Origin of the sequence: Bifidobacterium sp. MSK.17.10, from assembly GCF_019129655.1 — a bacterium.
GTDB lineage: Bacteria > Actinomycetota > Actinomycetes > Actinomycetales > Bifidobacteriaceae > Bifidobacterium > Bifidobacterium adolescentis.
Genome location: NZ_JAHOJD010000007.1, coordinates 1 through 57,671, shown reverse-complemented (window position 1 = coordinate 57,671; position 57,671 = coordinate 1). Strand labels below are relative to the sequence as shown.

36 protein-coding genes (1 of these 36 running past the window's edge) are annotated in these 57,671 nt (G+C 58.0%); 8 read left to right on the top strand and 28 right to left on the bottom strand.

Annotated elements, in window-relative coordinates:
- The 5 genes from KSX58_RS07650 to KSX58_RS07630 all read right to left on the bottom strand — a co-directional run.
- Nucleotides 1-484 carry the start of a sugar ABC transporter permease gene (locus KSX58_RS07650; RefSeq protein ID WP_038444910.1) on the bottom strand. The gene continues 488 nt to the left of window position 1, outside the view, so the window shows 484 of its 972 coding nt (coding positions 1-484); the start codon lies at nucleotides 482-484; the stop codon falls past the left edge of the window.
- A 106-nt stretch (nucleotides 485-590) separates the two neighbouring features.
- The gene (locus KSX58_RS07645; RefSeq protein ID WP_011743647.1) at nucleotides 591-2,198 is read right to left on the bottom strand and encodes an extracellular solute-binding protein; all 1,608 of its coding nucleotides are present in this window, start codon (nucleotides 2,196-2,198) and stop codon (nucleotides 591-593) included.
- 606 nt (nucleotides 2,199-2,804) lie between these two features.
- Nucleotides 2,805-4,055, bottom strand: coding sequence for a galactokinase (galK, locus tag KSX58_RS07640; protein WP_085393430.1), 1,251 nt, complete (start codon nucleotides 4,053-4,055; stop codon nucleotides 2,805-2,807).
- A gap of 31 nt (nucleotides 4,056-4,086) precedes the next feature.
- On the bottom strand, nucleotides 4,087-5,337 hold the full coding sequence (gene galT, locus KSX58_RS07635; RefSeq protein WP_039775644.1) for a galactose-1-phosphate uridylyltransferase: 1,251 nt from the start codon (nucleotides 5,335-5,337) through the stop codon (nucleotides 4,087-4,089).
- A 4-nt stretch (nucleotides 5,338-5,341) separates the two neighbouring features.
- Nucleotides 5,342-6,145 (bottom strand): DeoR/GlpR family DNA-binding transcription regulator, encoded by an 804-nt coding sequence (locus KSX58_RS07630; protein WP_003806741.1) that lies wholly within the window; start codon nucleotides 6,143-6,145, stop codon nucleotides 5,342-5,344.
- A 202-nt stretch (nucleotides 6,146-6,347) separates the two neighbouring features.
- Between KSX58_RS07630 and KSX58_RS07625 the strand changes: the two genes are divergently transcribed.
- On the top strand, nucleotides 6,348-7,496 hold the full coding sequence (locus KSX58_RS07625) for a quinone-dependent dihydroorotate dehydrogenase (RefSeq protein WP_003806744.1): 1,149 nt from the start codon (nucleotides 6,348-6,350) through the stop codon (nucleotides 7,494-7,496).
- Nucleotides 7,497-7,748: 252 nt separating this feature from the next.
- On the opposite strand, the gene KSX58_RS07620 is transcribed toward KSX58_RS07625, so the two are convergent.
- The 15 genes from KSX58_RS07620 to KSX58_RS07550 form a co-directional block, all read right to left on the bottom strand.
- Nucleotides 7,749-8,870, bottom strand: coding sequence for an NADH:flavin oxidoreductase/NADH oxidase (locus KSX58_RS07620; RefSeq protein ID WP_011743652.1), 1,122 nt, complete (start codon nucleotides 8,868-8,870; stop codon nucleotides 7,749-7,751).
- Nucleotides 8,871-9,095: 225 nt separating this feature from the next.
- On the bottom strand, nucleotides 9,096-11,408 hold the full coding sequence (locus KSX58_RS07615) for a transglycosylase domain-containing protein (protein ID WP_042990410.1): 2,313 nt from the start codon (nucleotides 11,406-11,408) through the stop codon (nucleotides 9,096-9,098).
- Between the two features lie 124 nt (nucleotides 11,409-11,532).
- Nucleotides 11,533-12,273: a Crp/Fnr family transcriptional regulator gene (locus tag KSX58_RS07610; RefSeq protein ID WP_046999675.1), complete on the bottom strand. Its 741-nt coding sequence runs from the start codon at nucleotides 12,271-12,273 to the stop codon at nucleotides 11,533-11,535.
- Between the two features lie 91 nt (nucleotides 12,274-12,364).
- On the bottom strand, nucleotides 12,365-13,687 hold the full coding sequence (locus KSX58_RS07605) for a lipoate--protein ligase family protein (protein WP_117643053.1): 1,323 nt from the start codon (nucleotides 13,685-13,687) through the stop codon (nucleotides 12,365-12,367).
- Complete coding sequence (locus tag KSX58_RS07600; protein ID WP_038444896.1) at nucleotides 13,687-14,574, bottom strand: TM2 domain-containing protein; 888 nt, start codon at nucleotides 14,572-14,574, stop codon at nucleotides 13,687-13,689. The genes KSX58_RS07605 and KSX58_RS07600 overlap by 1 nt, the downstream gene beginning before the upstream one ends.
- Before the next feature lie 207 nt (nucleotides 14,575-14,781).
- A complete protein-coding gene (locus KSX58_RS07595) occupies nucleotides 14,782-15,822 on the bottom strand; it encodes a 3-isopropylmalate dehydrogenase (RefSeq protein WP_055680655.1) in 1,041 nt (346 codons plus the stop codon).
- A 212-nt stretch (nucleotides 15,823-16,034) separates the two neighbouring features.
- Nucleotides 16,035-20,447, bottom strand: coding sequence for an InlB B-repeat-containing protein (locus tag KSX58_RS07590; protein WP_217736147.1), 4,413 nt, complete (start codon nucleotides 20,445-20,447; stop codon nucleotides 16,035-16,037).
- Nucleotides 20,444-27,277 carry a Cna B-type domain-containing protein gene (locus tag KSX58_RS07585; protein WP_217736148.1) on the bottom strand — a complete coding sequence of 2,278 codons (6,834 nt, stop codon included), beginning with the start codon at nucleotides 27,275-27,277 and terminating at the stop codon, nucleotides 20,444-20,446. Before KSX58_RS07585 ends, KSX58_RS07590 begins: the two co-directional genes overlap by 4 nt.
- Nucleotides 27,278-27,640: 363 nt before the next feature.
- Nucleotides 27,641-30,091 (bottom strand): S9 family peptidase, encoded by a 2,451-nt coding sequence (locus KSX58_RS07580; RefSeq protein ID WP_217736153.1) that lies wholly within the window; start codon nucleotides 30,089-30,091, stop codon nucleotides 27,641-27,643.
- 148 nt (nucleotides 30,092-30,239) lie between these two features.
- The gene (locus KSX58_RS07575) at nucleotides 30,240-31,451 is read right to left on the bottom strand and encodes an App1 family protein (RefSeq protein WP_217752061.1); all 1,212 of its coding nucleotides are present in this window, start codon (nucleotides 31,449-31,451) and stop codon (nucleotides 30,240-30,242) included.
- Between the two features lie 273 nt (nucleotides 31,452-31,724).
- Nucleotides 31,725-32,129 carry a glycine cleavage system protein GcvH gene (gcvH, locus tag KSX58_RS07570; RefSeq protein ID WP_033500058.1) on the bottom strand — a complete coding sequence of 135 codons (405 nt, stop codon included), beginning with the start codon at nucleotides 32,127-32,129 and terminating at the stop codon, nucleotides 31,725-31,727.
- A 55-nt stretch (nucleotides 32,130-32,184) separates the two neighbouring features.
- A complete protein-coding gene (locus tag KSX58_RS07565) occupies nucleotides 32,185-34,017 on the bottom strand; it encodes a L,D-transpeptidase (RefSeq protein WP_237976474.1) in 1,833 nt (610 codons plus the stop codon).
- A 149-nt stretch (nucleotides 34,018-34,166) separates the two neighbouring features.
- Entirely contained in the window at nucleotides 34,167-35,264 is a 1,098-nt protein-coding gene (gene nudC / locus KSX58_RS07560) for an NAD(+) diphosphatase (protein ID WP_011743826.1), read from the bottom strand.
- A gap of 147 nt (nucleotides 35,265-35,411) precedes the next feature.
- Complete coding sequence (locus tag KSX58_RS07555) at nucleotides 35,412-36,272, bottom strand: alpha/beta fold hydrolase (protein ID WP_085393435.1); 861 nt, start codon at nucleotides 36,270-36,272, stop codon at nucleotides 35,412-35,414.
- Between the two features lie 72 nt (nucleotides 36,273-36,344).
- Nucleotides 36,345-36,965 (bottom strand): DUF4916 domain-containing protein, encoded by a 621-nt coding sequence (locus tag KSX58_RS07550; RefSeq protein ID WP_085393436.1) that lies wholly within the window; start codon nucleotides 36,963-36,965, stop codon nucleotides 36,345-36,347.
- A gap of 197 nt (nucleotides 36,966-37,162) precedes the next feature.
- Here KSX58_RS07550 and trxA point away from each other — a divergent pair, with 197 nt between their 5' ends.
- Together trxA and KSX58_RS07540 are read left to right on the top strand one after the other, a co-directional pair.
- Nucleotides 37,163-37,567: a thioredoxin gene (gene trxA / locus KSX58_RS07545; protein ID WP_003806768.1), complete on the top strand. Its 405-nt coding sequence runs from the start codon at nucleotides 37,163-37,165 to the stop codon at nucleotides 37,565-37,567.
- A 158-nt stretch (nucleotides 37,568-37,725) separates the two neighbouring features.
- On the top strand, nucleotides 37,726-38,721 hold the full coding sequence (locus tag KSX58_RS07540; RefSeq protein WP_034984031.1) for a G5 domain-containing protein: 996 nt from the start codon (nucleotides 37,726-37,728) through the stop codon (nucleotides 38,719-38,721).
- 478 nt (nucleotides 38,722-39,199) lie between these two features.
- Here KSX58_RS07540 and KSX58_RS07535 read toward each other — a convergent pair whose 3' ends face one another.
- The 5 genes from KSX58_RS07535 to KSX58_RS07515 form a co-directional block, all read right to left on the bottom strand.
- Entirely contained in the window at nucleotides 39,200-39,688 is a 489-nt protein-coding gene (locus KSX58_RS07535) for a hypothetical protein (RefSeq protein ID WP_038444888.1), read from the bottom strand.
- A gap of 234 nt (nucleotides 39,689-39,922) precedes the next feature.
- Entirely contained in the window at nucleotides 39,923-41,662 is a 1,740-nt protein-coding gene (locus tag KSX58_RS07530) for a DUF4012 domain-containing protein (RefSeq protein ID WP_254882450.1), read from the bottom strand.
- A 199-nt stretch (nucleotides 41,663-41,861) separates the two neighbouring features.
- The gene (locus tag KSX58_RS07525; protein ID WP_081337173.1) at nucleotides 41,862-43,526 is read right to left on the bottom strand and encodes a sugar transferase; all 1,665 of its coding nucleotides are present in this window, start codon (nucleotides 43,524-43,526) and stop codon (nucleotides 41,862-41,864) included.
- A 118-nt stretch (nucleotides 43,527-43,644) separates the two neighbouring features.
- The gene (locus KSX58_RS07520; protein WP_052946239.1) at nucleotides 43,645-45,132 is read right to left on the bottom strand and encodes a hypothetical protein; all 1,488 of its coding nucleotides are present in this window, start codon (nucleotides 45,130-45,132) and stop codon (nucleotides 43,645-43,647) included.
- A gap of 30 nt (nucleotides 45,133-45,162) precedes the next feature.
- Nucleotides 45,163-46,572, bottom strand: coding sequence for a polysaccharide biosynthesis tyrosine autokinase (locus tag KSX58_RS07515; protein ID WP_179140437.1), 1,410 nt, complete (start codon nucleotides 46,570-46,572; stop codon nucleotides 45,163-45,165).
- Between the two features lie 433 nt (nucleotides 46,573-47,005).
- Between KSX58_RS07515 and KSX58_RS10635 the strand changes: the two genes are divergently transcribed.
- The 4 genes from KSX58_RS10635 (at nucleotide 47,006) to KSX58_RS07495 (ending at nucleotide 50,413) form a co-directional block, all read left to right on the top strand.
- Nucleotides 47,006-47,293, top strand: coding sequence for a GIY-YIG nuclease family protein (locus KSX58_RS10635; protein ID WP_179140436.1), 288 nt, complete (start codon nucleotides 47,006-47,008; stop codon nucleotides 47,291-47,293).
- A gap of 207 nt (nucleotides 47,294-47,500) precedes the next feature.
- A complete protein-coding gene (locus KSX58_RS07505) occupies nucleotides 47,501-48,736 on the top strand; it encodes an ATP/GTP-binding protein (protein ID WP_229029445.1) in 1,236 nt (411 codons plus the stop codon).
- A gap of 80 nt (nucleotides 48,737-48,816) precedes the next feature.
- Nucleotides 48,817-49,386, top strand: coding sequence for an RloB family protein (locus KSX58_RS07500; protein ID WP_237976502.1), 570 nt, complete (start codon nucleotides 48,817-48,819; stop codon nucleotides 49,384-49,386).
- Between the two features lie 10 nt (nucleotides 49,387-49,396).
- Nucleotides 49,397-50,413, top strand: a complete 1,017-nt coding sequence (locus tag KSX58_RS07495) for a hypothetical protein (RefSeq protein WP_143238918.1) — start codon at nucleotides 49,397-49,399, stop codon at nucleotides 50,411-50,413.
- Nucleotides 50,414-50,456: 43 nt separating this feature from the next.
- Here the strand turns inward: KSX58_RS07495 and rfbA are convergent, their stop codons facing one another.
- The 3 genes from rfbA to rfbB all read right to left on the bottom strand — a co-directional run bounded on the left by rfbA (nucleotide 50,457) and on the right by rfbB (nucleotide 54,034).
- Entirely contained in the window at nucleotides 50,457-51,362 is a 906-nt protein-coding gene (gene rfbA, locus KSX58_RS07490; RefSeq protein WP_118235123.1) for a glucose-1-phosphate thymidylyltransferase RfbA, read from the bottom strand.
- A 75-nt stretch (nucleotides 51,363-51,437) separates the two neighbouring features.
- A complete protein-coding gene (locus KSX58_RS07485) occupies nucleotides 51,438-52,880 on the bottom strand; it encodes a sugar nucleotide-binding protein (RefSeq protein ID WP_151263698.1) in 1,443 nt (480 codons plus the stop codon).
- A 131-nt stretch (nucleotides 52,881-53,011) separates the two neighbouring features.
- A complete protein-coding gene (gene rfbB, locus KSX58_RS07480) occupies nucleotides 53,012-54,034 on the bottom strand; it encodes a dTDP-glucose 4,6-dehydratase (protein WP_217736257.1) in 1,023 nt (340 codons plus the stop codon).
- Between the two features lie 434 nt (nucleotides 54,035-54,468).
- Here rfbB and KSX58_RS07475 point away from each other — a divergent pair.
- Nucleotides 54,469-57,671: starch-binding protein (locus KSX58_RS07475; RefSeq protein WP_217752059.1), on the top strand; the 3,203-nt coding region annotated here is incomplete at its 3' end.

Sequence of the window (57,671 nt, the reverse complement as noted above, 5' to 3'; positions counted from 1 at the left end):
GGGACAGGAAGATGTTGAGCATCGAGACGATGACCACCACGGAGATGAAGTGGGGCATGTAGGTGACGGTCTGTACGAAGCCCTTGATTTTCTTGGAGCCGATCTGGTTGATCAGCAGGGCCAGGATGATTGGGAAGATGAAGCCCATGACCAGCGTCCACAGGGAGATGCGGACGGTGTTGGTCATGATCTCGCCGAAGAGCGGGTTATGGAAGAACTCGTTGAAATATTTGAATCCTACGAACTTGCCGCCGGTCAGACCCTTGGTCGGGTCGAATTCACGGAAGGCAAGCTGGATGCCCCACATCGGCACGTAGGCGAACAGGCCGACGAAGAACAGGGCGGGAGCGGTGAGGATCCACAGCTGCCAGTAGCGGCGGAAGTGGTCGGCGATGCGATCGAGCAGACCTGGTTTCTTGCGGTCGGGAGCCGCTTCCATCGCCACGGTCCGTGCAGCAACGCCTTGCGATGTTTGTGCACTCATGTTGGTCTCCAATTTAGGATGATTGCTAGGGAACAAAAATGCGGGGTCCGGCGGCAGTCACGGGAGAGAAACGAACCCGTGCGATGGACCCCGCGGTATTACTTGGCTACTTGGTGTACTTGTCGTACCACTTCTGCCAAATCTTGATGTTGGCGTCGAGGCCGAGGGTCGGTTCGGACACCTTCTTCACGTAGGCATCCCATTCCTTGTCGATGCCGCCCTTCTGGACCCACTTCGCGATCTGGTTGTTCGCGTAGTTGGAGATGGCGGTGTTGTTGTTTTGCAGGGTGTTGGAGTCCTCGGTATTCGGGCGCACGTAAATCGGTACGACATCCTTGACGCCGTCGACGCGGTTGCGCGCCTCACGAATGGCCAAATCGGACGCAGTGACCTGGTCGGCGTTGGTGTCGTTGACCATCTTCACGTCGTCGCGAATCCAGCCACCGAAGCGGTCCTGCAGGGCGACGGCGCGGGTATCAGGATATTCGGCGTAGGCTTTAGCCTTGTCGATGGTGTACTGGTGGTCGCCGTCATCGGAGACGATATCCGGAATAGAGCCGAAGAATCCAGCCACGGAAAGCTTCTCGCCGTACATGGCGTCGATCACCTTGTAGATGGCGTCCTGGTTGGCTGCGTTCGGGTTGACGGTCAGGCCGGAACCGGAGTAGGCCCAGCGGCAGGCGTCCTGGGAATAATCCCACTTGACCTGGGAGTCGGGCGTGGAGGCGTCTTTCTTCAGCGGCGGCAGGGTGACGTACTGGTCGCCAAGCGCGTTGCCGTATTCGGAGTAGTTGGACCAACCGAAGGAGACGCCGGTCAGCGCGGTCTTGCCGTCACTGACGGTCTGCGAAGTGTATTGCGAGGCGTCGCGGGTGAGCACATCCTTCGGGATAAGGCCCTTGGCCATGAGTCCGTGCAGGTAGGAGACGACGTCCTTGAGCGCGTCGGAGGTGTAATAGCTCTTAACCTTGCCGTTGTCCACATAATAGCCCTGTTCGGAAGCGCCGCCGCCCATGAAGGAGGTGACCACGCCTTCGGAGTTCATCAGCGCCAGAGGGCTCCACAGGCCGAAGCCGAGGCTGCGGATATTCATCGGCACCTCATCGGCCTTGCCGTTGCCGTTCGGATCCTGGGTCTTGAATGCATCGAGCACGTTCTCGAGCTCGTCCCAAGTGGTCGGCATCTGGAGTCCCAGCTTGTCCAGCCAGGTCTTGTTGATAAACATGTGAGTGCCGGAAACCTCGTAACCCTTGCCGCGGTCGGAGGGCAGCATGGCGATCTTGGTGCCATCGGTAACGTACTTCGCAGCGCCCGGCTGGGCCTTGAGGAACTTCTTGACGTTCGGCATCTTATCCAGATGCGGCTTGAGATCCTCGAAGTAGGTGCTGTACTTGGCCGCATCCACCATGCTGAACAAGCTCAAGCCAATGTCCGGGAATTCACCGGCGGCCATCTTGGCGCTCTTCTGCTGACCCCAAGCGTTGTCGGCGACTTCCTGCCACTTGATGGTGCAGTCGCAGGCGGCTTCCAGATCCTTGGTGTACTGGGTGTCCTGCATCGGATGGTCGGTCACGTTGCGACGAACCAGAATATTGACGATTGGCTTGCCGTTCTCGTCTGTGGTGGCCTGCTTGTTGCCGCAGGCGGCAAACGTCGTGACCATAGTCGCGACTGCAGCTATTGATGCCAACAGGCGAACACTTCTTCGTGCCATGATTAGGCTCCTTCTTCCTTGATGTTTCCTCCTCGTACCGATGTAAGACGCACCGGTACGACCTCATCAGCCGCTTGCTTTGCGGTGATTAACACTATAAATCGTTAATCGTTTAATGTCAAACGTTAATCGTTTATCTCAATAGTTAGCGCTCTCATCAACCAGTCCCCCCAGCGTCGCAAACGTAAACTTCGGCTCCATACTGCCGTTCTTGCAGAACACCGGAATCACCCACATCGCGACACGCCGTTAATCGTATAACGTATCGTTTTTCATCAAATACACGTACAACCCGTCCGTTGTACACACAAAAGCGTAGCCGAACAGGACGGCCACCAAGTCGACACGTCGCTACTTACGAAAGATGCTCCCCTCCTTCAGGAAGAAGGAGGAGAGCACGAATGCGAGCATAGACAGCACCAAGCCAAACACGTAGCCGCACCGGGAGCCGGGATGAAGCATTCGGCATCGTACCTGCTGGTCATCGCCGTGGGATACGCTGTGCGCCATCTGGTCCACAAGTAAATCGTGCAAAAAACGCGCGTTGGTGCACGTCCTTTTTCATGGGCGTGCGCCAACGCGCGTTTTTTGCATCGGCTTCTGCGATCAAGCCTCGCGGCTCGCGGAAGCCGCAGCGAACGCCGGCAAGGCGCGAGGCGCGTTGAAGCCTTCCTTTTCGAAGCGGTCAGCAATCTTCTGTGCGATCTCGTGGCCCTGGCCCTTGTCCACCAGCGCGATGATGGAGCCGCCGAAGCCGCCGCCGGTCATACGCGCGCCGTACGCGCCGTTGACACGAGCCACATCCACGGCAATGTCCAACTCGGGCACAGTCACTTCATAATCCGCTGCGAGCGAATCATGAGACGCGTTGAACAGTCGGCCTGCCTCGTCGATCTTGCCGTTGGCGAAGGCACGCACGAAGGAATTGACACGGGCGATTTCGGTGATGACGTGGCGCACACGCTTCTTCATCGTGTCGTCTTCCAGCTTGTCGAGCGTTTCCTTGAGCGCCTGGAACGGATCGTCGGACTTGGCGATGCTGTCGGCGACCACACGCAGGTTGGCCACGCCGAGGATTTCGGCGGCCTTCTCGCAAGTGGCACGACGCTGGGCATACTGGCCGTCGTTGAGCTGATGCGGAGCCTGAGTGTCAAGCACCAGCAGTTCCAGACCGTACTTGTCGAGATCGAATTCCTGCTGGGAGACGTTCTCCAGCGGGCTCAGCTCTGGACGGCAGTCAAGACGCAACGCATGGCCGAAAGTGCAACGCATAGATGCGTTCTGGTCGAGGCCACCGGTGGACGCGCCCGCCATGTCGTTTTCCGACTTGATGGCGGCGTTGATCAGCGTCACACGACCGGCATCGGATGCGCCATAACCCAAACCGTACACGTCGTCCAGCGCCAAGGCGGTGGAGCAGGTCATGGCTGCGGAGGAGCTCAGACCGGAACCGAGCGGCACGCAGGAGGAGAATGCCGCGTCGAAGCCCTGCACCGCATCGAAGCCGGCTTCGCGCAAAGCCCAGGCCACGCCCACCGGGTAGGCGGCCCAGCCTTCCACACCACCGGCCTGCAGACCATCGAGGTCGGCTTCGGTAACGTTTCCGGAATCAACGTCGGAAACCACGTGCACCTTGGTGTCTTCACGCGGCTTGAGCGCGATGAACGTGCGGTGCGGCAGTGCGATCGGCAGGCACAGGCCCGCGTTGTAGTCGGTGTGTTCGCCAATCAGGTTCACACGGCCCGGTGCGGCCCATACGCCAGCCGGTTCCTCACCGTAGGTGGCGCGGAACAGGTCGGTCGCGTTCTTCACACCCTCGTCATGCGAGAGCGGCTCAATGAATTCAACAGCAGTCATTGGTGTTTTGTCCTTTGGGTTTTATCGGCTTTCAGCCTTCGATATCGATTGGTCCGAGCTCGTGGAAGCGCTTGGCGATGAGTTCCGGCGTGGTGTCGGACACCCATGCGGCCATGCCTGATTCGGAGCCGGCCAGATACTTGATTTTGTTGGCGGCGCGGCGGAACGAGAAGAACTGCAGGTTGAGGCGGTAGTTCTCGCGGCGCTTGTCGTGGATCGGGGCCTGATGCCAGGCAGCGATGTACGGCAGGTCCATGCCCTTGCCATCGCCCTTGTCGAAGAACGCGTTGCCGCGCTTGAGCAGTGTGGAGTACATGACGGCCAGATCCCAGCGTTCCTGGTCGTTGAGCTCGTCGAGGGTGAGCACGTCGCGCACCGGGGCCACATGAACCTCGAGCGGCCAGCGTGCCGCGGCCGGCACATAGGCGACCCAGCTGTGGTTGCGCATAACGATGCGCTCCCCGGCCTCGATTTCGGCGTTCATGAGATCCTTGAGCAGGTTGCCGCCGGTCTTCTCATGGTAGGCTTCGGTCTGCTTGAGTTCGGCTTCCATCTTCGGTGCGATGAACGGATAGCAGTAGACCTGGCCGTGCGGGTGCGCCAGGGAGACGCCGATTTCCTGGCCGTGGTTCTCGAACGGGAAGATCTGCTCGATACCCTCCATCTTGGAGATTTCGGCGGTACGGAACGCCCATGCTTCCACGACGGTGCGCAGGCGGGAGACCGGCAGGTCCGCCGGCAGGCCGTCTTCATCCGGGTCGAAGCAGATCACTTCGCAGCGGCCTGCAGCGAGCTTCTTCTCCCACAGCGGGTTACCGTTGACGTATTCCACGGCTTCGGAACGGCCCGGCACGCGAACCATCGACGGGAAGCGGTTTTCGAACACGACCACGTTGTAGTCGGTGTCCGGCACTTCGCCGTCCTGGTACGGATCGCCCGGCTTGCGCGCGGCCAGCGGATTGCCTTTGGCCGTCGCGCCCGGACCGGCGGTGATCGGACGGTTCATACGTGCGGTCGCCATCGGAATCCAATCGCCGGTCAGCGGGTCGCGGCGCATTTCTGGAGCCGCGTACGGCACTTCCTCGCCCGCGGCGTTGAGCTGGTTGGAGAAACGGTACGGAAGTTGGCGCGGATCCTTCAGTTCGCGAGTCTTGACGCCGGAGACGTATTCCGGATCGTCGTCAAGATAGAAGAAATCACGTCCGTCCGCGAGCGTGGTCGGCGTGATACGGATATGCTCCTTCGCATATTCTCCCGGAGTGTAGTTGACGAAATCACCCATGTGATTATTCACCTTCCTGAACCGGCTCGGCCTGGCGTGCCAGAACGAGCTCTTTGACCAAATCCCTTGTTTTCGACACCGAATCGGGGTCCAATCCGTCATCGGTGATGACCGTATCCACCTGGTCAAAACGTGCGAACAGCGACAGTGACGTGCAGCTCCACTTGGTGTGGTCGGTCAAAATTATCGTGCGATCGGCAATGTCCATCATCGCCATATCGGTTGCGGCTTCCAGCGAGTTCGGCATGAGGAAACCGCGCGGAATGGACACGGAATGCGTGCCCAGAAATACGGTGTTGACGCGCAGCGAGGCGACCACTTTGTCTGCGATCGGCCCGACGAGCGAGTTGGAGCGCGTGGTGACGCCGCCGGTGACGATGACTTCCACGTCTTTCGATTCAAGCGCCTGCACCAGCTCCGCCACCGGAATGGAGTTGGTAAGAATGGTGATGCCCGACGATTGCTGCGATTCGAGCAGATGTTGCGCGAACACGTACGCCGTGGTGCCGCCGCCGATGGCGATCACGTCTCCGGGGGCCACGTATTTGACGGCTTCCTGTGCGATGGCGTCCTTCAGACCGATGTCCATCTGCGACTTTACGGAAAACAGCGGTTCGCTCAGCAGCGTGCTGGTGCTGACGGCGCCGCCGTGCACGCGCTTCAGCAGACCCTTGTCCGCCAGATCGGCGATGTCACGGCGGATGGTCATCGCGGAGACGCCCAATTCCTTGGACAGCGCAGTGATGCGCACCGCACCACGGGTACGCAGACGGCTCAAAATCAAATGCTGGCGTTGCGACGAAATCATATGAACATTATCGCACATGTTCACTCAAAAATACAACTGAGTTGAGCGTTTCGCGCGTGTTTCGCTCAAAGCCGCACCACAATCGACTCAAATTCAGCCTAAAACGAACAAAAACGAACGTCCTATATGCCACACCGACACACACCGGCTTTTGCCCAAAATGCCATGCGAAACCAATGAAAACGTGCGAGAATAAGGAACTATGACATACGTTTCCGAAAACTTTTGGCACGACGCAGTGAACAAAGCCACCACCGACCTTTTCACGTTCGGCTACAAGCACATCATCAAACCGCATTTCATCTTCAACCAGACGCCCGACGTGGCCCACAGCCAGATGATCGATTTCTGCAAGGTCACCCGCAATATTCCACCGCTGATGTGGCTATGCCGCGAAATGCTCGACTACACCGACCCGATACTGGAAACCAACGTGATGGGCGTCGACTTCGCCAATCCGTTCGGCCTGTCCGCCGGCCTCGACAAGGATTGCGAGATGCCGGTGCTGCTCGACAACGTCGGCTTCGGTTTCGAAACGGTCGGCTCCACCACGTCGCGCCCCTGCCCCGGCAACCCGCGCCCATGGTTCCACCGCCTGCCTGAATACGATTCGATGATGGTGCACGTGGGCCTTGCCAACGAGGGTTCCGCGGTGGTGATTCCGCGCGCCGAGAACGCATGGACGAAGGCGAAGAGCATGCAGGTGTCGGTTTCGATCGCCCGCACGAACGACAGCAAGACCGGCGATCTGGACGAAGGCATCGAGGATTACTGCATTTCGATGCGCCGCGCGGCCGGACGCACCGCCATGGTCGAAGTGAACATCTCCTGCCCGAACACCATGGCCGGCGAACCGTTCAACCAAAGCCCGGAAGCGCTCGACAAGCTGTTCACCGAACTGGACAAAATCGACCGTCCGCAGCCGACGCTCGTCAAAATGCCGCTCAATAAGACGTGGCCGGAATTCAAGGATCTGCTGGACGTGCTCGCCGAGCACAACGTGCAGGGACTGTCGATCGCCAATCTGCAGAAGGACCGCACCGGCATGTCCATTCCGCGCGATTGGGAGGGCGGACTGTCCGGCTCGCCGTGCTACGCGACCAGCAACGAACGCATCAAGCAGGTCTACCGCGAGTATGGGGACCGGTTCGCAATCGCCGGCATCGGTGGCGTCTTCACCCCGCAGCAGGCGTATGAGAAGATTCGTTGCGGTTCGTCGCTGGTGATGTTCATCAGCGCGCTCATGTACCGTGGTCCGCAGCAGATCACCGTGTTGAAGCGTGGACTGGCCGAACTGCTCAGGCGCGACGGGTTCGAACATGTCAGCGAGGCGGTCGGCATCGACGCGTGAAACTTTTTTAATTGCGATTTAAGTTGCAATTTAAAAAGCGATTTTTCGACAATATAAAGGCGATTAATAAGTAAAAAACAGAGGCGCGTCTCCGTGGGAGGGCGGGCGTCCTGTTCACGACACACTCAAGGCCGTTCGGCCAGGCTTACGGTCGTGAACAGGACGCCCGCCCTCCCACTCGTTTTTTTGTTATGTTGCGTTGGGGTGTTATCCACTTTTCGCAATAAGAAAAAAGGAGGAGGGGAAGGAGGGTCAGCGGAAGGCGCCGCGGAGGTATGGCGGCTGGTAGGGGGCTTCCTCGACCGGCACGTCCAGTTTGTGGGCGGCACGGAGCGGCCAATACGGGTCGCGCAGGGCGGCGCGGCCGATTTCCACGGCGTCGGCGGCGCCCGACTTCAGAATCTTCTTCGCCTGCTTCGGCTTGGTGATGAGCCCGACTGCGGTGGTGGGAATGCCCGCGCGACTGCGCACCTGTTCGGCGAACGGCACTTGGTAGTCGGGCTTCACCGGAATGGTCACGTCGGGAATCAATCCGCCTGTGGACACGTCAATCAGGTCCACGCCGTGGGCCTTCAGAATCTTAGCCAGTTCGACGGTCTGGTCAAGGTCCCAACCGCCTGCGGCCCAGTCGGTGGCGGAGACGCGCACCAGCACCGGCATGGTGTCGGGCACGACGGAACGAATCGCATCCACGACTTCGACCAGCATGCGGACGCGATTGTCGAACGATCCACCGTACTCGTCGTCACGCTCGTTGATGAGCGGGTCGAGGAACTGCGACAGCAAGTAGCCGTGCGCGGCATGGACTTCCACCGCGTCGAAGCCGATGTTCATGGCACGCCAGGCGGCGTCGCGGAACTGGTCCACGATGGTGTGGATCTCATCGACGCTCAGCGCGCGCGGACGAGCCAGGGAACCGTATGCGTTGGCGCTTGGGCAAACCGTCCGCCATCCGCCTTGCTCTTCCGGCACGCTCTGTCCATCGAAACCGATCGCGTGGCAGCCGGTGGAACCCTTGCGTCCGGCGTGGTTGAGCTGCACCGCCATCGTGGCACCCGCAGCCTTCGCGTCGGCCACGATCCAACGCCATGCGTCCATCTGTCCGTCATCCCACAATCCCAGATCGCACGGCGAAATGCGGCCTTCCGGCGCGACGGCGGTCGCTTCCATGATGATCATGCCGAAGCCGCCCATCGCACGCGAAACGTAATGCTGGTAGTGGAATGGCGTGGGCTTGCCGTCCTGCGCCAATGCGGAATACGTGTCCATTGGCGGCAGCCAGATGCGGTTGCGCACGGTGACGCCACGCAACGTCATCGGATCGAACGGTTTGACCGTCTTGTTCTGCTTGCCGTTCTTCTTGTCTTCGCTCATTGTCATCTCTCTTATGAATCGTTGGTATCGCCTGAATCGTCGATATCCGCACCGCGTTCCCACGCGACGGGCATGGTACCGATTGCATTGTAAGCAGAACGCCCGCCGGTTGGGGCGGGCGTTCATGGACTGTTCACTTTGCCATGCGATTTACGCTCCAGCGGCGTAAACAGTCAGCGCAGGCAGCCAGTGCGGCCAGTCGGCACGTATAGCCGACAATCGCAACTATTGATGCTGCTGGTCACTTTGCTGCTCGGCAGGCTGTTGCTGCGATTGCTGCTGCTGGCCTTGGTTGGTCTGCTGCTGGCTTTGCTGCTGGCTTTGCTGCTGACTGTTCTGCTGGCGCTGGTATTGGTACTGGTTGTATGTTCTGGTGGCACCCTTCGAAACCGTGTACTTGTCGGCACCCTTTCCGTAATCGTTGTCGATCGGCGCGTTGATGGCGGCAAGATACGTGTTCATGAACTGCTTCCACGCCGGCGTTGCGATGTACATGCCGTACCAGGACGGGCGGTACACGCCGTTGATGGTCTTGTTGTCGAAGGTGTTGTTGATCGGGTCCTGCGCGTCGGCGACCGCGACGAACGCCGCGACCTGGTTCGGTACGAAACCTGCGGTGGTCATCACCGTGTTCTCGTTGGTGCCGGTCTTGGCGAAGGTCTTGCGATTGTTGTCGAGCTGCGTGGTCGACGCTTCGCCGCCAGGCTGCACGACACCTTGGTTCAGCGCGTAGGACACGGTCTGCGCGATGTCCGGGTCGATGGCCTGATGGCAGTTCGCGGACGGCACTTTCACCTTGCTGCCGCTGCGGTCGGTCACCTTGGTGATGGCGATCGGAGTGCATTCCACGCCGTTGGCGCCCATGGTGGCGTACACGTTGGCCATGGTCAACGGCGACGCCTGCACCGTACCGATGGTCATTGGCGGCTGGAACGAGTTAGCGGAGTAGATGTCGGACGCGTTGGAGATGGCGTTGTGGTAGCCCATCTCCTTGGCCGCGTCGGCGATCGCGCACAGACCGATGTTCGACGCCATCGAGGCCTGCGTGGTGTTGTGCGACTTGATCAGACCCTGCAGCGGGCTTTCCGGAGAGGTGGTGCCGCCGCCGGAATTCTGCACCCTCCACGGGCCGACGAAACCGTAGCCGTTGCAGTTGAACTTCGACGTGTCGTAGACGGTGGATGTGACGAGCGACTCGTTGATGGAGTGGCCTTTCTGCATCCACGCCACCATGTTGATGGGCTTCCAGGTGGAGCCGACGTTGAAGCCCATACCGCCGCCGTCCTCCTGATCGACCATGTAGTTCATGGAGGTCTTGGTCTCATCCGTTCGGGCGTCATCCGTGGCATCGTAGGTTCGGTTGATACCGAACGACAGGATTTCACCGGTGCCCGGCTTCACGGCCGCTATCATCACTTCGAATCCGGACGGGTCTGTGGCCGGAACGGTGCTGTTCGCCGCCTGCATGGCCGCGTTGTTGGCGTTGCGGTCGAGCGTGGTGACGATCTTCAGACCGCCTTCCTTCAGCAGCTTCTCGCGAGCCTCGTCGTCCTTGCCGAACGCCTTGTTCTTCAGGATCTGGTTGACCACGTACGAGCAGAAGAAGCCGGTGTTTTCAATGGCCGACTGGCATCCGGAGCTCACGTCCTGCAGGTTCAGCGTGTCCTTCAACGGCGTGTTGATGGCGTCTTTGAATTCCTTTTCGGAGGTGATGTAGCCCTGGTCGTGCATCAGCTGCAGCACGATGTTGCGCTGGTGTTCGGCTTCCTTCTGGTTGGCTTCCACGGAAGGATCGAAGTTCTGCGGATTCTTGGTGATTGCCGCGATGGTCGCCGCCTGGGTGACGTTCAGTTCCGAAGCGGAGACGTTGAAGTAGCGTTTGGCGGCCATTTCCACGCCGCACAGGTTGTTGCGGCCGAACTGCGCGATGTTGAGGTAGCCCTGCAGGATCTCGGCTTTGGAGTATTTCTTTTCGATCTGCACCGAGATCAGCATCTCGCGCAGCTTGCGTGCCACGGTGTCTTCCGTCGCATGGTATTCGGCGATCGGATCGTCGTCTTCACGGGCTTGGGTGGACAGCACGTTCTTGACGTACTGCTGCGTCAGCGTGGAACCGCCCTGCTGGTCGCCGCCTCTGACATAGGTTTGGAAGAACGCTCGGAACACGCCCTGCACGTCCACGCCGGTATGTTCGAAGAAGCGCTTGTCTTCACGGGCCACGACGGCCTGCTGCATGGCTTTGGAGATTTTCTTCAGCGGCACGACCTCGCGGTTCTGCGTATAGAATTCCGCGAAAGCGGTCTTGCCGTCGTTGAAATACATCGTCGAGCGTTGCGGAAGCGAGGTCACATCGAAATCGATGCCTTCGACCGCAAGGGACGGAATGACGGCTTTGGCCGCGTTATTGGCGGCGAACACAGCGGGCATAAAGAAAATACTCGTCACAACGCCGCCGCCCACGCATAACGTGATGTATGCGATTACCAATGCGAGCACACGTTGAACGGTAAGGGTCTTCTTCTTGGGCATGACGCCCATTCTAAAGTGGCGGGTCTACTAAACACATGCCCGCCAACGCATGTGCCGGAAGCCGTCACGGGTTTCTCACAAAACAGACAATTTCTTAGGAAAAGTTGGAAATCAGCCGAAAACCAGCCGAATGTCATCGTCTTGATCGGCGAATCAGCATGCCCGGCTGGTAGATGATGATGGACCGGCCTTCCCTGGCGATCCATCCGCGGTTAGCGAAATCCATCAACGCCTTGTTCACCGTTTCGCGTGAGGATCCGACGAGCTGCGCCATCTCCTCCTGTGTCAGATCGTGCGGCACCTTCAGGCCGGCTTCGACCGGTTCGCCGAATCGTGATGCCAGATTGAGCAGTGTTTTGGCGAGTCGTCCGGGAACGTCCATGAACACCAGATCGCAGATGCGTTCGTTGTTGCTGCGCATGCGGTGCGCCAATACCTGCAGCATGTCCACGGCCACGCGCGGATGTTCGTCGAGCCAGTCGAACAGCGCGTCATGTTCCAGCCAGACCACACGCGTGCCGTTGGTCATCGCCACCGCCGAAGCGGTACGCGGTCCGCCATGCGGATCGAACACCGGAATCTCGCCCAGCACTTCGCCGTACGCGTGGATGCTCAGCAGCTGCACACGCTTGTCGGAGGATTGTCTGGTCAGTTTGACACGGCCTTCCTCCAGCAGATACATGCGATGGTCGGTGTCTCCCTCGCGGAAGATGAAATCGCCCTTGTCGTATTCGGCATGCAGCAGATACGGCAGCAGTTCCCGGGCTTCTTCGGACGAAACCTGCTTGAACAGCGCGGTGTGCAGCAACGTCTCACGCTCATCGTCGAAACCACCAAAACCATTGATTCCGTTGGTTCCATTCGGGGTGACCATCGACGTGCCTCCGTTCCGCCGTGCTTCTGCGTTTTCCGTTGTCGACATCCATGCCAACGCTCGTTAAGTCGGGCACCATCGACCATTCGGGCTACATTGTAACTCGAACGGCGGCGTCGACCAGTCGCGCCACTACCTCGTCTCGGCCCATGCCGGTTTGAGAGCGCATGGGATCGACATGTTTTGCCGCTGATTTCACCGCTTTGTCGGACATTTTCTCTCGTGAGATGTTCAACACGCGGGTCATCTTTTCCGCGTCGATGTCGTAGGCGAGCGTGACGTGGTGCAGAATCGCGCCGGGTCCGCCGTGGGTGGGCGCGAACCGGCGTTGCGCGGCGCCGCCGAGTTTGCCGTATTGTGTGGCGATGTCGTTGAGTCCGGCGAATCGTACGTTGAGGCCAAGGGCGCGTAACGCTTCGACGAGCCAGTAGTCGCAGAGTTCGTAGGATTCCTCGACGCTCATGCCGTGGGCGAAGTCGAGTGGCGCGTACAGCGAGTAGGTGATGGTGTTGCCTGGTTCGATGAACATCGCTCCCCCGCCGGTGCAGCGGCGGACTATGTGGAATCCTTCGTCTTGCGCGGTGTGCACGTTGACTTCGTCTTCGAGCGACTGGAATCTGCCGATGACCACGGCCGGCTCGGCCCATTCCCAGAAACGCAGGGTGGGTTCGCGGGTTCCGGCAGCCACTTCGCGCGCCCATTCGACGTCGAGGTCCATTTGTTCCTGCGGTTTGCGGGGGTCGTCGTGCACGATGTTCGGTTTGAGTGCGTGCCAGCGTCGCGCGTATTCCGCCCAATTGCCGGTTTCGGCGATTTCGCCGGTTCCAACGGTTCCAGCGTTTTCGTCGCTTTCCGCGGTTCCAGCGTTTTCAATGTTTTTTGCGATTTCCGCGGTTTCTGCGGTTTCCATTGGGCTGGTATGCCGCCGAATGCGCAGGTCGTCGCGTGGTTCCACTTTCGTAACATCATTACCGCCGATACCGGCAATGCCATCGGCGCCATCGATGCCGTCAATCGCACGTTGAAAGGCGATGGCGATGCCACGCGCGCCCATGCCGACGATGCGCACGTCCGGATGGTGCAGCATCGTCCGTTCGACGGCGGCGGTCACGTCACGTTCGGAAACCATCGAACCGCTGAGGCAACGGGCCGCGCACTGTTCCAGCGCACATTCCATGGAATGCAAGAGATTCCGCGTTCCGGCATCGTCCCCGTCGAGGAAGAAATCGCCGTCGATATGGCATTCGATAACAGTCGATGATGCAGCCGGCCCAGCGTATGGAACCGTTTTCACGGCATTCGTATGAGCCGAATCAATATAGTCCGAATCGGCGTAATCCGAATCGGCATGAGAAAGCCGGACAGTCACTCCAACGAGTTTGCCGCCCGGCTGTTTGTAAAGTCCTCGAGTCATCAATCCTGCAGTTCGACGCCTTGAGCGTCACGGTGCCATTGCGAGCCGTAGTGGGAGCACAGAATCAGGATGCCTTCCACCAGTCCCCAGATGCCTGCGACGGCTGGGCCGATGATGAGAATCCAGCCGATGACGGTCAGCAGCAGCTGTGCCACGGCCTTGCCGGTGTTGCCCAAGTAGAAGTTGTGCACGCCGAAGCAGCCCAGGAAGATGCCAAGCAGACCGGCTGCCAGTTTCGACTTCTGGGCGTATCCGGCCGGTGCGACGGGCTGGCCGTATGCCGGCTGCTGCGCGTAGGCGGGCTGGGTATAGGCGGATTGGTTGTAAGACGGGGCCGCGTAGCCTTGCTGTCCGTAGTTCGCTTGGTTGTAATCCGGCTGGGCGTAAGCGTTGTTGGGGTCATACGCCGGGGCTGCCGGCTGACCGTACGACGGCTGCGCAGATTGGGCAGGCTGGGACGGCTGGCCATACTGACCGTACTGGTTGTACGATGCGGCGTTCGGATCATATACCGGAGCAGCGGGCGTGGCCGGCTGAGCCGGCTGGGTATAGACGGGAGCCGTACCGTATGCCGGGGCCGGAGTCGCCGGCTGACCGTATGACGGCTGAGCGGTCTGGGCCGACTGTGCGGTCTGGCCATACTGGCTGTATGCGGAAGCGTTCGGATCGTACGCCGGAACGGCAGGCTCGGCCGGCTGAGCGGGCTGAGTGTATGCGGCGGAGTTCTGATCGTATGCGGGGGTTTCCGGCTGCGACTCCGGATGGTTCATCTGCGCATCGTTCTGTTGTGGAATGTACGGTTGGTTGTAGTCGGCCTGGGCTGCGTTATCCGACGTTGGATTGTTGACTTGACCGGCACCATTGAAATCGGCGTTGTTATCACTCATGCCTCAACAATATCCCAAAGTTTGCCCATTTCCACCCGATTCCACCTTAGGTGGCCCCTGAAAAATCCCCGAATATGCGAAGACGCCCGCCGATTCGGGAAAAACCCTTTTCGGTGGGCGTCTCAAAGGATGGGACGGAAGTCGGAATCAGCCGATTTCTCGGCTTTTCGAACCGTCACATGCCGTCACATATCTTTATATGTCGTCTCACATGCGCGCCAGAATGTCGCGACCGACCTCGTCGGTGGAACGCGTGGTGGAGCCGAGCTCCTCGATGTCGGCTTCCACGGCGGTATGGATCTTCTTGGCGGCATCGTCGAAACCGAGATGCTCGAGTAGCATGGCGGCGGACAGGATGGCCGCGGTCGGGTTGGCCTTGTTCTGGCCGGCGATGTCCGGAGCGGAACCGTGGATCGGCTCGAACATGGACGGATACTCGTTGGACGCGTTGATGCATCCCGAAGCGGAGTAGCCGACGCCACCGACCACGGCACCGGCCTCGTCGGTGATGATGTCGCCGAAGAGGTTGTCGGTCAGGATCACGTCGAAGCGGGACGGGTTGGACACCAGGAAGATGGTGGTCGCGTCGATGTGCAGGTAGTCGTGGGAGACCTTCGGGTATTCCTCGGCCACCTTGTCGACGATGCGCTGCCACATGTCGCCGGCGTTGACCAGCACGTTCTTCTTGTGCACAAGGGTCACATGCTTCCTGCGCTTCATGGCCAGTTGGAAGGCGTAACGCACCACGCGCTCCACACCGTAGGCGGTGTTGATGGAGACTTCGGTGGCCACCTCGTTCGGGGTGCCACGGCGCACCGCGCCGCCGGCACCGCAGTACAGGCCTTCGGTGCCTTCACGCACGACCACGAAGTCGATGTCACCCGGGTTGGCAAGCGGCGAGGTAACGCCCTTGTACAGCTTGGACGGACGCAGGTTCACGTACTGGTCCAGGTCGAAGCGGAGCTTGAGCAGCAGGCCGCGTTCCAGAATGCCCGCCTTGATGCGCGGATCGCCGACGGCACCCAGCAGGATGGCGTCGGTCTTCTTGATGCGCTCCTCTTCCTCTTCCGGAAGAATCGCGCCGTCGCGCAGGTAACGCTCGGCACCAAGATCGAAATTCTCGTAATCGAATTCGGCGACGCCCTCGGCCGCCTTCTCCAGAGCCTTCTGGGCCCACGGAGTCACTTCCTTGCCAATGCCATCGCCTGGAATGACGGCGATGGTGTACTTCTTTGCAGAATCACTCATAGCACGCGACTCTAGTCAACGGACCAGCACGTGGACACGTAACGCTCAACTAGTGGACACTCCTTGCCGCGTTCATGTGCGAATACGGTTTCACCCGGCTTCAAACGCCACGAACAACGAACGATCCAATGATCCGGACGCAACAATCCATACACCGTACATGAAAAAAGGGGGCCGACCTGAAGGCCGACCCCACCCTTGGATTCCAACACTCAGCGAACGCTCTTGGGTTTCACATAATCCTCGGCGACGGAACCGAAATTCGTGCCCGAGAATTTGCCCGATTGTCTCACTATGGCATCGAACGCTGCCAACCCGTTCAATCCCGTGTAGGAATCGGAATACGCGCCGGAATAGCTCGCCGAAGATCCCGTCGAACCGGACGATTCCGGCTTCACTACCCTGTTCTCCCGCGACCACAACGCATACAGCGTGCCGTCGCGATCGATGGGCATCAACGATTTCCCGGACGAATCAAAGGAGACCACGCTGACTGCGAGCGCGTCGTCTTTCACCGTGCTCCACCCTTCGAAGGTGTAGCCGTCAAGCTGAGGCTCGTTGGCGATGTCCGCCGTGGGCGAGACCAGCGAATCACCGTCGTAGACTTTCCGCTCGGCGTACAGGGTCTTCGCATCCTTGCCGGCGGGCGCATGCCCTCCGTTCAGATCGAAGGTTATGGTCCACTGGTGCGCGGTGCGCACCCACTGCGCGGTCAGGGTGATGTCGCCAGTCACCTTCGAGCCGAAATCGTAGCTTTTGCCGTCATACTGCCAGCCGGTGAACCGGCAGTCGTCGCGTGTCGGCGACGGATCAGGCGCAACGGCCACTCCTCCATCGTCCACGGTCTGGCTGTTCACGGCACTGCCGCCGGCCGTGTCGAAGGTGACCGTCCATGTCTTGACCCACTTGGCATACAAGGTCATGTCGGCGGTTACGGCGGTGCCAGCATCATAGTCCGTCTTCCGCTGTTCGTCGCTGGTCAATCCTGCGAAACGATATCCACCGCGGGAAGGAGCGGAATCGGGGATCGTAAGCTTCTCCCCTTCCTTGACGAACAACGTCATATCCTGCGGCAGGTCCGACGAATAATCGTCGCCGTCATTCAAATGAATGGTGACGGTATGGTACGTCGCGCCCGCATCATCCCACTTGGCATACAGCGTGATACCGCCGGTGACGGGCATGCCGAAACCGTACGGCGTGGTGCCGGCCGCATCCGTGGTCCAGCCGACGAACGTGTATCCGTCACGGGTCGGTGTGGCAGGTTGCGTCGCGTAACCACCGTACGCAACCTGTTGCGCATCGACCGCGCTGCCGCCTTGCGAGTCGAAGGTCACGGCGTACATGTTCGGCGTCCACTTCGCATACAAGGTCACATCATCGTTCACCGCAGCCGTGAAATCGTATTCGCTACCCGAAGTGTCGGCGCTGGTATACCATCCCGCGAACGCGTATCCCACGCGCTCAGGATTTCCCGGTCGTACGGCCGATTTCCCTGTTTGCACCTGTTGTGCGGCGATCTCGCTGCCGCCTTGGACGTCGAAGGTCACGGTTTTCGCTTCCGTCCACTGCGCATACAACGTTATCGGCGCGCTCACCGTGGTGGCGAAATCATACTCATGTTCACCGGCCATGTCCGTGGTCCACTTCGAGAACACGTAGCCGTCGCGAGTAGGCGTTTCGGGAACGCTCGCAGTGCCTCCGATGGCGACCGCCTGTGCGGGAACGCTGCTGCCGCCTTGGGTGTCGAAGGTTATTCCGGCCACGTTCACCGGATGCGTGTACACGGTCGGATCCCCGCTGACGATCCAGAATTCCGCGACGCCGTTTTCCACGTTTCCCGCGGTCATGCTGATCACGGATTCCGGAATCTCGCGATCGTTGTCGTCGCAGTCCTTGCCGGTCCATGATGAGCCACCGTTGCGAATGATGAACCATGGGTTGCGCACGCCTTTGGCTGTCTGGCTCAGCGTGTATTCCGCGACCTCGCCGAATTCGTCATGGGAGGTGAATTCCTGGGATTCGCCGCTGGTGCTTTCCGCATACCAAGACCACAGATCCCAGCCTTTCCACGCGTCGGATTCCATGCTGTATTCCTGATAATTGCCGTCGGGACGGTAATAATGCAGTTTGATGGTCAGGTTTTTCGGATTTTTGATGTCATTCGGCTGCGGTGTCGCCGAGGGAGACGCTTTTTCCGAGGATCGGTCGGAAGCGGTATCGGGTTGCGCGCCGTCCACCCACGCTTCGATGGCACCGCTCACATGCGCGTCACCGAATTTGGCGAGTTTCCACACGCTCGCCTCATATTGTTCGACGGTTCCCGCGGACGCTCCAGTCGCATCGGCACCATCCACGATTCTGAAATGCACTGTTGCCAGATCGCCGTCCAGTTCGCCGCTGGCTTTCCTGCCGTATTGCGTTGGCGTGCTTTCGAATGGAATATACGTGGCGCTTTCCATGTCGTCGCCGTTCCACACCTTCACGCCGGATGCGTTCTCACCGACGCCGGAGACGGAACGGAAGTTGACGGTCACTTTGGTTTTCGCCGCATGGTTGCGCGTGTAGGGCACGCCCGTCTGCTGCCGGTGCCCGCTGACGTTGATCATAGTGGCGCCGACCTGTGCCGTATATTCCGTTCCCCGCTTGCCCCCGTTCCAGTCCGTGGAGTCAGATTCCCCGGATTGTGTGGATGCGAAATGGTATTTCACCGCGCTTAGGTTGGCCCCTTCCGGCAGATCGGCCTTATACCAGCCTGCCGCATTCGTGGAATCGGCTACATCGACCGCGCTCATCGCAATGCTACCGCTGCCGTTGTCGGACGTGTAACGCACATACACCTGCCCGTCCCACGATTCGTCGGGCTTGTAGTAGATGGTGAGGATTTTGTCACCTATCAGCGAACTGTTCGGCGAATCCTTGTATTGCGGAGCGTAGGTGCCGCTAGGTTCCGTGGTTTCCGTCCACGCGCCCTTGACCGCACCGGCATAGATGGCAATGGCGCTTCGTTTGCCGATGGTCGCTTTGGCGTGACCGCCGCTGACGGTCACGGTTTGCGAGCAGGTGCGGGAAGCGTACACGTTGCAGTATTCCCCGTCCGGCAACGATGTCGTATAGTCGACGTCATGCTCCTGCAGGGTGTTGTTCAATGCGAGCAGACCCTTGCTTTTCCCGTTGGCGTCAACCCTTTCGAAGGCGATGTCGTTGGATCCGGATTCCTGCCAGTTGCTTACGCTGGTGCCGTTCACGGCATTATGGAATTTGATCATGCCTCGGATTGACGTCCACCGCTGTTGGCAGTTCCAATCGCCATACTCCATCTGCGTTGGGTCCTTTTGCGTGGAGCACACGTCGTCCATGCTGATTTTCGGCACGGTGGTGTCAGTCGAATCCTTGGCGCCGTCATCATATTGGGTGCTTTCATTGAATGCGTAGTCTGAAAGGATCTTCGGATGCCCGTAGTCGTACCCGAGCATGAACGCGTTGGCGAGCTCGTATCGGGCGCCGGAAACGGGTTTGAGCGTTTCCGAACCGCGTGCGGTATCCCAGTTGGACACGAATACGGTGGCATTATCGGCGTCGTCGAGCAGATCGCTGGTGATGTTCTTCAAATTGGTGATGGATCCGTTGAAATCCTTCAACAATGAGTACGCGTACGAGAATTCGGTGACCTGTCCGTTCTTTTCGTATCGTTCCGGCGCGAATTTTTCGGATTCTCCATTATGGTAGATGACTTCCTGCGACCATGGGAAGCTTTGTTCGTCCGTAATGCCCGCTTTGGTCATGAACTTGCGTTTGATGGATGCGATGTCGTTGGGATCCATATGTTTTGCGGAGTCGATGCGGAATCCGCGTACGCCGTCTTCCCATAGGTGCGCCAAGTATTCGGCTTGGATGTTTTGCACGCGGTCGCTGCCGGTGTTGATGTCCCACATGGTCGACAGTCGGCAGTTCCACACTTCGTCGGCGTTGGTGTAGTCGGAGATGTTGTCTGACACGTTCGACTTGCAGGTGTGGAAGTCGCCGCTGGGAAGGCCGTATTGGTGGTTGTTGCCGCTTTCCTCATACTGGTAGATGCCGATTCCCGGGTATCGTCCGTATGATCCGTTGTATTCGGTTCCGGCCACGCCATACTGGTCGTCAACCCATGACACGTCATGTCCGGTGGTGTGGTTGAGCACCATGTCGGCCACGATTTGCACGCCAGCCGCGTCGCATTGGCTGATCATGGTTTTGAACTCGTCTTCCGTACCGAAACGCGAGTCGAGTTTGTAGCTGACCGGCTGGTAGACGGTCCACCATTGCGTGCCTTGGATGGATTCCTGCGGCGGGGAGACCTGCACGTATTTCACGCCTTCCGGACCATAGGTTTTCGTGCATTCGTCGCCAATCGTCTTCCATGATTGCTGGAATGCGATCATGGTCACGTCAGTGGCTGCCGGATTGGTCGGATCGTCATTGCCAAAAGCCACCGATTGCGCGCTGAGCCCCGCGAGGGAAAGCGCCAGGCCAAGTGCCGCGGCCGCGATGCGGCGCACCGAACGCATGCCGGTATGTCGTGCAGCCGCGTGACGGGCCATGCGGTAATCCATCCGATTCCCCTGTTTCGCTCCGTGACGCCTCATCGCGCGTCTCCTTCCTTGTTGGTCTTGTTACGTTTGGCGATGCCGTAGCCCATGCCGATCATGCCGAGCGCCACTACCGCGAGAAGTGTGCCGTAGCACCATCGTTGCCCGCCCGTGGAGGGAAGCACGATGGAGATGGTGTTGGTGATGGTGGAGATTCCGGTTTTTCGGTCATCGCTGATGACCGGCTGGCAGTAGCCGTCCACTCCGCTGATCGCTTCGCCCTTTTCGTTGGTTTCCTTCACCGTGTACACCTTGTTTTCATCTAGGTCGGTGAACGTGTATTGCCAGTTGTTGCCGTCGCTCAACGCCACCGTCTTGCCGGTGGATTGGCCGTTCGCATACAACGTCGCATATACCGCTTTCGGACGTTTGCTGCTGTCGCCGTAGTCCTTCCACACTTTATGCACGCTGTGGCTGGTATGCCCCGGCGTGTAGGTGTTGGTCAGCGTGTACGCCCAGGATTCCGCATTCTGACCGCTTTCGCTTGTTTCATCCGCCTTGTCGGATTCGCCCGACTCGTTGGCCTTGCCCTCGGCGCCGTCAGCCGCAGCGACTTTGCCTCCGGTGAGCGTCGGCGTGTAGTTCTTCACGGCCTCTTCGGTCACCGAATACTGAATTTCCTTGCCCTTGTAGTATTTGGGCAGGTTCGTGAAGGTGTAGGTCCACGTGTTCGCGCTCACCTCTTGCGAAGTGGTCGCTTCGCTTGTTCCGTCAGCCCCGTTGACGTTGGCCGTGGTGGCCTGCGTCGCTTTGGCGTTCTCCGAGGTCAGCACCATGCAGCTCACACCCCATGGATTCGTGCCATCCGTCGCGCCGGTGTTCTTGCACTCGCTGTTGTGTTGCGGTGAGGGCCATCCGGGCAGCGTCTGGTTCTTCGCATCGGTCCACACGCTGGAAAGCACCCAGATCGTGGCCTTGTCGCCCGGCCGTTTCACATTGCTGGGCGCATCAGTGTCATCCCACGTCTTGTCCACGCTCAATGTCGTGGTTTCGGGCGTATGCGTGTTGGTCACATCGAACGCGCAGGATTTGACCGTGCTCGTCACCGCACAGCGTGTTTCCGTACCGCCGGCGAGCGTCACGTCGCTTGCCGTATAGCCATCTACGGATTCCTCGGTTACCGTATACGTGTACGGATTGTTGTACAGGTTCTGCTTGGGAAGACCTTCGAACGTCCACGATTGCGTGTTGCTGCCGTTGGTTCGCACGGTTTGCACCACCAATTGTTCGGTCACGTCTTCCGTTTCGTCGGTACTGCCGCTCTTCGGCTGTTTGCTGGTTCCCCAAATATGGAAGGTCAGCGTCTTCGGCCGTTTGCCATCGTTGTCATCCTGATCGTTCCACGTTTTGTTCACCGTGATGCTTGCCGTTTCCGGCTCCCGAATGTTCAATACCGTGAATTCGGCGCCGTCGATGTACGGACGTTTGATCACGGAAACGCGGTATTCCTTACCTGTGAGCTCTTGGGTCAGTTCCTCGTCAACCGTGTAGTTGTACCTGTTGCCGTCCGCATCATATCGGGGCAGATCGGTCCACGTGTACGTCCAGTCGCTGGTGTTCTTGTTGTCCAACGTCCGCGTGTACTTCGCATCTTGCAGCTGCTTGGAGTTGCGCAGCAGGTGGAATGTCACCGATGTCGGACGCTCCGAATAGTTATGGTCGGACCAGATTTTGCGCACGCGCACCATGGTCGTATCCACGCGATCCTCGACGCGGATGGTGTTGCCATCCACCAGCTTGCCGTCCACGTATGCTTCGCCGCGGGAAATGGTGAAGTTGACCGCGTTCGCCTTTTCATACCCGACCGGCGCCTTGGTTTCGGTGAGCTTGTAGACGCCGTCCTGCAGCTGGAATTGTTTCGGCAGTCCGCCGCCGCTGGTCCAGGTGATCTCGTCGATCGTCTTGCCTTCGAAAGTTTTGCCGGTTATGGAGAATTCCGCTCCAGCCAGCTCGGCACCGCCGCCGACCTTGGTTTTGGAGAACAGGATGCCGCTTTTGCCCGGCTTGTCTTTCATGACGACGGTATTGGAATCCTGCTTCTTACCGTCGATGGTCACGCTGCCGTCGAGCCCGACGCTGAATACGATGTCATCCGCGGTTTCATAGCCGTCCGGCGCCACCTTTTCACGCAGGGTGTAGGTGCCGGGTAGCAGGGTGAGTTCGCCGGGTTCGCCGCCTTTGCTGGTCCAGGTGATCTCGTCGATCGCCTTGCCATCCAAGGTGGTGCCGGTGATGCTCATCTGCGCGCCGTCGATATTGGTGATGCCACTGGTGAGACTGTTTTTATTGACGGTCACCTGATGCGTCCGGTACTGGTCGGTCATCACGATGGTATTGTCCTGCACGTCGGCATATGTGCCATCGGTTTGCTTGATCTGCACGCTGAGCTTGCCGGTGACGGCGTCGCTCACGACTTTGAATTCGACCGGATCCGCTACCAGATAACCATCCGGCGCCTTGGTTTCGGTCAAGGTGTAGGTGCCGGGCTTGAGCTTGATGCTCTTCGACTTATCCCGCTCACTTACCCAGGTCTGCGTTTTGAATTCGGTGCCATCATTCAGCGTACCGGTGAGGCGCATGGTGGCACCTGCGATCTCCGTACCCTTGAGGTCCTGCTTGGAGAACCACACCTCCTCGTTTTCGGGGTGGTGCGTGTTGGTGATGGCGAAACCTTGGGTTTGCGAGCCGGTGATGTGCGTGGTGTAGCCGCTCACCGTATCTTCGCGTATGGTATACACGATCTTCTTGCCATCCTCGTAGACGGGCAGATTGGTGAACGCGCTGTCGTTCCGCCAGTTTCCAACCGCATCGAGTGTCACGCTTTGATCGGTTTCCTCTCCGTTTTTCAACAGATGCACGGTTACGCTGTCAGGGCGCTTCTGGTCCTGGTTGTCGGCGTCGTCCCATGCTTTTTCAACGCCGATCGACGTGGTTTCGGGCGTGTGCGTGTTGGTGCATTGTTCGGTGGCAGCCGAACCGTCGGTGTTGTATTGCACGTCAGCGCATTGCGAGTCGTACCCGCCCAGCGTCGTGGTTTCGACGGCCATGTAGGCCGCGGTTTTGCCGTCGACTTTCACCGGCAGTCCCGTCCATTGCACGTTATCGTTCTTGTCGGGATTGAGTATGCGGCTTTGCCCGTCGACTTTCGTATAATCGGCATCGCCGTCGGTCTTGCGGTACAAATCGAAGGTGACGGATGCACGTTTGCCGTCCTGGTTGTTATTGTCGTTCCATGTTTTCGTAACAGTCAACGACGTGGTTTTCGGTGCGTCCTCCGCCTGCACGTGACCGATGCCGTCGCTACCGGTCACATTTTTGCCGTCGACGGTGATGGTGCCGTCTTCGCCGACCAGAATGATGATCGGATCCATGACTTGGTATCCGTCCGGTGCGTTGGCTTCGGTCAGCTTGTACCGTCCGGGCAGGAGTTCGAGCGTTTTCGTCTCGCTGCCGGAGGTGGTCCATGTCCAATCGGATTCCACCTGCGACGATCCGACACGAGTCAGCTGCATGGTGGCACCGTCGACGGGTACACCGGCATTCGCCGCATCCACCTTTGTGAATTGCACCTTGAACTTCGTTTTGTGGTCGTTGCTGCAGTTCCAACGGTAGTTGCCCAATGTGGTCGTCTTGCCGTCGCTGTCTTTGGCTACGGCGACGATCAATTTGCCGCTTTGCCCGTCTACGGTAACGGTTTTGTTGTCGTATCGTCCGTCGTATGCACCGGCAGCGGTCTGCGCGTCATGTCCGGGGAATATCACATAGAGCGGAGCGGATTTCTCGTATTGCGAATCAGTGCTGCCGGGCACTTTGCCGTCCGGACCTGTCAGCTCGGTGACCTTATATACGGTGTCGTAGTCCAGCTGCAGTCGGTCGGACAGTCCGTTGGATGCTCCTGTGGTCAGCTGCTTGGTGATTTCTTTGCCAACCGTACCATTGCAGGTGCCGTCGGCATCGGCCGTAGACGACACGAAGTTGCATCCGGTGACGCTTTCCACTTTGAAGGTGGCGCTGCCCGCCGGCTTGCCGAGATCGCCATCCGCGTACTTGTAGATCTGCAGTGTGCTCTGGTCGTATTTCATGCCGCCTTTGCTCTGCTGCACGGTTCCGGTGATTGTGTTCTGCGAGGTTCCGCCGTTGTTCTCATACCCGGCGAGCACGATTTTGTTGCCGCCCAGCGATCCGAAGCTTTCGCCTGGTTTGAGCTGCACCGCGGCCGTGTAGGTGATGGTGCATGCACGGGCGTCGGGAATGGAGAACACTAGTTCGCGGGTCTGCGAATTGTATGACCATGTTGCACCGTTGATGGCGGTTCCATTGTCGGAGTCCATGATCGACACGCTGTTGGCGTTGAGGTCGAGTGCCTGACCCATGGTGTCGGTCAGAGTGAGGTTGTTGCCTTTGTTAAGCGTGTCCGCATTCGGGTTGACTTTGACCGTGTAGTTCACGTTCGGCGCGGTCGTGGCATCGTATTTGCCGTTTTTGTCAAGAAGTTTCGGCTTGCTCGCGCCCACTGTGGCGGAAGCGTCGCCTCCGGCGCTGCCATCAATGTCGATGTGCGCCTTGTTCTCGTAATTTCCCCAATCAGGTGCGGTGATCGGGTCGATGCTCGTCTCATACACGATGAGCACACCAGCCGAGGTCTTCGCCTGGCTGAACGCCGGGGTACCCTTGGCTATGGTGAAGGTCACCGTGCCGTCGCCGTTGTCTTTGGCGCTCACTCCGGACAGCATTTTTGTGGTGCTGGAAGCGTCGAAGATCTTCAACGATTTCGCGTCGTACCGCGTGTGGACGGGCAACGTATCGGTCACCACGATGTTTTCGGCGTCCGACATCACGTCATGCACTTTGATGCGCCAGCGGATCACGCCTTTGGAGTTGGCGGTGTAGCCGTACCCGTATTGGTCCCAATACTGGTTGGCGTCTTCCTTGCCGAGCACGTCGCCGCGATGCTGGTGTTTCGCCGTGGAGGTTTTGTTCAATGCCGAAGCTCGGTTCCACACGGTTTCGTCGGTCACACCGTCGTTGACGGTGGACTGGTATTGCACGTACACCGTAGTGCCTTTGGGCAATGATGCGAACACGATGGTGAATCCCCTATCGGTGGCCTCTGTCGTGTATCCGCCCGCGTATTGCTGCGTCAGGGCGGCGTCGGTGTACACTTTAATGCTGTCTTTCACCAAGGTTTGCTTGGATCCCAGATCCTTGCCGCTGTCGTCCACATCCAGCTTGTCGGTCAGTTCGGCGTTGGTGAGGTCTTCCAAGGCTTTCATGCTGGTCACCCACGTCAGGTTCTTCGCTTCGGATGCCGGCGACGTGCATGTTTTCTTCAGTTCGACCGCGTCCGTGCCGAGTTGAGGTTCGGCCGTGGCTGTTTTGCCGGTTCCATCCTGAGGTTTTACGGTGACTTCGTTCTTGTATTTCTGGTGTTCGCCGCTTCCTTCGACCGGCACGTTTTTCGCTTCGGTCCAATACTGGATTTGGAAATGGTCGTAGCCGCCGGAGGGCAATGTCACTCTGCCGTTGGCAAGGTCGTCCCATCTAAGCTTGATGTAATGCTGTGGATTGTACTGGTCACCGCCCTGGTATGCACCGTCCACACCGGTCGGGCACGCCGATTTCCAGTCGCCGCTGTTGTAGCAGCTGAGCACCAGATCACCGGTCGGCTCCCTGAGATTGTTGCTGTCGAGCAGATCTTTGACGGTGGCTCCGTCGACGGATTGGCCTTCGCCAGCGCCGATGGTGATGTTCCAAGTGAAGCCTTGCGTGCCATTTTCGTCTTTTGCTGCGGTTGCGCTTTTGTTCACATACCAGTCGCTGTAGTTGAACCAGATGGAGTTGCTGGTTTCCTTCTTGTTGACGTCTTCGTTGCTGGAGTAGGTCACCTTGTTTTTGTTTTCGGTGACATTGCTGCAATTGCCGGCCTCGCGGCATGCCTTGATGACGCTGTCTTTGTCGGCGTTCACCGAGTAGCGCACGTATAGTTTCTCACCGTCGCCCATGGAGCCGATGGTGACGTTGAAATTATGGTCGTCGGTTTTGGAGGATTGCCATGCGCCCGTGTATTCGTTCTTGCAGTCGGCGTCGGTGTAGATGTGCACGGATCCGTCCACGAAGGTCAGCAGGCCGCCCATGGTGTCGTCCATGGTCACGCCGGTGTTCGTGCCTGTAGAGGTCACTTCCAAAACGAAATCGTAGGTGGATGCGTCGGAAGTGGAGATTGCCGGGCGTTTGACCACGTTGACCCTGTGTTTGCCCTCCACGTTCACGGTGATGGTGCCATATCCGGGGAAGGTAAAGCTGGTATCGCCGCCAGCCGAACCACCGGTTTTGTTCGAGGTGATGGTTCCGTCAGTGGTCACGAACGCTTCGATGTTGGACCCCGCCGATTCGCCGCGGGTGTAGGTGGCCACCATTTTGTCGCCGTCGATGGTGTAGTAGCCGACCACGTCGCCACCGTTGTAGATCGGGTATTTCTCGTTCGATTTGTATTCCAGATTGCTGGGAAGGTCGTAGACGAAGGTGTCGCCCTCGTTGATTTTGACGTCGTTCGGCACTTTCCAATGCAGTTCGGTGCGGATCTGATCACCGTAGTTGACTTGCATGCCGGAAATGTACGGCTTCCACGTCTTGCCTCCGTCGGAACTGATTTCGAAGGAGGTGTCGTCCTTGTCAACCCAACCGAGATCGCTGATATTGTATTCCTCAGCATACGCGCGTTGCGGCGCTGCGATCACACTTGCGAAGATCATCGCAACGATTGCCACCAACGCGGCAATCGTTGTCATTCCATGCCGCTCACTTACGGCTTTATGCATGCCTGCCATTCTTCCCCCTGGTCGCAATGCAATCTAGTCGGTTTTACCCGTAAACCTACTATTTCTCTGGACCTTACGAGACCACCCCGCACAGACAATGAAACACTCTGAAAACGGGTGCAAGCATGACCTTATAAAAGGTTTAACATGCCGTCAAAAGTTGAAAAAAACGTTTGACGGAACACCCCTAAATCGGAGGATTCTGCAAGAAACGCCGAAAACAATCACCCGACCTGTTTCAATGTTTCATGAAACAAACTGCAAATGGAAGCGTTTGCAAAACGGGGTGCGCCATACGGTGCACCCCGTCACATAACAACAGACCGTTCCGAAACCGACCTCATCCGAACATGAAAGGTCCCACAAACCGGATCAATGCGTGATACCCATCATCGAAAGACACCAAGCATTCTCATAGGAGATCTCCTCCCACTGCTTGTACCTTCCAGACGTACCCCCATGACCAGCCTCAACCTCAATCTTCGCCACGGCGTCCACACCGGCATGCTGCAGCCGGGCCAGCCATTTCATCGGCTCCACATACAGCACGCGGGTGTCGTTCATGGATGTGGTAATGAAAATTTTCGGAAAAACGGCAGTTCTTTCGTCATTTTCACTATCTGGCGCATTCTCGTATGGCGTGTACGACTTCATATACGCGTACACATCCGCGTCGTGCAGCGGATCGCCCCACTCGTCCCATTCGGTGACGGTCAGCGGCAGCGAAGGATCAAGGATCGAGGTCAGCGCGTCCACGAACGGCACATCCGCCTCCACGCCCGCATAGCATTCCGGAGCCATGTTGGCGACCGCCCCCATCAATAGGCCGCCCGCCGAGCCGCCGTTCGCCACTGTACGCAGCGGCGAGGCCAGTCCGGCGCGTTGCAGCGCGCGCGTGGCGTCGATGAAATCCTCAAACGAATGCTTCTTGTTGAGCAGGTGCCCCTGCTCGTACCAGGCGCGTCCCATTTCGCCGCCGCCGCGGATGTGCGGCACGGCGTACAGCACGCCGCGGTCGAGCATGCTGATGCGTGACACCGCGAATCCCGGATCGGAACTGATCTCGTACGCGCCGTAGCCGGTGATGAACATGGCGGAATCGCAGGTCGGCACGTCACGCCGCCATACCAGCGAGACGGGGATGCGTTCGCCGTCGCGCGCGGTGACCCACACCCGGCGTTCCATGTAGTCGCGCGGATCGAAACCACCCAGCACGGTGGCGCGTTTGAGCAGACGGTCCTCGCCGGTGTCCGGATCGTAGTCATGCAGCTCGCCGGGGCGCGTGTAGCTGGCGAACGAGTAGCGCATGCGCGGCGCGTCATACGAGGGGTTGCCACCCACGCCGATCGAATACAGGCGGCGCGTCTCCCCCGGCATGCGGTCGGCGGTGGCGCCGTCCGACGACGTCATCGCCCGACGCGAGACGCCATGCACGGCCGATCCCTTGCCTTGCGCGGCGGCGGCCGCGTCCAGTTTGCCCCAGATCTCGGCGCGTTCCTCGTTGATCTCGTCCACGGATTCGTCGACGTCCCAATCGTCCTCCAGCGCGTGCGGCACCAGTTCGGTGAACCGCCATGGCCGGCCGGCCAGGAAATCCTCGGCGGCGGCCCGTTTCGTCATCACCGCGATGTGCGGCAGGCTTTCCGCGCGGTATTGCAATGCGACGAAATGCCGATGGATCGAGATACCCTCGATGCCCAAGCCGTGCGCGCCCTGCAGAATGGCGGGATTGCAGGGATTTGAATACGGGGTGCCGATCGGCATGGAGGAGGCGCCGGGGTCCACGTCGTCGCCATGCTCGCAACCGTAGGGCGATCCGACCGCCACGCGCACGCCTTCGCCCAGCCGGTATGGAGGCTCGTGCGTCCGCATATCGATCACATCGATCTCGAAATTCGGATTCAACGCGTTGTGGTACACCACGGCGAGCGGAATATCCTCGCCATGCTCCCCCGCGCCTTCGAAGCAGGCGAAGCTCACATCGTATTCCACGTCGGTTTCGCGCGGAATGAACGCCCGGAACGAGCCCTCTGGGGTGTCCACCGGCAGCATCAGCACCTCGGTGGTGGTTTTCGACCCGGTGCCGATCACGATGTTCCGTTCGTCGAAGGACAGTCCGATGCCCACCCAGAAGCGTTCATCCGCCTCGCGGTACACCTCCACGTCATCGGTCACGGGGGTGCCGACGCGGTGGCGCATCACCGCGTATGGACGCCACGCGTCGTCGAGCTTCACATAGAACACCCATTGCGCGTCCGGTGTGAAGCAGGCGCCACCGATGCCCTTGAACACTTCCGGCAGTTCCTTGCCGGTTTCCAAGCTGCGGATGCGGAAATCGTAACGTTCGTCGCCGCTGGTGTCGGTGCCGTACAGCATCCAACGTCCGTCTTTGGAAATATCCATGCCGCCGATACGGAAGAAATCATGGCCTTGCGCTTCGGCATTGGTGTCGAACACCACTTGTTCGCCGTCGATAGGCACGCCGATTTCAATGGTTGGCGGATCCCAATCGTCTGCGCTTCGAATCGGCACACGGCATTGCACCGCATACTGCTGGCCCTCCTGGGTGCGTACGAAATACCAGTAGCCATCCATGCGTGTCGGCACGGACATGTCGTTTTCCTGAACGTGCGACTTGAGCTCGTCGAACAGTGTGGAGCGTAGGGTTTTCAACGGTTCCATGCGCTGCTCGCAATACCGGTTCTGCGCGGCGACGTAATCCTGCACGTCATGCGATTCCTTGTCGCGCAGCCATTCGTACTCGTCGATGAAGGTGTCGCCGTGGAATACGCGCTCCTTCGGCACACGCTTCGCGATCGGCATCCCGCATTTGTCTTGCACGCTTTCGTCGCTTTCTCGCGCGCCCGTTGCGCCCTGTTCACCCCGAAAATCAGTCATGCACGCGATTATACCGGCATTGCATTCCCAATCCCACGCGGCACGCAACCCCTGCTCTGGGCGTACGAAAAAGTCAGACGCCCATCTGTTGTTTCAGGAACGGCAGCATGGTTTTCATGATGTTCGATCCGGTCGTTCCCGTGAATACCGGCACGTCGGTGACCGGCATCGGCTGCGTGGCCACGCGCCCGGCGACGGAACCGAAATTGCCGGTCACTTCGCGCGGTGACAGCTGCCGGATGCCGATCGCCAGCACACGCCCCGGGTAGCGGCGTGCGATCGTGGCGTATGTGGTCGGATCCTTCTGCCCGTCGTCGCCGATCAGAATGAACTTCATATCGGGAAAATCCGCCATCAGCTGCTCGGCGTATTCAAGCTTGTGCTGCACGCCCGACGGAATGAAGGTTTTCGGCCTCGGGTCAAGGTCGCGCAGCAGCAGCGGCCCTTCCGGAAAACCGTGGTTCGTAATGAAATGGCGGATCGAGCTTTCCACATTCCATGGCGAAGTGGACAGGTAGAAGAACGGCGCGTCCGGGAACATGTCCGCGATGCGGTTGAACAGCAGGTTCATGCTGGCCACCGGCACTTTTTTGCGCGGATTAAGCAGCAGCAGATTGTAGACGGCCTTCATCAGACGCGGCGCCTGCGTGACCATGATGGTGTCGTCCACGTCGGAGATCACGCCCACTTTGGTGCCGCTGGGAATGGTGAAAAGATTGGCGTTGACCGGCTTGCGGCTGCGCACTTTGTACGAGACGTTGTGGATGCCCGGTTCGAGCGAATGCTCGGCCACGAGGTCGAGGTAGCCGGCATCGTCGGATGCCGCGAATTCGCTGGAAATATCAGGATTGCTGTCGATCGCGTCGTATACTTCCGACGCACCCACCTGCACTGTTTCGATGGGCACGTCATCGATGGCGATCCGCACTTTGGTATGCGGGGACGGCACCATCAGCATGCCACGGATGCCGCGAATCAGGCGGCCGGCCTGCCGTTTGAACGGGCCGTATACGGTACGGCAAATCAGTCGGGAGTAGTGTTCGGTGCCATAGCCGACGTAGGGTTCGACACGTGGATACCAGTCGAGCGACCGCACCAATGCGGTCGAGAATTTCAGCCAGACACTGAATGCTTTGGTGATCGTGCGGCGGAACAGCCTGGTCAGCGGCGGTTTGACTTCAAGACGCTCATGTCTGGAGGCCGCGTCGAAGGTGGTGACCACCTTGCGTGCCGGAATCGGCACGGTGGGCATGTCATCGCAAGAATCGTCCATCCGCTCCCCCATACGCTGCTGTTCGCGCTGCTGGTCGTGCTGCGGCGGGAACTGCGGCAACGGCTGAATTTCACTCATATGCCCACTATAGAGGTCGCGTTCGAACAAACAGTAACGCCACCGAGAAAATCAGGGAACTTTCAGGGCCCCGCAAGGCACTTCCCATAAAAAGGCTGCGGCCGGCGGGTGCGATGCGCGACCGTAAGCCCGGCCGAACGGCCTTGAGTGTGCCGCGCATCGCACCCGCCGGCCGCAGCCGTAATTAAAACTAGGCGTCCGTGCTATTCAGTCAGCCACAATCTTGGCATACTCGTCAGCGCTAAGCAGGTCAGGCTCGTCATCCTCAAGCTCGATCTTGAAAATCCAGCCCTCGCCGTACGGATCGTCCGTCACAATGCTCGGATCGTCCGCAGCCTCGTTGTTGACGTAGCGGATGGTGCCAGCCACCGGCGAGACCAGCGCGGTGACCGCCTTGGAGGATTCGAATTCCGCCACTTCGTCGCCAGCTTCGACCTGCGTACCGACTTCAGGCAAATCGATGTACACGAGTTCGCCGAACTGTTCGGTGGCGTATTCGGTAACGCCCACCATGGCGGGTTCAACGGAGGAATCCACCCACACGTGCTCGTCGGAGTATTCGAGGTGCTCGGGCACGTCGAGGTTCACTTTGCTATCGTTTGCTTCGCTCATGCCGCCCATTGTACGGCGTATGCGAACGCCGCGCACCCGCGCCACGCGTAACGGGTCAGCGTACCGGTCCGGATGGCATGGCGCCGACTACCTGCACGATGGTGCCTTCCGGGCAGTTGTCGTAGATCCACTTGGAATCGGCTTCGTACATGTTCACGCAGCCGTGGGAGCCGTAGTGCGCCGGGTCGCCGTGGGCGATGCCGTAATTGTTCCAGCTTGCCGTGTGGAAGCCTTCGCCGCCGTAGAAGTAGCTTACCCACTTCACACCCTTGGACAGGTAGCGCGAGCCGTCGTCGTTCAGGCCGGTCATGTCCTGGATCTGATACTTGAGGTAGATGTAGAAGGTGCCCAGGTCGGTTTCGTGCTTGCCGGTGGTGCCCGTGCACACCGGGAAGGTCTTGACGGCCTCGTCGTTATGATACACGGTGGCAGTTTGCGCGGTGCGGTCCACCACGATGCGGTATTCGCTCTTCTTCTGCACGGTTTTGAAGTTCTGCACATCACCGTCCACCGGAATGGTGGCGCCTTGGCCGTTTTTGAGCGCTTCGCCGATCTTCGGTGCGAGCGCCTCCATGTTCTTGACCTTCACGCCGTTCACGCCTTTGACGATGGTGGCCAGCACTTTGCCGCTGTTGTCGACGGCGTCTTCCTGGTCGACCGCGTCCTGGTTGAGCTGGGCTGGGACCTGCTGCTGCACGTAGTTGGTGATGGCGTTGTCATCGTAGGACAGCGAAAGCGTGCCGTGTTCGAGGTCGGCGTCGGTTTTCAGCCATGAGGCCACGACTTCGGCTGGAATCTGGAAGGTCTTGCCTTGTCCGTTGTCCAGCACAATTGGCGCATTCAGTCGCGCGTTTGCCTGGTCGGCCACGTTTTGGGCTTCAGGCAGTGCGACCGGCACGTCGATGGTTTCGTACGTAATCGTCACGCTGCCGCTGTGCCCCGGGTTCGCGATGGCTTTGGCGACCGTGTCGATCACGTTGTCCACCTTCGGGGACCTGCCGCCGCGGCCTTCCACTGCGACGAAGGCGTGCGCGTTGACATCGTACGATGCGGTGGACGGTACCGCGCGGTCGGTGTCCTGCACGAATTTGTCGGTGACGAACGTTCTGAGGGCCAGCTTGTTGGATTTGGCGTTCAGCGGCACGTTCTTCTTGACGAACGGGTTGACTTCGTTGATGTATTCGAGTGCGCCGTTGGTCTGGTGCTTAGCGGCGAGCAGTTCCGTGACCGTCTTGTCGACGTTGTAGCTCACGCCGAGGTCGCTCAGGCTGCCGGAAGCGCTGTTGCCGTTGCCGTCCTTGATGTTCACGGTGGTGTTCTTCACGGCGGCCGTCACCGTGTTTTTCAGCTGGTCGGCGGTCTGTCCGGCCACGCTGGTTCCGCCGAAGGTCACGCCCGGCGCGGCCTTGTCTTGGAAGTACCAGCGTGCGGTGAAGAAGCCGGCGATCGCGGCGACCACCAGTACGGCGAGCACGATTCCGGTGATAATCAGTGGCAGTTTGCGTTTCTTGGCCACGACGGCTTCTCCTTCGACCGGCATGGTGAGCACGGGAATGGCGGGAGCGGGCGTGGATGAGGGCATGTCACCGGTAGGAATGGCACCAGTGGGAACAGCTCCGTTGGGGACAGCTCCGGCAGGCGTGGTTTCGGCGGCACCAGCCGTCGGGAATGACTGGAACGGCTGGGTCTGGTCCGATGCGAAATTCAACGGCGGCATGGTCTCGGTGGCGGCGTTGGACACGTCATCCTGTTCGGACACATCGGCCACGTCGGCAAGATTGATCGTATCGCCGTTCTCACCAGACTGCGGCGGCACGGCATTCACCCCTTCAAACGAGATGCCGGCGAAGCTGTTGTCCGTATCGCTCTGCCCACTTCTATCAGACATGTATGTGGTTTCCTCATTCACTCTCTTAACGGTACATACCATGCAGCATGATACGCAGACGAGTGCCCAAACGAATACCTAAACAAGCTCCCCCGGCAACCGCCCCGAAGACAGGCTCAGCCGATACCACCTTTTAATGGCAGGTCTTGTCACGGCAGGTCGTGGCCGAGCCATTCCTCAATCATGTAGCGTGCGATCGTGGCTTTGCCCGGAGCCTCCATACGTCCCGAAACCAGTTCGCTCATGTATTCGTCGCGTGTGACCCAACGCGCCTGCAACGTTTCCTCGCCGTCCACGTGCACGTCGGTGGTGACCGCCACGCCTTTGAACGCCATCATGAGAGACGAGGGGAACGGCCACGGCTGGGAGCCGAGGTATTTGAGTTCGCCTATTTCGATGCCGACTTCCTCTTTGGCTTCGCGCCGGCATGCGTGCTCCAGGTTTTCGCCAGCCTCCACGAATCCGGCCGAAACCGAGTACAGGCCGTTGTTGCGCCATGCGCTGTTGTGCTGCAGCAGCAGACGGTCATCATGGTCAACGATCGCGGTGATCACCGCTGGCTCGATTCGGGGGAACAGCAAACGATTGCCATCCTCATCGTTTGTGCAGTGCTGAGCCCAGCCGCCGAGCGCTGGTTCGACGGGCGCGCCGCACGTCGGGCAGTGACGCTGCCGGGCGTGCCACATGCTGAGCGAAATGGCGGAGGTTGCCTGTCCGGCTTCGCGTGCGCTGGCGTGGGGTGCGAATCCGCGCAGGTCCACCCAGTCGAATCGGGTTGCCGCGCTTTCCAGCAGCGATTTCGCGTTTTCCTGCGATTCGTGCGCCGGCACTTCGGCGAACGCGTCGTCCGCTCCCCCGCTGCGAGCCGTCGCAGCCGTAATCGTCGTATCGTTCGGCTGGACGTGCGTCACGTCCACGGCGACGACGTGCTCGCCTAATCGTCCGCCGTACGAGCCGAGGAATATGGCGAGCGCCGATGGGTGCGATTCGAGTTCCGCGGCAACGTACGCGCCCGGCAGTTGGGCGAGGCGCATTTTCACGTTGGCGTAGTCGGCGATGGCGCCTTGGCCGTGCGGCACGGCCACTTTGCCGTCTTTGACGAGGATGACTTTCGTTGCCGGTTCCGCCAGGACTTTGGCGAACAGGTCGGGTTCGCCGCGTCGTGCCACTTCGTAGTCGATGTCTCCTTGGGCGAGTGGCAGGAACGGCAGGGTCTGCGTCAATGCCAGTGGCGAGAACACGCTCATGGTTGTGTTGCCTCTTTCATGCGTGTTATATACGGAATATATTCGTTATACATACGTAGCACATATTTCGTATATACGTTTTATATATTTTCTCTATATCTTGTCGATACGCCGGATGGTCTGCCACAGATAATCGTCGCAGCCGGCTCAGCCGACTCGCTTCACCAGTTCCAGCAACGCGGCGGCCACCTGGTCGGGGTGTTCGTACGCGCTGAAGTGGCCGCAGTCGTCGATCACCGTCATCGTCACGTCGGTTTTCGTCATCGCGTCGGCGACCGGCTTCATCACTGCCGGCGGGCTGGACGGGTCCTTGTCGCCGCAGATTACTGCGACTGGCACGTTGATGTTCGGCAGCACGTCGTTCAGGTCGGGGCGGCCCGCGGCCATGCGTTCGCGCCAGGCGATGCCGTCGGCGGGCTGTTCGTTGATCCACGTTTCGAACTGCCTGCAGTAGGCGTCCGACTGTTTCACGGTGGAGTCGGCTTCCGACGGCACGGCGAATCCCATGACCGGCTCGTGTGTGCCGGTCGTTTCGCAGTCGGTGGCGATTGCGACGCGCTTCAATCGCATGTCGGCGGAGTCGGCGTCGGCTTTCGTGTCGCACAGGGCGAGCGCCGCCACCGCTTCCGGATGCAGGCGTTGGATGTCGAGAATCAGGTAACCGCCCATCGACAGGCCCACCCAGATGGCCTTGCCGTAGCCGGCGGCGTGCAGCAGGCCCACGTACGCGTCCGCCATGCGGTCCAGTCCGTATGGGAACGCGCCGTCGGCGTCCTTGCCGCCGCTGTCTTCGTCGGACGGAATCGGTCCTTCGCCGGCGCCGGGCATGTCCGGAGCCCAGATCGCAAATGGTTTCACGCCTTGTTTCACAGCTTGGTCGCGTAAAGCCGCCGCGCACTCGTCCCACATGCGGTGGTCCACCGGGAAGCCGTGCACGAGCACCACCGGCGTGGTTTCGGTATCGTTGCCGCCGTCCGTATATATGTTGTTGTTCAGTTCAATCGTCATATTTTTCTAATCCTCCCCTATCTGCCTATTCGCCTAGTTTGACTAGCTCTTGCCTCGCGTGCGCGGCTTGTCCTACTTGCCGGTCCATGCGAGCGCCTGCCGCACGATGGTGCCGTAACCATTGGCCATCTGCCCGACGAAGGTGTCGAGCATGTCTCCGGACGGGTCGACCCATTCCACATCGAGCGTCTCGTCCTGCGGCTTGCAATCGCCAGCGATCGGCACCACGTAGCACAGCGCGATCGCATGTTGGCGTGGATCGTAATAGTCGGACAGGCCGGGTGTCGGGAAGAATTCGGCCACGGTGAACGGCTGCAGGCTGATCGGCAGCTGCGGCAGGGCGATATCGCCCAAATCTTTTGCGACGTTGCGCGCCACCGCTTCACGCAACGATTCGTGGTAGAGCACACGTCCGGCGATCAATGTGCGTTCGATGCCGCCGTCGTCAGTGACGCGCAGCAGCGAGCCGATTTGCGCCACCCTGCCGAGATCGTCGGTGCGCACCGGCACGACCACGACGTACGGAATCGGTATTTCGCGGCGCATGCGGTTGATTTCGTCCGATGGGAGCCATCCCGGAGGGTTGCCCATTCCGCGGATGAAATCCTCCGGCGTAATGTCGTCGAATTCCCCGCGATGGCGGTTGGCGTCGAAATCGCCCTCGTCGGGCACTTCATCATTCATCACTGGCATGGTTCCATTATCACGCACGGCATGTGAATGTCACGTGCTTCCGATTCTTCCCATAGCGCAATCGGGTGCGGCAGTGTGTTTGCGTGGCGTGCGGCTATATACTTTTCGCAAACGGGCTTTCGCAATATTGCGCAGCATTGCACGATATTGTTTTTTGAAATCGGCTTATAGCGTAAGCCGGGGAATGGGGAACGCATATGGCAACGCATGCAGTCACTTCGCAGGATTTCAACCAGGTCGTCGAATCCAATGATCTGGTGTTCGTGGATTTCTGGGCCACGTGGTGCGGTCCGTGCCGTGCATTCGGCCCAACGTTCGAGAAGGCAAGCGAGGCGAATCCGGACGTCTATTTCGCGAAGGTGGATATCGATCAGAATCCCGATCTGGCCGCCGCGGCCAAGGTTCAGGCAGTGCCGACGCTGATGGTCGTCAAGAAGCAGCAGATCATCTTCCAGCAGGCCGGCGCGTTGCGCGCTTCCGATTTGGATGATCTGATCAGCCAGGCCAAGGCGTTGGATATGGATGCGGCCGCTTCCGATGGGGACACCGCTTCCAGCGGAGACGCCAAAGTGAAAACGCCAAGTAGTCAGTCGGAACGATGATTCGGCCCGTCGCCTGCGCGTTGCATACGTTATCTTCAAGTTCCTTGGGGTGCGGTAGACTATATGCAGTTGCGCGCATTCCGGCGGAACCCTAGCGGTTGTGCGCCGTGCCCTAGGCACGGAATCCGCCGAGGAATTGTACCCGATGTAGGAGCAGAATGGCTAGCCATAAGAAACATGCCCAACCAACTACGTTTGCCTTGCCGGGCAAATCTCAGATGGTGAAGATTGTCGCAACGGTTGCGGCAGTGGGGCTGTTGGCCACTGGCGGCATCGTGTCGCATAATCTGTACGCCACCGCGGAGAAGTCTCCTGCCAAGCAGGTCACCGCGTATTCCGTCACCGACAGCATCGAAGCCTCCCGTGGCAACGCCCGTGAGGCGCTTTCCGGAGATACTTCGTACGTCACCGTGAAGATCAACGGCAAGACCCGCGTGGTTCCCGGCATGCATTTCACCGACGTGAAGTCCGTGCTTGACGCGGGCGACATCACCCTTGATACGGAAGACACCGTTTCCCCGTCTTTGGATACGAAGGTGAACGAGAACACCGTCATCAAGATCGAACGTGCCGGCGCTTCCGTTGAGGTGTCTGATACGGATATCGCGTTCAACACGGTCAAGAAGGAGACCTCCAGCCTGCCGAAGGGCCAGGAGAAGGTCGAGACCGAAGGCGCGAACGGTGTTATGGAGACCACGAACCTCGTCACCAAGTCCGGCGGCAAGGTCATGTCTTCCAATATGATCAGCTCTTTCGTGAAGAAGGCTCCGACCGACAAGGTGATCCTCGTCGGCACCGGCTCCTCGTCCACGCCGTCCGCGGCCGCAGCGTCGATCGGCACCACCGTGCCGGCTGGCGAAATGCAGCAGTGGGCTCACGATTATCTGCTGTCCAGCGGCTATTCCGAGGCCGATTTCACCGCCACCGTGTACATCATTTCTCATGAGTCCGGTTGGAATGTCGCAGCCACGAACCCAAGCTCCGGCGCGTACGGCCTGCCGCAGGCGCTGCCCGGTTCGAAGATGGTGAGCGCCGGTGCCGATTGGGCCACCAACTACCAGACCCAGCTTAAGTGGTTCTGGGGCTACTGCGCACAGCGCTACGGCTCCATCCAGGGCGCCTACACCTACTGGCAAGCCCACCACTGCTACTGAGTTTTAGTTTTTCAGACAGGAGAGGCTCCGCACACATTGTGCGGAGCCTCTCCTGTCTTATATGCCTCTTTTATATTTCATATGGAAAGATGCAGGCCATTCATGGCGTTACGGTTGTTTATGCACGCAATTCATTCATCGCTTTTATCGCGGCCCTTTTGGCCATCTTACGCGTGAGCGAACGGCCAGACGCAACGGGCTCGAAAAAGCCGTCATGCTCTTTTTCCACCGTCCATCGCCAACCAAGCACGTTATTTTGAGCGACTCGAATACTGAACGAAGATCCTACACGCCCACTACCTGCCACATTCATTCCAAGCTCCCTTTTTCAGGATTTTTGGGCTGGATGCATACGTACTCATTATTAGCGTTTATGGACGTTTCGCACAGCCTATCAAGATACTGCATATAGTACAGCACTCACATCAAGAGAACTGTACTATATGCGATTTTTCAAGCTGAGCGGAATATTGTTCACTTACTCGCCATCTTTGGCTGTATGATGCGAACCTTTGCGGGGACCACGCTTGCCGGATACACCCTTTGCAGCATCGGCCACAGCAAAAATGACAACCTTCTCATCCGGGTAGGACTCGCCATCCATGGCGAAATAGGCGATCTGGTCGTCTGCGACCGGCGGGAAAGTGAAATACTTCTGCACCGCTACCAGCACATCGGTGGTACGCACGGTCACGGAAGAAGCCTTTCCTGCAGCGTCAGAGTCGACGCCATCGGCCTTGCTTCGCTTGGTCTTGCAGAACTTGATGGCGTTCTCGTCTTTGGCGTCGCATGCCTGGACTGCGATCTTCTTCTGCTTGTCATTCACCAGCAATTTCACGTATGCCGGGCATCCGAGCGCTTCGGTCACGCCTTTGGAAAAGCGAACGGATGATTCCATGACCGTCATGGTCATCTTATTGGTGGTGGTCTTTTCTCCCACTGCTTCAAATCCGTCAAGAACAGACATGCCAACCCCTTGAAAATATAGGATATTAATTACATGCAATATAATACAACAATTCGCATAAATACACCCTTTTTTTCACTAATAAAATAGGGGGTATCTCCGCTTTCCAGCAGAAATACCCCCTGTATTTCCAAGAATATAGCAATAATTCATAGACTTCATTGAACAAGTTTTCATTGAGATGAATTCAAGGAAAACATGCACCAATAATGTCGAGAATTACCGCGCCATATTTCAATAGTTGTATTTCACATCATTGGTCATTTTGCCACACGGCGTCTGATCGAGCTTCATATCAGCCGTGGCCTTGTCAGACACGGTCACGTCGAACTCGTACGTCACGCTCTTGCCAGGTGCGATGTACGCCATACTGGAGTTCAATGGCTTGCCGTCCATGGTGGCATTGCTACGGTCACGCACATCACCGGTCACGGCGATTGATCCAATCGAACCACCTGCAGGCGCGTAAATCAGCACACGCTGCGCGGATGTGCCACTCGGCGCCACGGGCACGCCACCAACGCCCTTCTGCTCACCACCGAGAATGTAACTCGTGCAGGTAGCCATTTCCGTGGAAGTCATACGGTTGGTCAGCGTGTACTTCACGTGGTAGGTCTTGTCACCTGTCTTGGTCACTTCGCTGGTACGGTCGATATACCAACCCATCTTCGAAGGATTCTGCTCGCTGATGTAAATGCCCGTTTCCGGATTGGTCTCGCTCTCAGGCGCATTCTTGGCGAGTCCAGCACCTTGGAAGTACTTCGCTTCGTCATCGTGGAACGTGTAGGCGTAGAAGTGGCGGTTCTCGGCCAAATCACCGATGCTTTGCGCCACCTTCATCATCTTGTCCACAGTCATGTTGCCAAAAGCGCCGTCCATCACCGTTTTGGCAATGTACTCGAAGTATTCGTCCTGCTGTGCCACAGGAACGTCCTTGTAGATGGTGTTGAGCATGTATTCGGCGGTGTTCTCGCCGGTAAGCACAGTGCCGTTGGACAAAGTGACTGGTCCGTTGATCTCCACCATCTTCTGGATGAACACCGGATCCACGGAAATCAAACCGTCGATGTTGCAGGCATATTGCGAACGCTGCCATGAAGCGTTGAGCATTTCCGCGTTGCGGGAAACATCCGGCACCGCGAAGGTGTCTCGCACGTCGAAGGAGAAACCCAACGGCCTGTTGAATACCGCATGTTCCTCAGCGGTGCCGTTGTTGCCATTGACGAACTCACCATTCGGGTGGAAGTCCCCCACCGCGATTTTGCCATGATCCGCAGTCATGGTGCCGAGAGAGCCAACCAAGCCGCCGCCGGAACGTGTTTCGGATGTGGTCTGTGCCGCCAGCAAGTATGTGCGGGCACCGTTCTGGCCGAGGAAGGAAGGCAGCATGTGAGTGGCGTTGCTGACCTGTCCGACCAAATCGGCGATATTGTCAAGCTGGTCCTTGCCCTGCTGATAGGCTTTCTTCACCATGCCGATTTTCGGCTCGGCAAGACTGTCATACTGCTTGTTCTGCTGCTGCACCTGCTGGTTGAGCTTGTCGAAGTTGCCTTGCGCATCGGTGATTGGCTGCAGGTTGAGTTGCCCTTCCGCACCGGAAAGATTGGCCCCGGCAAGCTGTTGCACCGCAGTGGTCAACGATGGCAGTGTCTGCTGTGCAAGGTTGTCCACGACTTCCGTCATGCCTTGCACAGTGGCGATGTCACTGCCGACGAACGGCATTTTCGCAGCCACGTTCCATAGTGAACCGTGCGCAATCTGCTTGGCCTGCGCCGTCTGCTGCTGAGCCTGCGCGATGGACGCCTGCGACGCGGCGGCATCCTTGAGCTTTGCAGGGTCATTGATTGCGGATAGTGAGGATATGGCTTGCGATTCGTGTGCCTTGACGCTTTTTGCCTGCTTATACAGTTGCATACCAAACACTGCGGCAATGGCAAGTAGCACGATCAGCACCGCAAGTACAATAAGCGTCACATTCCGTGCCGTATGTTTTTCCCGTATTGCTTGAGCATGTTGCCCCATGCTTTGCTCCTCAAATCATTAAGCACTCAATTTGACTATTCCAGCGCATTATTGTGCCACATGGCACCCCTTTTTTTCGGCCGCCAAATGAAATTTCCCTCTGTTCCATCACAAGAACAGAGGGAAAATCACAGAAAACCCACTTATTGGCTCAGTACGATCCACGGCCAGTGAAGATTACCTTCACGGTTTTGGCAAGAATCGCAAGATCTCCAGCGATGGACCAATTCTCAATGTAGGAGACGTCCAAATATTCGCTTTGCTCCTGTGAAAGATCCGACCGGCCGGACACCTGCCACGGACCGGTGATGCCCGGCTTGACCAGCAGTCGGGCGGAATATAGGGAACCATAGCGGGCCACTTCTTCCGGCAATGCCGGGCGCGGACCGACCAGAGACATATCGCCCTTGAGCACGTTGTAGAACTGCGGGAACTCATCCAAAGAAGTCTTACGGATGAAGTGACCTACCTTGGTGATACGCGGATCATCTTTCATTTTGAAGATGAACCGGTCTTCCTGCCCAGTTTCCTCAGCGAGTTTCTTCTTCAGCTCCTCAGCATTGGTGACCATGGAACGGAATTTATACATTTTGAACGGCTTGCCGTGCAGTCCGATACGGGTCTGAGAGAAGAACACCGGACCGCCATCATCAAGCTTGATGGCGATGGCGACGCCGAGAAGAATCGGAGAGGAAATAATCAGCGCGCACAGTGAGCCGATGATGTCCAGCAAACGCTTGATTACGTTCGCAGCTCCCGTGTACTGCGGCAGGGAAGCCAACAGAACTGGCTGTTCCGTGGTGTTTCGCAGATACAAACGGTGACCGCTCACATCCGCCAGGGAGACCGCCAAGGCAAGTTCCATACCCAGCGACTCCACCGCAAGAGAAAGACCATGCAACATTTCGGAATCACGCGAAAGCACGTCAGCCACATAGACTTCCTGTACACCGAGGCTTTCGCAAATACGTGGGAATGCCGAGTTGAAAGGAATCACCTTAAGTTTGCTGGAGCCTTCGATATTGGCATCCGGTGTGTATGAGGTAACCACATAAGCGTCTTTTGAAGCTGGATCCGCTTCAATTGGGCATACAGCAACTGGTTCGTACCCCCAATTCATGCAGTTGCGCATGGTCTGCAAGGCTTTGTTGATGCCATCGGAAGATCCGATGACCACCGTTCTGTACTTGCAAGAGCCTTTGCTGCGGTGACGATGCAACGCTTGACGCATCTGCCAACGTGCGATGATATCCAAGAAGAAGGCGATGACTGGCGCGATAATCAACGCAGTACGGGGCAATGCAAGTTTGAAAATAAATGCAAGGCTGCAGTATGAGATGATGGTCAGCAACGACGCATTGATGATTTTGGCATACAGCTCATAGCCGTCCGCCATAACATGGCGGTGGTATGTGCCCGCGAATGCCAAGCACAGCAACCAAATCAGGCTGAACAGAATGAGGAAAAGCCAAAACGGCATCACATCGCCGATGGCATCGAAAGCAGCACCGTTGATTACAAGGCTGACGGTCAACGAAAGCAGCATCACTGCCAAATCGATGGCGATCAGGCTGGCGACGAAGGCGAAACGCCACCGGGGAGTCGATTCAGCCTTGCCGCGCCTATGTCCTTCCTTTTCCGCAGGAAACGGGGTATTGGAAAAAGTCATCGGCTCGAACTGCTTTTGCAGACGCTGATTCTGCATGGACGCGTATGCCTGTCGATGCGCATTGGACGAGACGATATGAATCTCTTGAGTCCTCATACCTTGCTCGCCGTTTGGTGCGCCGGATTCACCGGTATTCACGCCTTGCATGTATCTCCCTCCCCTTCAGCTGCATACGGCAAACAATTTACCACAGCCCCCCCCCCAGAAATTAAGAGGGACCTATGGGGGTACCATTCGCTATATCCAAATCCTTCTCCGGTATGGCTTATTCGCCAGCAGTACCTGTATCTGAATCGCCGTTGCCGTTGCCGGTCGAACCACCATTACCGTCATTCGAATCGCCGTTACCGCCGCCGTTTGAATCGCCGTTGCCGTTGCCGGTCGAATCGCCATTACCGTCATTCGAATCGCCGTTACCGCCGCCGTTTGAATCGCCGTTGCCGTTGCCGGTCGAATCGCCATTACCACCGGTTGAGCCACCATTGTTATTGCCACCGGTCGAACCACCACCGTTCACACCGTTTCCAGAGCCCGGACCAAATTGCCACGTATATGTGTAACGCCGGTTCGTAGTGCCGTTATTGGTATTCGAATTGGTATTCGACTGGGCATTGGCCGCAGTTTGCTCCGCCACAGACTTGTTTACGCCGTCAGAAGTCGAGGAAATCACCTTCGAAGCGTTCTGCATGGCCGCAACATCGGTGCTTTTGCCATCGAGGAGTTTCTGGGCAGCGTCAATCGCCTTGGCAAGCGCGTCACGTGTCGACTCGTCCGCAACCTGGCCTGCAGAACCGTCAAGCAACGTCTTTGCGTCGGCAATGGCCTTCTGCAATGCGGCAGTCGTCTTATTCACTTCCAAAGCTCGCTTGCTGGCGTCCACAGCTGTGGCTGCTGCGGTAACGGCCTTGGTCTGTTCTTTGATATTGCTGATCTGCTTGCTCATGCTACGGGCGTGCGCACGCAGTGTGGTTTCGGACAGCAGCACCGAACATCCGCCGACCGTCTTGAGGTTTTGCGCCTTGGTCACGGCCTGAGTGAGCTGGTCGATTGTGGCGGCATCCGCCACCTGGTTTGCCGCAGTGCCCTGCAGACTAGTTGCCTGTTCGATGGCGTTTTGCAGTTTTTCGTTGGCTTTGGAGTATTTGGATTTCGCCTTCTCACATACCACCACTGCCGCACGCTGTTCTTTCGAATTGATACGATTGCGTACCACGATGACACCGGCAATAGCAACCGCCACTGCCGCAATCGCAGCGACAATGGCAATAATCTTTCGCTTGTCCGCAGACGGCTCTTTCGGTGCGACCGGAATGGTTTTCAGCGGATCATGTTCCGGATCTTCCGCGGCCAGCTCCTCTAGGTCGGTTATGCCACCTGATGTATCAAAGGCCTGAGTCGCTTCGACGTCCTGTTCATCTGTCGAAGAGACGAGGGGTGGCAAAGTGGCGGTTTCCTCGGCATCGGCTGGTGCAACCGCATCATCGAAATCGACGGTATCGAGCGGCATACTGGGAATATCCGCGATTGTTGGCGCAGCCGAAACCGGCTGTTCCGTTTGCGCAGGCACGGAGGAAGCGATGGTGCGGGGCTCAGCAAGCGAAGCCTCATCCGCACCATCGGCTTCTTCCGAATCGGTAGGCTGCAATTTGGGGAAGGTCAGCGGAGGAATATCCCAGCTGGTGTCCACCACATCCCGAGATATGTTGGACAAAATACCGTTCATAGACTGGGAATCATCGTTCTCAGTTGCCATACACCCCTCATTCCATGGAGAAGGGAACCATCAGTGCCGCTTCTTCCCCTTCGCGCGATGGCTGCTGCGCGGCGCACCATCCTCATAGTAATAGTAATAATTGGAATGCGTATTGGTCTTCTTCGGATCTGCACGATTGAAGATGAAGCCAAGTACCGGCACCTGCGCGGTGGCGAGCGTGTCGGCCGCCTCCTGCAGGGACTTCTTCTCGCACACGTTGCGGCTGACCACCAGCAGAAGGCCCTTGGCCCAACGGCCGAATACCGCGCCATCGTTGGACACCGTCAACGGGGCGGTATCAATAATCACGTAATCGTATTGGGTGAGCGCCTGCTCCACCATGAGCTTCATGGTTTCGGAACCCAGCAGCACGCCAGCGTTCGCCGGCCTCTTGCCGCCAGGCAGAATGTGCAGGTTCGGCTTCCAGTAGCTCTGCACCACGTCCTTCGGGCCCATCTGTCCGGACAGCACGTGCGCCAGACCGGCGGCACCTTCAATGCCCAAGTGGTGAGCAACGGACGGGTGGCGAAGATCAGCGTCGATAAGCAGTACTTTCGCACCATCTTCAGCAAGGGCCACCGCAGTGTTGATAGCCATGGTGGTCTTGCCTTCGGACGGCTGCGCAGACGTGATGACAAGCAGCTGGCCCACACCTTCGGTGCGGTCGGTCTGCAGGAACTCAATATTCGTATGGATACGGCGGAATTCTTCGGCGATGGCACCGTTGGGCTGGCTCACCAACACCGGGCGCTTATCATCAAGCGAAGCGTCCATCGGAACGGAGCCAAGGGAGGATGCTCGGACGATGCCGCGCACGTCGGAAGTCTCTTCAACCTTGGTGTTGAGGAGGTCTTTGATGAGTGCGGCGAACACGCCGATGATGATGCCGAGCACCACACCGACAGCCAAATACAGGGCAGTCTTCGGCGAAGACTTAGACGTCGGGACCTGTGCCTTCTGCACGATGGAAAGCTTCACCGGGGACTTATCTCCGGAGTACAGGTCGCTTTCAATGACGTTCTTCAGCGATTCGGCAACGGAATTGGCGATGTCCGCGGCCTGCTTCGGATCTCCATCCACCACGGCAATGTTCACGAATGCGGTGTTGGTCGGATTGGTGACGGTGACCTGGCCGGCAAGATCCGTCACAGTTTCGTCCAGACCAAGATCATCAATGACCGGCTTAAGCACCTTCGAAGTGGTGGCAAGCGTCGGATATGAGGTGATTTGGTTGGAAATGTAGCTGCCGCCAGCGGACTGCTGGTTAATGTCGACACCATTTTGAGAAGCATTGTAAGTAGCCATGGTCTGAGCCGTAGCCGTATACTTCGCCGGAGCGAGGAAGGTATAGGCGCTCACGCCTGCCACCACCACCACGAATGCAATAATCGCGGTGGCCAGATGCTTACGAATGATTTTGAGCAGATCCATCAGAGTGATGCCGTCATCCGCTTCCTCAACTACCCCTTGCGGTGCGGTAGGCTGCTGCACATTAGCGTTCTCTACAGAAGTCACTGAACTTCCCCATCTCACGTTGACAATATCCTTTCCAAGGATAATCTTCCCCCTCGAACTATTCCTCATCCCTTCATACATTGAACACATTTTTTGGGAACTCAAACAGATAAGCTATGAAATAAGGAACATTCCCTGTCGATATCGTGCGCGTGCGAGACTTTTTGGCAATATTTGGCATATTCAGTGGCTGATTTTGGGCGGGCTGTTTCTGACCGCAAGAAAAAGTGCCACCGGCGACCGTGTCAAGTGAACAAGGCCGCCAAAATCTGTTGTCAGCCTTTCCTACGCCCAGCTTAAGTAGATTGAGGAGAACGACAAGGCAAGCTGGAAGAATACGCTGTCCCGTCAGCAAGGCGTGTATGTAATTACCAATACCGATAACGGGAAACTGTATGTGGGAAGCGCCACCGGAAGGAACGGCATATACCAGCGTTGGCAGGACTACATCCGCGATGGTCACGGAAACGATACTGGGCTGATTGCCATTGTGAAACAGCACGGGTTGGAGTACGTGCAGGCGCATTTTCGCTACACGCTTCTGGAACATTACGACTTCACCGTGCCTAGAGACGTTGTTCTCGCCAGGGAATCCTATTGGAAGGAGGCTCTGGATACGCGCAAGCATGGGTATAACGGTAACTAGATATCTCCAATACGGCAACAATAAGCACAATGAAACCACCGCTTTTAGCAGAAAATTGCAAAACGCGTATATTTCTGGATATAATCTCAGTATCAAAGGAGCAAAATATACTTACGAGGCAACCCGATGCTGATTGATTTTAGTTTTTCGAACTTCAGGAGTTTCCGAGACGAGCAGTCTTTCTCCATGACTCGCGAAAAACGGTTCATGGAATCTGATGAGTCTCTCCATTCTCCAATCGCAGCCATATACGGCGCCAATGCATCGGGAAAGTCCAATTTTCTGAAGGCATTGCGCGCTATGCGCAACATGGTGGTAAATAGCTACAGCCAAGGGGATGCAAGCAGTCCTATTCCCAGGGAACCTTTTCTGTTACGAAAGGATCCTTTCTCGCATTCGTCCATGTTCTTCCTTGCATTCATCGCGAACGATGGACTGAAATACCAGTATTGGTTCCGCTATGACAATGAACGGATTCTTGAGGAAGATCTCATCTTCTTCAAAAAACTGCAAGGACGTTTTTCCACGCACTCCTCTCTGCTGTTTTCCCGTTCCTCAACGGATGGGGTGAAATTCGGTCCTTCCTTCAAAGGACCTCGCTCACAAGTACGCAAGACCATAGAACTCAGGCCGAATGCACTTCTGCTTTCCGCAGCCGCAGCTGCCGGTATTGAGTCCATTCGGCCGGCATTTTCATTCTTCCAAAGTGGCATAGCCTATTACGAAGCAAGCGCTTTCGAACAGGAGCAGCCTACGCTGTTGGATGAGTTCAAGAAAGAGACACCGCTTTCGAAACATCTGGCCACATTGATTAGGTATGCAGACTTCGGCATCAGTGACGTGAAAAGCGTTCCTGTGGACGTCCCACCGGATCTCTGGGCTCAGTTCAAGGAAGAGATGCATAAGCAACTCGGCATGGATGAGAACAAAGTGGATGAGACATTCAATGTCAAGAACGCTTCCCAGCTGATGTTCACTCATACCGGCGAATCATCTTCCGCAGGATTCGGTCCTGATGATGAGTCCAGGGGCACCGTTGCTGCGCTGTCATTCTTCTCGCTTGCTCTTCGCCAGCTGTCGAAGCAGTCGGTGACGCTTATCGACGAGATCGATACCAGTCTGCATCCGGCTCTGGTGAAGGAGCTGGTGGCGCTGTATGCCGACGCGGAAACGAATCCTCACGGTTCCCAGCTTATTTTCACGACTCATGACGTGTCGCTGATCAATCAGTCCGGTTCGGCAAAGCGTTTACTGGCACCAGATCAGATCTGGCTTGTGGAAAAGAACAAGGAAGGCGTTTCGGAATTGTTCCCGGTGACCAATCTGGGTATTCGGAATATGGAAAACATCGGCAAGAACTATCTCAACGGCGTGTACGGCGCCATACCACGGCCTGATTTTCATACCGCTTTCGCCCAGATCGTGAATGTGGTTGATGCCTGATGTCGAAAAAGCGAAACGTTCCTGCACATGGACGTAAAGCCGCACGGTCGCGCCGACCGCGCAAGAGACGCTTTCTTGTCGTGGCCGGCGGAGCAGTCACTGAGAAACAGTATTTCAAGCAGCTTGAGTCCCTATACGATGTCATCATTGACTATCAACAGAAGAACAACAGCCCTAAGCAGCTCGCGAAGCTCGCTGTTAAGTTGAAGAGGGAAGACAAGCGAGATACTTCTACAGATTGTTATGAACGAATCTGGGTGGTGGTCGATGTTGACGATTTTCACGACCACGGCGAAGCAGCGAGAATCTGCAATGACAATGGAATCGAACTCATCATTTCCAATCCTTGCTTCGAGGTCTGGCTGCTCGACTATGTGACGGCTTGCCCGTCAAGCTATACACTGACACCTGATGTCGAGTCAGCTGCAGCAGAAGCTAAAGTTGTCGGCGGAAACCGTAACAAATACATCAACACCGAGCTCATTGACAAAGAACATCTCGATGCCGCCATACGCAATGCAGCCCGGCACAATACAACGGAAAACCGCCAGGGGCGTAACAGACTCGCGCCTAATCATGAGCAGGAATACGCCCCTTGGACCGATATGCCAAAAGTAATCGAAACGCTGAAATCTAATAAACAGAGCTGAAAGGAGAAACATGGCTCTACCCATCCGGGTAAATTTCGAAAACCCCTTCATAGATATTCACACTGGACGAGGTCAAGGTAGCTGCACATTCGCAAATGGATTCGACTGCATCTGTTCATGCGCAGGTATCGCACACGCCCAATTACTCAGAATGGTCCTTACTCTCGAAAACAGTAAGAAACTACCTGACAAATATAAGAAGGCTCTTGCTGATAAAATCCAAACTGTCCAAGCCCATATTGTCGATATTCCACACGATAAAGCAACGGCAATCATCCATGCGCAGAGACAACCTGAGCGCGTGTTCTTTCTTTGCGAGGATATAACTCATCCCATAATTGATTATTGCCGAGTAATTGATATACCTCACTGGGCAAAAGAGAATTCCATGACGAGTCAGCAAGTGTCAAGACTTTGCGCTTGTGTACAAAGACACGGCATTGATTCTTTCAAGGATTTAGCCCCTAAAGCCGGCGAATATTTGTCCCAAGCACACGTACTTTGCGACATCGTAGCTTCTATCGCATTCGCGCTCAGCGAAGCCGCAGACACGATTCCGGATGAAGATACGTTTATCAATGCCTGCAAAGCAGCATTCACTCTCTCACGACGTAACTCACTAGGATTCGGCCCATCGCGAAATAGACATAGGAAAAACACAGTCGCAGCACGCAAATCACGGCAGGAAAACGATGATGAGGAAAGCCAAAAACGATACTCTGATGGAGACTCCATCTCAAGTAATCTGCTCACCAAGATTTTAATGGATATCAGTAAGGACGTTTACGCCCTACTGATGGAGTACAAACCCCAGACGAAGCAATTCCTCCAAGCGGTTCAGGCCACAGCAATATTGTTTTGCCCCGATCCGGATAGCCATAAGCTCACATGGGACGTGTGCTTCATTCCACTATTCCAAACGGAAATCTGTGATGACCTGCGTAGCAAGTTGAATCAAGACATCATTACTGCACTTGAATATGGGAAAACGGATATCTGGGACAACGGGGCTAGGGCATACTGGTAGGCAGAGCTGACTTGATGTGGCGCCTTGAAGACGCTGCATCAAGTCAGTTCTTTTGGTTGGGGACGAGCATGATCTCGCCGTCGGCAATGCCCTTGAGATGCTGGCCGTAGGGGCTCTTGCCGTAACGATCCGCGGACTCCATGAGCTCGTCGCGCGTGATCCAACCGTTCTCGAAGGCGATCTCCTCCACGATTGCGATCGGCAGACCCTGCGCACGCTGCACGGTACGCACGAACTCCCCCGCCTCGAACAAAGAATCCATCGTACCGGTATCCAACCACGCGTAACCACGACCCAACGTACGCACGTTCAGCATGCCCGCATCCAAATACATACGGTTCAAATCCGTGATCTCCAACTCGCCACGCGCACTCGGCTCCACCCGCTTCGCGTACTCGACCACGTGCTCGTCGTAGAAGTACAGGCCGGTCACCGCGTAATGCGACTTCGGCTTCGCAGGCTTCTCCTCGATGGACACGGCCTTCCTGTCCTCGTCGAACTCGACCACGCCATACCGTTCCGGATCGTCGACATAATAGCCGAACACGCTCGCGCCCTCGCCGGACTCGGCCTTCGCGACCGCGCCACGCAGAGTCGCGCCCAGACCGTTGCCGTAGAAGATGTTGTCGCCCAACACCAGCGCGCACGGCTCGCCCGCGATGAACTCCTCACCCAACAGGAACGCCTGAGCCAACCCGTCCGGGCTGGGCTGCACCTTGTACGAGAACCGCACCCCGTAATGCGAACCATCACCCAGGAGCCGCTCGAAGTTCGGCAGATCCTTCGGCGTGCTGATGATCAGGATGTCACGAATCCCGGCCATCATCAGCACGCTCAGCGGATAGTAGATCATCGGCTTGTCGTATACCGGCAGCAGCTGCTTCGACGTGACCGTGGTCAGCGGATACAACCTCGTGCCCGAACCACCGGCAAGAATAATGCCCTTCATGTGGATTCCCCTTCTCTATTGCGTATTGTCAAATGCCGGGCGACCCCGCGAAGAGAGCCGCCCAAGCATGGTCCGCTACTTGTTCAGTTCCTTGGTAACGTATGCCTTGAGGGACTCCTCCCAATCGGGCACTTTCAACCCGGTCGCCTCGATCTTCGTCAGATCCAACGCGGAATACGTCGGACGCGGGCTCACCGGGTTCTTCGCGTTCGCGAAATACTCCGCAGTGCTGATAGGCTCGACCTTCTCGCCGTTCCCGTTCGCCAGATCGAACACCCCACGTGCGATATCCGCCCAGGACCTCACCGCGCCCGACCCGGTCAGATCATACGTGCCATACGCGGCGTCCGAACCGAGCAGGTGGAAGATCGCCTCGGCCATATCCCTGGTGAACGTGAGCCGCCCGTACTGGTCATCCACCACCGTCACCTTCGGTAGCTCGCCCTTCGCGACCCGGCCGGACAAGCCCATCATGGTCTTCACGAAGTTATGGCCCTCGCCGATCACCCAACTCGAACGCAGGATGTAATGACGCGGCGCGTTCGCGACCGCGATGTCACCCGCGGCCTTCGACTGCCCGTACACGCCCAACGGAGCGAACGATTCGGTCTCGTCGTGCAGCTCGCGCGTCCCGTCGAACACGTAATCCGAGCTCACGTGCACCAACGTGATGTTATGCTCACGGGCCACACGCGCCAACAACGCCGGCCCCTGCGCGTTCGCCTTCCACGCCAAGGCACGACCCTCCGGGGTCTCCGCCCTGTCCACGGCCGTGTACGCGCCCGCGTTGATGATCGTGCCATACAGGCTCCAGTCGAATTGGTCGTACTGGGCCGGATCGGAGAAGTCGAACGTGTCGATGTCGTTGAACTCGAACCCCTCCAGACCATGGCTCTCCACGTAGTCGCGGATCGCGTGGCCCAGCTGGCCGTTGCAGCCCGTCACCATCGTACGACGCGGCGCCATGGGCTTCGCATCCCTGAGCATCGGATGATGCAAATCCGCCTCGGACCGCTCGGACTCCTCCAACGGGATCGGCCACTGGATGTGCAGGTCCGGGTCGGCGAGGTTCACGAACGTGTACGTCCTCTTCTGCTCCAGACTCCAGTGCGCGTTCACCAAGTACGTGTACACGGTACCGTCCTCCAACGCCTGGAAGCTGTTGCCCACGCCACGCGGCACGTAGATCGCCTTGCTCGGATCCAACACGGTCGTATACACCTGGCCGAACGAGTCGCCCGGACGCAGGTCCACCCACGCGCCGAACACGCTACCGGCAGCGATGCTGATGTACTTGTCCCACGGCTCCGCGTGGATGCCACGCGTCACACCCTTCTTCGCGTTGAAGCTGATGTTGTTCTGCACCGGACCGAAATCAGGCAACCCCAACGCGGTCTGCTTCGCACGCTGCCAATTCTCCTTGAACCAGCCACGGTTATCGCCATGCACCGGCAGATCGAACACAATCAGGCCGGGAATGTTCGTCTCCACGGCCCTCAAATCCTTCTCGAAATCCATCACTCACTCCATCCTCAAAAAACATCAAAACACAGGCGGAAACCGGCACGCCCGGACCCGCGTCCCCCACGCGGACGGACAAGGAAAGGGAGCATGATCCGATTCCCCCGCCCGTCCACGCGGTCCGGGCCTCACTGGCCCTGCCGCTTGTAACGCTCCTCGGTCGCAGCCTTGGCCGGCTCCCACCAGGCACGGTTCTCGGTATACCATTCGATCGTCTGCGCGAGACCAGACTCGAAGTCCGTATGCTTCGGCGTCCAGCCCAATTCGGTGCGCAGTTTGGTCGAGTCGATCGCGTAGCGGCGGTCATGGCCCGGACGGTCCTTGACCCAGTCGAACGCGTCCTCCGCCTGACCCATCATCTTGAGGATCATGCGAAGCACGGTGATGTTATTCTGTTCGCCGTCCGCGCCGATCAGATACGTCTCACCGATACGGCCCTTCGTCAGGATCGTCCACACGCCCGAGCTGTGATCCTCGGTGTGGATCCAGTCGCGCACGTTCTCGCCCTTGCCGTACAGCTTCGGACGCTGCCCGTCCAGGATGTTCGTGATCTGACGCGGGATGAACTTCTCCACATGCTGGAAAGGCCCGTAATTATTGCTGCAGTTCGAAATCGTCGCGCGGATCCCGTACGTGCGCGTCCACGCGCGCACCAGCATGTCGCTCGCGGCCTTGGTGGAGCTGTACGGGCTGGACGGATGGTACGGCGTATGCTCCGTGAACCTGGCCGGATCATCCAACGCGAGATCCCCGTACACCTCGTCCGTGCTCACATGATGGTAACGGATGCCATACTTCCTGACCGCCTCCAACAGACGGAACGTGCCCTCCACATTCGTCCTCAAAAACGGCTCCGGATCCGCGATGGAATTATCGTTATGCGACTCCGCCGCGTAATGCACGATCGCGTCATGACCAGGCACGATACGGTCCAACAGATCCGCGTCGCAGATATCACCCACGACCAATTCTACACGGTCCTCGGGCAGACCCGCGATGTTCTCCGGATTGCCCGCATAGGTGAGCTTGTCCAACACGGTCACATGCACGTCCGGATGATGGTCCACCACGTAATGCACGAAATTCGAACCGATGAAACCACATCCACCGGTCACGATAATGTTCTTAGGAGTAAACGTCTCTTCAACCACACCCCCGATTTTACGACACAACATCTATTCGCATTACGCATGATGTTATATGCAAACTTTCCTGAAAGAGAAAACGTTTTATGTATATATTTCATACAACCTTTATCCAATGGCCCCGAACTCACGTTTGCATCCACTGAAAATTTTTGCAAACCCCTTTTCAATACTCCCTCACACCACAACTTGCAATCGTTACGCATTCCGCATCCACAAATCGCCATTCAATCGGGGGCTACCCCTGCAAAAACAACGGCAAGTTTTTGCAAAAACCATTGTTATTGCAGCAACGATTTTCATTGACATTCTGCCATTTTCCACTCTTTAGCACTCCGCAAAAGGTATAGAATATACAGCATACGTTCGCAATAGAGCAAACGTTATCAGAGAAGATAAACCCCCGTCATAAGGGGCCGTCAGTAAGGAACAAAGGAGTCATGAAACATCGGAAACCCGCACCGGCCTGGCATAGGCTGGGGCTGAAGATTAGCAAGAAAGTGGTGGTCGGCATCACCGCCGCGGCGACCGCCTTCGGCGGACTGGCAATCGCCAGCACCGCAGCACAGGCCAGCACCGATCGCGACAGCTACGCCGACACCGTTGAAAACACCACGTTCGAACAGGCGCGCAAGCATTACGGACTGGCGCAGCAAATGAGCGAGGGCGCCACCCTGCATGCATGGGAGTGGAGCTTCAAAACCATTGAGGAAAACATCCCCGCTATTGCCGAAGCCGGTTACACCTCCGTGCAGACCGAGCCGATTTCCGCTATTCATAACGGCGGCAAGGGCATGATCTTCACCGAGAACTGGTACTACGTATATCAGCCGACCGACACCACCATCGGCAACTGGGTGATGGGTACCGAAGATGATCTGAAGAGCCTGTGCAACACGGCTCACAAGTACGGCGTGCGTATCATCGTCGATGTGGTAGCCAACCATATGACCGCGACTTGGGGCGCCATCGCCGATCGTTGGAAGAAGTCCGAGTACTACCACCACGACTGCAATGACGGTGATGTGCAGGATTGGAACAACCGCTATCAGGTGACCCACTGCAAGCTGCTCGGCCTGTATGACATCAACACTGAGAACACCAAAACCGCCAACATGATGCACGATTTCCTCGTGCAAGCGGTCAACGACGGTGTGGACGGGTTCCGTTTCGATGCGGCCAAGCACATCGAACTGCCGGACGAGTATAACGGCTCCCAGTATTGGAACATCATTCTTAACAATGGCGCGCAGTTCCAATACGGCGAAGTGTTGCAGGATTCCATCTCCCGCGATAGCGACTATGCAAAGCTGTTCTCCAGCCACAGCAAGAACGGCGGCGGCGTCACCGCATCCTCCTACGGCAGCAAGCTGCGCGGAGCCCTGAATTCGAAGAACCTGAACGCCGGCACCCTGTCCGATTGGAGCAACTCCGCCAGCCCGAGCAATCTTGTCTCTTGGGTGGAATCGCATGATAACTATTCCAATAGCGATAGGGAATCCACCGGCATGAGCGAATGGCAGATGACCATGGGCTGGGGCGTGATCGGTTCCCGTTCCCAGACCATGCCGCTGTACTTCGACCGCCCGGTCGGCTCCGGCGGCAGCCAGCCGCAGTTCGCCGAGAAAAGCAAGCTCGGCGATGCCGGTGCGGATTCTTGGAAGGATGCGCAGGTCGTGGCGGTGAACCACTTCCGCAATACTATGAACAACAACAAGGCTTCGGAGTATCTGCGCAACTGCGGCGCGAATTCCTGCCTCATGGTGGAACGCTACATCAAGGACGGCAACTTCAAGAACGACGGCGTGGCCATCACCAACATGGGTGATACGCAAGAGCTGTCCGGCACTGCCACCAACCTTGACGACGGCACCTACAAGGACCAGGTCTCCGGCGGTACCATCACCGTTTCCGGCGGCAAGATTACTTCCGGCTCTGCTCCCGGCGGCAAGATCAGTGTGTTCTTCACCGACAATTCCGGTTCGGTCTCCGCAACCCCGGGCGACAGCTCGTTCAAGACGGACACCACTACCGTTACCCTGAATGCGAACAACGTCACCGATGCCACCTACACCACTTCGGAGGGCAAGTCCGGCTCGTATCAGGATGGCGACACCATCACCATCGGCGCTTCCACGGCGATCGGTGACACCATCACCGTGAAGCTGCAGGGCAAGGATGCGGATGGCCAAACGGTCTCCGCAACATACAAGTACACGAAGAAGGATCCGGCCGCCACCAGCACGGCTTATGCGAAGAAGCCGAGTGCGTGGAGCAACCTGTACGCCTATGTGTATGTAGACGATTCGAGCGCCACCACTTTGAAGGAAAACGCGAAGTGGCCGGGCGAGCCGATGACCAAGGTCGCTTCGGGAGACACTTGCGGCAAGGATGACGAGTACAAGTATGAGATTCCCGACGATCTCGAGGGAAGCAATACTCGCATCATCTTCAACGATGGCAATGCCACGAATACCCAGAAGTACCCTGCCGACACCACCGAAGGCGTAGATGCCGCTGGCCTCAAGATCGACGGCAATTACGCTTGGGACGGCAACACTTCGTCCGGCACTTGGGAGGCCCGCAATTGCGTGGTCACCCCGACCAAGTCCGTTAAGATTGATCAGTCGGATTACAGCGTGGACCTGTCCGAGGGCGTGGCCACGAAGCAGTTGACCGCCACGACCGATCCGAAGGGCGCGTCCGTGAGCTGGAGCTCGTCCGACAAGGACGTGGCGACCGTCAGCCCGAAGGGCGTGGTCACCCCGAGGAAGGCCGGCAAGGCCACGATCACCGCGAAGTCCGGGACCAAGACCTCGTCGATCACCGTGACCGTGACCGGTGAGCTTCCGCCGGACCCGGTCGCGAAGAACACCGTCTACGCTTCGAAGCCCTCGGGCTGGGGCAAGATCTACGCGTACGTGTACACGGGCGACGGCGCGACCGCGGCGAACAACGCGGCCTGGCCGGGCGTGGAGATGACCGCCCCGAGCGCGACCGACGGCTGCCAGCAGACCGACCTGTACAAGTACGTGGTCCCGGACAACCTCGCCAAGGGCGCGAAGGTGATCTTCAACGACGGCGGCAGCCAGCAGTATCCGGGATCCCGCCAGCCGGGCCTGGACTACAACGGCGGCATCGTGAAGTGGGACGGCTCCTCCGCGGCCCTGGCCGCGGTCGAGTGCGAGACCACCATCCCGGTCACGTCCGTCTCGGTCTCTGGTGATGGCGTGAAGGACGGGAAGCTCTCGCTGAAGTCCGGGGCGAGCGTGCAGCTGACCGCGACCGTGAATCCGTCGAACGCGACGGACCGGAAGGTCACGTGGACGAGCTCGGACTCGAGCGTCGCGAACGTGATGGGCACGGGCGTGGTCACGGCCGGTTCGAAGGCCGGCACCGCGACGATCAAGGCCACGGCGGGCGGCAAGTCGGCGTCCGTCCAGGTCACGGTCACGGGCGTGCCGAAGCAGCCGATGACGGTGTGGTACAAGCCGGCGTCGTCGTGGAAGACCGCGAAGGTGCATTACCAGGCGAACGGCAAGTGGACGGGCTCGGCCCAGCGGATGACCCTGTACAGGAACGGCTGGTACAGGTACACGATCCCGGACACCGCCGGCGGGCAGGTGCGCATGGCGTTCACGGA

Coding starts and splice junctions, on each gene's coding strand:
- KSX58_RS07645 (WP_011743647.1), bottom strand. CDS start 2,198: ATGGCACGAAGAAGTGTTCGCCTGTTGGCATCAATAGCTGCAGTCGCG.
- galK (WP_085393430.1), bottom strand. CDS start 4,055: ATGACTGCTGTTGAATTCATTGAGCCGCTCTCGCATGACGAGGGTGTG.
- galT (WP_039775644.1), bottom strand. CDS start 5,337: ATGGGTGATTTCGTCAACTACACTCCGGGAGAATATGCGAAGGAGCAT.
- KSX58_RS07630 (WP_003806741.1), bottom strand. CDS start 6,145: ATGATTTCGTCGCAACGCCAGCATTTGATTTTGAGCCGTCTGCGTACC.
- KSX58_RS07625 (WP_003806744.1), top strand. CDS start 6,348: ATGACATACGTTTCCGAAAACTTTTGGCACGACGCAGTGAACAAAGCC.
- KSX58_RS07620 (WP_011743652.1), bottom strand. CDS start 8,870: ATGAGCGAAGACAAGAAGAACGGCAAGCAGAACAAGACGGTCAAACCG.
- KSX58_RS07615 (WP_042990410.1), bottom strand. CDS start 11,408: ATGGGCGTCATGCCCAAGAAGAAGACCCTTACCGTTCAACGTGTGCTC.
- KSX58_RS07610 (WP_046999675.1), bottom strand. CDS start 12,273: ATGGTCACCCCGAATGGAACCAACGGAATCAATGGTTTTGGTGGTTTC.
- KSX58_RS07605 (WP_117643053.1), bottom strand. CDS start 13,687: ATGACTCGAGGACTTTACAAACAGCCGGGCGGCAAACTCGTTGGAGTG.
- KSX58_RS07600 (WP_038444896.1), bottom strand. CDS start 14,574: ATGAGTGATAACAACGCCGATTTCAATGGTGCCGGTCAAGTCAACAAT.
- KSX58_RS07595 (WP_055680655.1), bottom strand. CDS start 15,822: ATGAGTGATTCTGCAAAGAAGTACACCATCGCCGTCATTCCAGGCGAT.
- KSX58_RS07590 (WP_217736147.1), bottom strand. CDS start 20,447: ATGAGGCGTCACGGAGCGAAACAGGGGAATCGGATGGATTACCGCATG.
- KSX58_RS07585 (WP_217736148.1), bottom strand. CDS start 27,277: ATGGCAGGCATGCATAAAGCCGTAAGTGAGCGGCATGGAATGACAACG.
- KSX58_RS07580 (WP_217736153.1), bottom strand. CDS start 30,091: ATGCCGATCGCGAAGCGTGTGCCGAAGGAGCGCGTATTCCACGGCGAC.
- KSX58_RS07575 (WP_217752061.1), bottom strand. CDS start 31,451: ATGGGGGAGCGGATGGACGATTCTTGCGATGACATGCCCACCGTGCCG.
- gcvH (WP_033500058.1), bottom strand. CDS start 32,129: ATGAGCGAAGCAAACGATAGCAAAGTGAACCTCGACGTGCCCGAGCAC.
- KSX58_RS07565 (WP_237976474.1), bottom strand. CDS start 34,017: ATGTCTGATAGAAGTGGGCAGAGCGATACGGACAACAGCTTCGCCGGC.
- nudC (WP_011743826.1), bottom strand. CDS start 35,264: ATGAGCGTGTTCTCGCCACTGGCATTGACGCAGACCCTGCCGTTCCTG.
- KSX58_RS07555 (WP_085393435.1), bottom strand. CDS start 36,272: ATGACGATTGAACTGAACAACAACATATATACGGACGGCGGCAACGAT.
- KSX58_RS07550 (WP_085393436.1), bottom strand. CDS start 36,965: ATGCCAGTGATGAATGATGAAGTGCCCGACGAGGGCGATTTCGACGCC.
- trxA (WP_003806768.1), top strand. CDS start 37,163: ATGGCAACGCATGCAGTCACTTCGCAGGATTTCAACCAGGTCGTCGAA.
- KSX58_RS07540 (WP_034984031.1), top strand. CDS start 37,726: ATGGCTAGCCATAAGAAACATGCCCAACCAACTACGTTTGCCTTGCCG.
- KSX58_RS07535 (WP_038444888.1), bottom strand. CDS start 39,688: ATGTCTGTTCTTGACGGATTTGAAGCAGTGGGAGAAAAGACCACCACC.
- KSX58_RS07525 (WP_081337173.1), bottom strand. CDS start 43,526: ATGCAAGGCGTGAATACCGGTGAATCCGGCGCACCAAACGGCGAGCAA.
- KSX58_RS07520 (WP_052946239.1), bottom strand. CDS start 45,132: ATGGCAACTGAGAACGATGATTCCCAGTCTATGAACGGTATTTTGTCC.
- KSX58_RS07505 (WP_229029445.1), top strand. CDS start 47,501: ATGGAATCTGATGAGTCTCTCCATTCTCCAATCGCAGCCATATACGGC.
- KSX58_RS07495 (WP_143238918.1), top strand. CDS start 49,397: ATGGCTCTACCCATCCGGGTAAATTTCGAAAACCCCTTCATAGATATT.
- rfbA (WP_118235123.1), bottom strand. CDS start 51,362: ATGAAGGGCATTATTCTTGCCGGTGGTTCGGGCACGAGGTTGTATCCG.
- KSX58_RS07485 (WP_151263698.1), bottom strand. CDS start 52,880: ATGGATTTCGAGAAGGATTTGAGGGCCGTGGAGACGAACATTCCCGGC.